We start from the raw sequence: 43,247 nt of genomic DNA on the forward strand, positions 1-43,247 counted from the left end.
GTCTTTACCACACGACTTTGCTTGGCGGAGAGTTTGCCAACTGTCACGGGCAGGGATCGACACCGGAAGGGGCCATAATTAGTTTGAAGTTAACGGTTGCTGCACTAAGGCAACAACTTCGATAACGTCTAAAATCACCCGGTCGCGACGAGAGATTCTCCATTGTCAAAACGCCCGACTTCGCGACTCGGGTGCATTTTTTGGTTATCCGCTTTTCAAAGTCAAGCACCAAAGAATGCAGAGTCATCATGTCATAGCATCGTTCAGGAATGTCGGAAGGTCCTGACCTCTGATGACACCCTGCGCCGACGAGCAACAAATCCCACGATCGCTAATCCAACCAACGTGAACGATCCCGGTTCGGGGACTGCACTAACATTTTCGATGCTTGAGATACGGCGACCATCGCGATCGCGAACGATGAATGCGTCCCCCGTAAATGTAAGACCATTATATTGAGGATTGAAACCAGTAGCCGCACCAAACGTGTAGTTCCCCGCTAAGAGTGTCAAACTTTCACCAGTGACGAGCCCAGAATCGAGTTTGCTTAGAAGGAATCCATCACCCACAGTGATATCGTTGATGGTGGAGGTCTGATTGTCGTAGAATCTAGAATCAGTCGAAGTTACGGGGTTGCCGTTCCGACTGAATGCAAAATTGGTGTCAGAAAATGCGATGTCGCGGGCGCTGTCGGGAGTAACAATTTGATCGAACACGATTTCAAAGAAACCGTTTGAATCGCTATCACCGGTAAGCGTGAACGTGATGGAATTAGTGATTACCAAATTGCCGGTACCGTTTTGGAAGTCACCGCTGAAGATCAAATCCCCCTTTGCAGTCGCTGCCATCAAAATCAAGACGGCTGCAATCGAAATGAAAGATCTGAGTTGATAGCTAAGGTGGGATAGGTTCGAACACAGAGTTTTCGGCATCATCGGGGATTCCAGGTTAAAGAGGTTAAGCGAGTTGCGATTCTAAATTGTCGTGGGAAGACGTCAAAAGGATAACGTCAGCCGTCACTGGGCGGCGACGAGAGATTAGCCATTTTCAAAACACCTGATACGCCGCTCCAGTGCACGGCATTGTTATCCTCAGCAATATTTCAAGACGGAAAGTAAGCAGAGACAGATGCAATCGAGTATCGATCAATTACCTGGGTCCCGCTTAGGATTTGATTCGATCAAAGAGCTCGGATTTGGAGCAGGTTTTGTTCTCGCGTGAATTTGTTGTGTTCGCTCGAGTCCGTCCGCGAGCATACCAGCATCAACCGATGGAGCAATTTTATCTGGTTTGTCTTCTAGCGAGGAGGCCTCGACACCATTCGATTGCCTATCGAGAGCCGATTTGCTGATTGATTCAGCAGGCTGGCAGCCAAGTAAGGCAGCCAAAAGAAACGCCGAGAACAGAAATAGGTATTGGTTCATTCGGTTCATCCTTGGGTGTGCTCAGTGGGATAACGGTGGCCATCACCCGGCACGCGCGAGTGAAGCCACCATGTGAAAAACGCCCGATCGCGTGCTCGGGTGCATGGCTTGGTTATTTTGCTTCTCAGAGTCCTAGTGGGTGAAGGGAGAGCCAGTCGGAAAAGCAGGATTTTAGTTCGTCGCGTTCGGATGGATTGGGAAGTATAAAATCAGCACCACCATCGTACGGATGAAATATCCATTTCCGATCAGTACACACAATCATTGTATCAACGATTTTCCAGTCGGCTACGAGCCGAAGAATTGAATCGAAGATTCCGGGTTTCCATTTCCAGTCACTCAGAAAGAGGTGACGGTAGTAATTCTCGTCATCACCAGGATCGGCCTTGAATGTCCAAATGCAGCGGGCTGATGAATCGAGTTCGACAAGCGGCGAGTCGGCCCGGATTGGATTCGTTGTCTCTCCGAACTCGGTTGAGATGAAAAGCAGCGGAGTGTCTTGTTTCGCTAGATGGTCTAGGACCGTGTTGTGCCGGTGAAGAATGATTCTGTATTCAGCCTCGTTCTCAGCGTAACGCTTTGAGTCGGGTAGTGAATGAAAACGCACCCAGCGTTCCGGGTAGGCATCCCGGAGCAGATAAGGAATCGCGGGACATGCAGGATACTCGGCCTGCCAATATGCCTCGAAGTTCAAGTGCCAGCTGTCCTTTGCAAAATAACGTTACCAATCACCGGGTGGCGGCGAAAATGTCAACCATTGCGAGAAACCGTGCCACCGCCACTCCGGTGCATTGGCTGGTTATCCGCCGTTTTGAATTGGAGCCGATTTGAGTCCGCACTTTAGCCAGACCCAGTTCGTAAAAATACGCATATCGTGTGCCGTAGGCGGTGATCTAAACGTTTGCTCCAGTCCGTTGCGAATTGTACCGTCGGGCTCCCGGATCGAATATCGCGGGATCTCCCATTTCGATGTTGAGTAGTCTTCGGAGGCAATCGTACGCACGGCGGCCGCAAGCCGAAAATCGTCCGTAGAAGCGATAGAAACGATCGCGTATTCAGTTTTGTTGAAAACACCGTCGGAAACATAGCGGCCAATAACGTCCAGGCGTTCCCGTCGAGCAAGCCCGAGATCTTTATGCAGTTCGCGGTCCGCATTACCTCCCATTGTGACGAACGCGAACGCGAGTGCCGAAGCAAACAGTACAACAAGTAGTACGCGAATAGAGAATCGAAGTCGGAACATTCGCGTTCAGTCGGATAACGGCCCGCATCACCGAGTCGGGAAAGTTGATTGTCCATTCGTGAAACCTTGCAAGCCCGACTTCGGTGGATGCGATGGTTATCCGACTGATTCTACTAGTCATGTGAGCATTTGGACGAGATCGTGGCGACCACACTTTTGAGCCCAATCGAGTACCGTCAAGTCTTCCGTCACGATGTGAGTAGGTTTGCCCCCAGCTTTGAGATACTGGGCACATGCATCAGATGTGCCTGACATTCGCACCATATAGAAGCCTGCCATTGCACCTCCATCTTCACAATATCGTAGCTTGGCGCCCGAGCGAACCAAGAGCTTTGTCAGAGCAAGCCAGTTCGATTCAAACGCGTAGTCCAAGGCGGTACGACCAACCACATCGCGCGCATTGACTGGGCATCCGAATTTTAACAGAAACCGAGCGATTCGGACACCTTCTTCACGCAGAGTTGCATCATCCCATTCCAGACCTAGCTTGGCAATTGCGATCAACCCGGTGGCTTGGTCATATCCCTTCTTCCTGACGTCCGCACCTTGTTTCAAAAGCCAGCGTATCACTTTGGCGTCAAGCAGTTCGCACGCGGTTGTAAGGGGAGTGTAGGTGTTCCAAACTGCGTTCGGCGAAATGCCCAGCGACATTATCTTCGCAAGAAGTTTAGTGTCGCCAGACACGACGGATCGAACGAAAAGCTCAGCGCGCTGAGACTGCGGCAATGGTTTGGCGATACTCCCGAGTGCGCTCGCGAGACCGATCCAGTCGCGGTCGTTGGCGAGTTTGATTAGAGCTGGCATTACATACCGGTAAAAGTCGCGAGACGGAATTCCAAATTCGGATAACGGTACACATCACCGAGGACGCGCGAAAACCTGTCCACTGCCAAACCGCTCGGCTCGCGTCCTTCGGTGCATGTGATGGTTCTGTCTTCTATTTCCAAATATAGCCGCTGACGATGTCGCGAAGTTCTTCGTCGTCGAATTCGTCAAGTTCATGTGGCGTAAGCCAGCATACCCGAAGCAACATGTCTTGCGTTGACGCGATCTTTTGCGCCTTGACCTTAATCATGTCGCCAGTCGCGGGGTTCTCGACGTTTCGCGCAGGAATGGAAAGCGAATACTTGTGGTTCTGTGCCGCAATGGCAACGAGAGCGTCCTGCAATCCAGGGTTCGGCGGATCCGGTTCAACCAATTCCGTGATATCGATCCCGATGTTATCGGAACGCAATTTGCGAAGGCGATCCAATAGTGAACGGGCGGAATCCTCGAACGGGAGGTTCGGGAAGACGGCGGTCAGAAACGGGAGGTTGCGCTCAGCGCGTTCTATCGCTGTCACGCGATCAATCTCAAATGCGCCGCAATCATCGTTGTCGATGTCCTCCAGTGACAGCATCCCAAGCCACAGAAGCGGTATGTACCGCTTCGACTCGCTGATCAGTTTTGGGCGTTTGCTAGGATTGCTGACAAGACTACCACGCGCAGACATTCGGAGCCCCAAGGTCTAGTTTTGAAAATTGACAGAACGGTGACGATCAGCCGGCGGCGACGGAAGATCAACCACTTCAAAACGCCCGACTTCGCCGCTCGGTTGCATCGTTTGGTTCCCCGCTTTTCCGGCGGGCGTTGACGGCAACCAAGTGATCGACGACGGCACAATTATAACGTACGAAACAACAGCCAGTACATCCGCGTGAAGTCATCGTTCAGGCGTCTCGTTGGTTTTTCGACGCAAGATCGCAGAAGCAATGGCAACAATCGAGACGCAAAGTCCCGAATACACCAATCCGGGGAGCCACCCGACCACAATTGATATGCCCGACGCAAAGCTGTTGTATTCCGGATCAGTCGCGAGGTTGTATTGAGCGCCCGCAACCATGAGAGCCCAAACAGCGACCGTTCCGTATAGAATCGCGCGACCCCTGCCGCGAATGACGATTGCAAGTATCGGCGGAAATAGTAGCGTCAGAGTTGCGAACACCGCGTCCAGTGGTGAGCCTCATTTGTGTCGGGGAACGGCAGCGATCAGCGGGCCGGAAAGGTTGATTTTCCATTCGTGAAACCGTGCAAGCCCGGCTCCGTTGCATCGCATGGTTCGCTGCGAATCATGGCTGAGCGGTCGGCTTAGCGCCCAGTTTTTGCTTGGCGTAGTCGTGAAGTGCTTTCCATTTCTTCTCCGGCATGGCCCACCCTTTCGCAATTTCGTACCACTCGTCATCCATCAAATCACCATCACGCAGTTCTAGCATCAGCAGTTTACCCCAATGTAGCCGAATGAAAAACGTCTCGCCTTCGGGACCGAAGAAACTAGTCGAGTCTTCATTCCACCAGTAGCTGGAGACGGTTTGCTTAATGTGTTCAATGTCGTCCTTCAGGCCTAGCGAATCCGTGCTGTGAACGCGGACCAGTTCGCCGCGTTTGCCATAAACCACGACCGGAAGTTCACCAACACTGTGCCATTCATCCATCGTGACCACGTAGTTGCCGGTGTTCGCGACAAAAACGCTGACGGGGGCGTGATTGTTAACCAGGAATCGCGACCAGATCTCGTTGCGCTTCTCTCCATTGAGTCGATACAGAATGCCGCGACAATGCCCAGGTTTGTCCGGCCAATTGTTGTGTGGTTCTATTCGCAATAGGTAACGGTCATTTTCAGAGCGAAACTCGAACTTCGTGATCGGTCCCCAAGAGTCTGCACGGCAAGTGCTACCATGCGAAAGCAATGAAAACACTGAGATGGTAAGTAATGCGATGTATTTCATCATGTCAGCGAACGCCACGCGTCACCGGGAACGCGCGGAAATGTTTCTAACTGCCAGATCGCTCGACTCGCGTTCTCCGGTGCACGCGATTGTTACCCGATTAGTCGAGGTCGTCGGGAATGAATGCCGAGGGATCTTCGATACGAACTACGCCTGCCGTTGCGGGCCTCTCTGATTCAACCATCTTCTTGAGGAGTCGTGATCCGAGCCATGCATTCAAATTGCCGAACGCATCATCATCCTGACACCACGCAGCGTGAATGTCAATTTTCTCGTCGCCGTAGACATTTATGACGAGGTATGCAAGTTCCGGGTGTTCCTCCGTATCCACTCGAGCATTTGGCGGGGCCTTTGACTTGACATGCTGAACGAACCTGGAGACCCACAATGGGTAAGATGTCTCATCGAAAGTTGACGTGAATAGAAATGCCTCCTTCACGCCGTCCCAGGAAAAATCCAGCGGTTCATAGGACGCGACACCATTCGGCAACAGTGCGAGCAATTCGTCAGATTTTCGCATACGGTGAGAGGCTATTTCGCGATTTCGTTCGGGTAACGGTGCGGATCACCCGGTCGGCGCGAGAGATTCTCCATTGTCAAAACGCCCGACTCGCCGACTCGGGTGCATCCGATGGTTCCCCGCATTCTTCGTTGCCGGCAGTCCAAGAGAGGCAGCGTCTGGCAACCGAAGGCGAGAAGAGCATCGAATTGTGAGTATGCATTGTAACCCACGCGGTGGTTACATCGGTGTGGCGTGTGCAAGATAGTGGCACGAGCAGATCATTGCGTCCGGCAATAGTTTGAATCGTGCAGCCAGGGAGAGTCGGCAGTCGAAATTCGGGATCAGTGAATAGATCGCGGTGATCCAACAGTGGTGCGAACGGCATCCGTGCAAGGGAGGGAATCAGGCGTGTCAATGGCAGCGTCTTCAGTGGAGGAGCCAACAAAACGATTGGTCCCCGCCAGTCAGCATCACGAACCGCGATCCACGACGCAATACATCCAAGACTATGTGCAATGATCGAATCGGGTGGCGTATCTCGGAGATGCCTGGATAGTCGTGCGACAATCGCCGCGAGTTCAAGTCCCACGCTTGGATAGCGAAACAGCTCAGCGGATGTGGAAACATCGTTAAGGCGACGAAGCAACGGTCGAAAAACACACGATGCGACGCCAAAGCCGTGCACGAGTAAGAGCGAGTGTTTGTTCAATGGCTTCAGTCGGGGAACGGTGGCCATCACCGGGTGGCGGCGGTTGACGTGACTTCAAAAAAACGTGACCACCGCCACTCCGGTGCATGGCATGGTTATCGGCATTTATGGACGGGCGTTGATCGAGTGCCGGGCAGTCACGACCACGCCGCCACAGTTTAGCGGGCGCTGGTTCACGCGGCAAGCAATTCAGCGTTGACCGGGTCGGCAAGTAAACGGGCATTGCCTTCCGGCGGTGCTTGATGGCGGTGAACGAAGGATCGAAAACGTTGTTGTTGGACCAGCAAACGACAACAGCGAACACAATCAAGAATTGCGAGCGGCTTGGACGGAGCAAATCGCCAACAGAGGATTAAGGCGTTTGGATCGGCGAGTCGCTAACGCAACAGCCGAAAGACGCGCCTAAAACCAAGCGTTGCAGCAATCGTTTGTGCAAGCAAACACGCGGAACATCTGAGGGGTCAGTCCGATAACGGTTGCGATCACCGGGCGGCGGCGAACGACTTGCAAGTTCAAAACTCGGCCGACCACCGCCGCTCCGGTGCATCGCGTGGTTATCCGCCGTCGTGGGTCGGGTGTTGATCGGGCGTTGCCCCGCGCGAGCGGAAAATAACGACGGGACGTCGCCACCCTGGATCGAGCATAGTCTGCGCGAGCAGAAAACAACGGCGGGACGCCGCCAACCTGGATCGAGCATGATCTGCGCGAGCAGAAAACAACGGCGGGACGCCGCCAACCTGGACTCCGTCCACCTGGGTGACAGCATCGTGGCAAGGTCGCAGCGGAGTTGCAAGCAGGGAATTAGCAAACAACGTGGAAAGTCGTAAATCCGAGATAAGTGTAAATCGAGTCGATCGCGAAGCAGAACCGTGTTCGGCGTGGAGTCAGATGCCCGCACCAAAGACGCAAACGACGAAGCGGAGCCGAGCATGTGCGACCCAACCCGCCCAGCATCCCGGCATTCGTTGCCGCGTGTTCGACGTCGCGAAACATGACACGGCCAGAAATGTCTTTGGGACGGCCATTCGGCGTCAGCGTCTGGATACCGATCGTTCGTCGTCGCAGCGGAGCGACAGCGCACCAGTTCGGATAACGTCCGCGATAACCGAGTCGCGGGGGTGGATTTTCCATTGCAAAGTCGCCCGGCTACCGCGACTTCGGTTCATCGCATGGTTCGCCCATTCTTAAAGCACCAGGTTGGCATCAACATCATACCCCGCCGCTTTCAGTTCACGAACCATCTCGAATTGCCATTTCCCCGCAGTATCAAATGGAGTGTAAACAACACCGGCGAAATCAGAGGGAACCTCGAGGTCACCCTCCCTCTTCAATGCAAGCACGCGATCACGCCCCAATCGCCCAACGAAATAGCCGAGTTCTAGTATGACATTCTGTCGCGCCCGAGGCCGAGCATTTTTTGCAGTGCCTGTCGCGACAAACGCATTGTCGTCTGGCGAGAGAAGTGCAATGGCAAACTGAGCGTCTGCGTTCTTCTCGAATTTCTCAATGATTGTGCGTCCGCCGTTAGGCTTTTCGTGCAAGATTATTGGGTCGAGACCCAACTTCGATACAACACGAGCAACTGCTTCTTTCATTGCGTCGTCATGACCATGGACAATGAAAATCTTATTGGTTTGTTCCGATTTGACCTTCGTTGTGTTGTCACCAATTTCCTTGCGGCGTTCCGTCCAAGGATGGGCCTCGCCACACTCGTGGCAATGCGCCGGTGGGTCAGGGCCACTGAATCCGATTACACCGGGAATATGGTGGTATCCGATGATTTTCGCTTTGCACTTGAGGCAGTGATCAGTTGTGGGCTCGCCACATTCGTCACAGCGTTTTCGGGTACTTTCTGGTTGAGACTCGACGAAGTTAGTGATTTGGTGACCGTTGTAGCACACCTGCATCGTGTCATACCAAGAACGGTCATCACGTCGCATTAAAGTCTCCAATTGGGCGAACGTCAGCCGTAACCGAGCGGCGACGATAGATTTTCCATTTCAAAAACGCCCGACTTCGCCGCTTCGGTTCACGGCATTGTTATTCCGCGATTCGGGTTTCGCGTTCCATTTGGTCAAGCGTCGCGATAAATTCGTCACGGAGTTCCGGCAGTCGATCTGGGCCGAAGATTCCGTCGCGGATTAACGACACATCGTCCTCCAGTGTAACAAAAATAATGAATGCGTCATCATACAAAAGATTTTCGTTCCGCAGATGTTCGTAGCATTTCATGATCGCCGATTTAGTTTCGATTTCGTTTGAGCGAATCTTATCAGCGAGTAGTGACAATCCGCGGCGCGTTGACCATAGATCGTTAGTTTCGATCGCTAGTTCGTTCAGCAATGCGATCACGTTCCCGAGAGGAAGCTTGCGACCCAGCGAAAGATCAATCAGCGCGTTCGGCGGTTGGGGCGACGCGTCAATTTCTTCATCGGCCCAAGTGATGAGGTCGTCAATGCAGGCGGCACCGAGTATGAATGCAACGCGGTGCATATTGGCGCGTTGTTCGAATATCGGTGCCGTCATGTCATTTTCAGCGGAATAACGACCGCCATCACCGAGGACGGCCAATGTGGTTTCCATTTGTAAACGCGCCATGCCGTCCTTCGGTGGATGGCATGGTTATCAGACTTACAACGCTGCGCTTCGGGGTGGCAGTGGAGGAACATTCGCCCGCTGCCGCAAGCTTCCCATCTTAACGCAATTTGCCCCGCTCACGGGTGGGAAGTGGGTGGTGTTCCTGGAGATCCCCGCATCATGAACGGAAACTATTTGACGTACTGAATCCAGACCGTTGTGTGGTCACCGCCACTTTCAGTGCCGCGAAAATTCACGACGACATTACCGTCGACAAGGACCGGCGAGTCGCCTAGTTTCATCGGGTCTGCGTCAAACTCGTCAGCAATCGTGATTTCTCCGAACCCGTTGATCAAGACAGTTGCGAACACTGCTCCTGGCTTTTTGCCGCCGCGGGATCTGATATCAGTTGTGTATTCGCTCCCGGACACGAAAGTTGGCGTTTCGATTAGCAGTGATGACACGTCACCCGGGCCAGATGGTGATTCAGCGACAGCGAAACTTGCAGGAATACTGTCGTACGCGTACTTGATTTTGAACGGCGTTGTTTGACGAACGACGACAATGGTGCCGCGCATGTGATATATGTGATTCGCCTTGATCTTGAGAGTTGCCCGCGCACCAAGATTTTCGGGGTCATAAATCACCGCATCACGTTCTGAAGAAAATCTGATTCCAAATTTGGTCGATGCATGAAGTAGATTATTGTCTCGAGTGCCAGCCGATACTTGCTTAATTGTGGCAACATTGCCGAGGGAGTTCATTGTGGCGGATATAGATTTAGGTGTTGAGCCAGACGGCACTGCCTGAGCCATCAACTCGGAATTGAAAGTCGCAAACGCGAGCAGAATAGCGGTAATAGTCAAGGTCTTCATTTTTGTGCTCCAGTTGTAGTGAAATTGTGCGGTCGAAATTTCTTGTGGGATAACGTTGGCCGTAACCGGGGACGGCGAGTTGACTTTCCATTTAAAAACACGTGATGCCGTCCTCCGGTTCACGGCATTGTTCCCCGCGCTTTCGGACAACGACAAGCAGTTTTCACTCGGTCACCCAGGCATTGATTCCAAGGTAGACCGGACCATCGTACCCAAGTCCCGTGCGATCAAGAAATGCGCCAAAAGGTCCGGAGTCTCCGGTCAACGTGTATTCGATAGCGTAAACGAGATGGTTTCCCGAATTGATCAAAAACGCCAAACCGATTATAGCTGCGACAATGCCCCGCCGCTTGCAGAAACGTAGACCAATGATTGCGAGCAAGCAGAAGAATAATGCGTTCGCAGCTAGCGTGAGCCAAACAAAGGAAAAATTGCTGACCGTAAACTTGGGTTCGCCGTGCTGTAACGCAAAATACAAACCGCAAAGAGTGGTTAGTGCGAGTAACTGGCGGATCGAAAACCTTGGCTTGTCGACAACCATTGGCAGCTCGGTCGGGGAACGCCTGCCGTAACCGGGCGGCGACGAACGATTGTCCATTTCAAATCCGGCCGACTTCGCCGCTCCGGTTCACGGCTTGGTTATCCGCCATTCTTTTTGCGCAGCGGAATGGGTTTGGCAATCTCTTTCCACTTCTTGCGTTGTTCGTCAGTAAGCAATTCGAATGCCTCTACGTAAGCGTCTTCATGAAATTGCTCGGTGTCTCGTTCAAGTTGCATTGCCTCTTCAGCGTTCTTCGGCGAGCCAAGCTGATTAATCTTATCTTGAAATGGTTGCAACTGAGTCTTCAGTTTCGTCTGGATCTCCACGATCGAGTTCACTTGTTTTTGAGTCAATTCAAGTGTTTCTCGCACCTCGGAAACGGTAAACGCCCGCACCATGAGACCGGGTAATGCGTTTCTCTTAAACTCCTTGAGTTGTTCATCCGTCAGTATCGTTTTCAGCGGCGCTACAGCGTCCGCAAACGATATGGCGCCCGGAATTCGAGTGATCTCGCAAATCTTTGCGACTTGTTCGGCAGTCAGTCGTAGATCTTTTTGAATAGATGGGACTTGCAAAATGCCGATCAGCTGGCCTTGGCCAACTTTGGTTTCTATAGTCTCATCGTTTTGAGCGAACGAGTTGCCACTAACAAGTAAAGTCGCGCACAAGAAGATGGCACGACGATGTAAGACGTTCAGCATAGCTCTAGCTCCAGTTTGTTGAGGATGGCGTGACGGCCTAAGCGGATAACGGTGGCCATCACCGGGTGGCGGCGGTTGACGCGATCTCAAAAAAACGTGACCACCGCCACTCCGGTGCATGGCATGGTTATCGGCATTTATGGACGGGCGTTGATCGAACATCGGGAAGTGGCAACAACGCTGCCACAGCTTAACGGGCATTGGTTCGGGCGGCAAGCAATTTGGCGTTGACCGGGTCGGCAAGTAAACGGGCATTGTCGTCCGACGGCGTTTGCAGACGTTGAACGAAGACTGGAAAACGGGGTCGATGGAAAAGCAAACGACAACATCGAGCACCATCGAGGACTGCGAGCGGCGTGGGTTGTGGCAATCGCCAACGGAGGATCAAGACGTCCGAATCGGCGAGTCGCTAACGCAAATGCCGAACGACGCACCGATGACCAAGCGTTGCAGCAATCGTTTGTGCAAGCGAATACGCGGAACATCTGAGGGGTCAGTCCGATAACGACCGCGTTAACCAAGCGGCGGCAATCATCATACCATTTTCAAAACCGGCTACCACCGCCGCTTTGGTTCAACGCTTTGTTATCCGGCATATTTTGCATGGATTGTTTGTCTTGGAGATTTAGACCGCCCCTCGTTCAGCGCGCACTTCGTTCTCCTGGGTGACATTCTCCATGATGCAGAAACACAAATCAAGCAGTATTTGTCCAATGTTCCGTGAGATGTTTTGCATCCATTGGATTTGAATTCCGATATGCATAAACAAGTATGATTTTCCGAGTCACCGGCGCGATGACCATACGATGACGACACACAGCCGATGCGATGACAACACAATGAATTTTCACTTCCGGCAACAGTCACAATTTCTCGCGAAGCGTTTCCGAGTACCAATCTCACGCTGGATAACGACCGCGTTAACCAAGCGGCGGTCTATAACATACCATTTTCAAAACCAGCTGCCAACGCCGCTTTGGTTCAACGCTTTGTTATCCGCAACATGAGCCCGTCCCGGAAAGAACCAGCCAATGCCTGCGATACGATGAACCGTTCGAAGATGGAAGCCATTAACATTCAACCGAAACTATGTTGACCCCAAGGACACACACAACCGATTGAACGACAAGGATATTAGACACTGGGCCAAGTTGAAAATCAGGCCGAGCCTGAACGAGCATGGGTATCCTTTCAAGTAAAACCGATTTACGAGATTGAACTGACGACGATGGCCCGATTGACGTTGAGGCCACGGTTCCTTTCAAGCGGAAGTCATTTATGAGAATGAACTGATGCCAATGGCCCATCAGAAGTTGAGGCCACGGTTCCTTCCAAGCATGGATCGTCTAGAAGATTGAACTGACGCCGATGGCCGATCGAACAACTGGGCACGGTTCCACGGATTGAATTGGATGGCCGAACCAATCGCATTCGAGCACAAGGCACAGAAGTCACATTCGACACACTGAGCTTGAGCGGATAACGCTACGCGTAACCGGGAACGCGCGGGAAAGTTTCTAACGGCCAAATCGCTTAGCTCGCGTTCTCCGGTTCACGCGATGGTTACCCCGTTTTGTCAGCCCCGGTCGGAAGTAAGTCAGCCAATCCTCCGAACATAGCGTATGCGCCGACGACGCCAAGACCAATGTAGCACGTGGTAAGCAACGGCATTCGGAACCAAGTCACGATTTGCGAGGCGAGCATCATTACGATTGCCAACGGTATGCCCCGCATTGCAGCGCCGACGAACACTAAAGTCCAGTGCGACGAATCCACAACGCCGCAGCTATCGGTTTCTGGAGGTTTGGGTTCTGCAATCGATGCCAACGTCTGACGAGACGAATTCGGTCTAGCCTCACATGAAGCGCACAAAACTGCGGAGTTGTCGACTGGTTCTCCGCATTGGTTGCACGGTCGCATCGCGATTCAGCGTTGTCGATTTTGAATGGGGTAACGTTACGGTTCACCGGGCGGCGGCGAAACGCTTGCAAGTTTAGAACACGCTGACCACCGCCGCTCCGGTGCAACCGATGGTTATCAGACTTACAACGCTGCGCTTCGGGGTGGCAGTGGAGGAACATTCGCCCGCTGCCGCAAGCTTCCCATCTTAACGCAATTTGCCCCGCTCACGGGTGGGAAGTGGGTGGTGTTCCTGGAGATCCGTGCGTATGGATCGGGTACGAGCCAAGCGTCGGGCAGCAGGAACCACTGCGTGGCATTGTATCGAGCATTGGCTTGGCAGGCAATCTTTGGGTGCTGCGGCCCGACAGCAGCATAGAAAATCGTTTCAGTGCCAACACGTCGCCAATTCCAAGTCTGCGTACATCAGACGGTTGTGCGCGCGCCGGCCAATGCAATCCAGTCGTTGGTGTACCGCAGAATTTCAACCTCCAGTGTCGAATCATCGTCAACAAAATAAAGAAATGGACGGTAGAACAGGTAGATGGGTTCCGCAATCCAGTTGGGTGTTGTTTTGACATCTGGGTAAGCCAACGCAACAAGGCCAGCGACAGGTCCGCAGGATGAAAGGTAGATCGGAACTGTGGCGACCGAGACAAGCAGGACTTTGCGACACCCCTGAGTCTTGCGTAGGCAGAAAGTAGCAAATGCGAGCGGTAAGAAAGAAATTGAGAATATGCCTACGCACCACGTGAGCATAAAAAACGTGCACGCAAGTGCACAGGTCGAGGTCAGCAACAGCAGGTCTCGAATGGTCAAGCTACGTCAAGTATTTAAGTCGGATAACGGCGGCGATAACCGGGTGGCCGCGGTTGATTGTCCATTTGTAAACACGCTGTCGGCCACTCCGCGTTCATCGCTTGGTTACGCCTCTTCGAGCGGCGGGTCAAACCACAGCCCTTCGCTAATTTCGCGACGCAGTTCAGTGATCGCAGTATGATTTTGATCGGTGCAAAAATCAAGTTCAGCGGTGGCGGCGGCGGCATCGCCAAGTTGGGCGAGGACACGCGCAAGTCCAATACGGGCAGTGTCGCCCGCGCCGAATGCGATCGCAAGGCGAAAGTGCTCAGCGGCCTTTGCGAAGTCGTCGAAGTATGTGTCGTACGCATACCCGAGCGAGACGTGAGCGGGGGCGTATTGAGGGTCGCATTCAATCGCCTGCTGGTAACAAGCGACAGATTCGTCGATCCCATATTCGTGGTCGACGCAGATCTGCTGAATGTCACCGAGAACGTCCCATAGTTCGGGGCAGTCAGGATGACGTTCAGACATCTCACGCAGAATGTCCACGTCCAACCGCATATGGCGATCCTTGTCACGCAGTTCGTCGATCAAGTCAAAAGGTTCCATTGAGCCAGATGCGTGAATGGATTTAGTGGCGTAACGGTAGCGATGTGCGGGCGGCGGGAGTGCAGTTGCAAGCAGACGAAAACGGCGACCACCGCCGCTCCGTCACCATCGCATGGTTATCGGTAATCATAGCGGGCATTGAACGAGTGTTGGTCCACGAGAGAGGAAAAAACGACGGAACGTCGCCGTTGTGTGTCGAGCATGATCTGCGCGAGCAGAAGACAACTCCGGGACGGCGATACGCGAGAAAGCGTCATGGTGCGATCCAAGGTCGGTGAATCAGTACGCCAACTAGTAGCCCGGCAATGCCCCCAACAATCGCGTATCGAATTTCATAGTGATGCTGGGGTGCAGAGGCGATCGCCGGCGCGAGCGATAGCCCGAGCAGCCCGAAGACGACGATCCACGTGAGAGTTTTGGAGATCTGAGTCACAACGACTTGCGAGGTGCGAAGCTGCTCGCCATGTCCGAGTAGGGTGCAGAGAGCGGTAGAGCGGTCAGTCAGTCCGATAACGTCCGGGTTCACCGGGCCGGGAGGGAAAAGTCAACCATCAGAAAACACTCGCAAGCCCGGCTCCGGTGCAACCCATGGTTATCAGACTTACAACGCTGCGCTTCGGGGTGGCAGTGGAGGAACATTCGCCCGCTGCCGCAAGCTTCCCATCTTAACGCAATTTGCCCCGCTCACGGGTGGGAAGTGGGTGGTGTTCCTGGAGATCCGTACGCCTGCTCGAACAAGTCGCAGCCACCTATCCCACGTAAAACAAGTACATCGAGAAAACGCTCAATCCAGCGGGTGGAAGACAGAACAGCACAGCCATGGCGAAAGCGATTCGATCAAGCGAAATCCGAAATAATGCAATGACGAAAGCCGTTCCGCATGTAGCGAAGCATGCCAGAACTGCAGAAAAATACGTCCAGTCGGTGTGGTTCATCGCAATTATCGGTTCGCGATCAGCCACCCAGAAAAACAAGTAGACTGCTACGAACGATAGACAGCAACCGAGTCCAGCGTTCACAGATGCAGCAAAAAAAGACGGCGGAGCAGGTTTCTCGTCCTGAGTGCTACCCGGTTGAATGCTAGGTTTGTAGGGATTCAAGCGTCTAACAGCAATCTAATCGGATAACGCCTGCCGTAACCGGGCACGAACGGAAGGCTTTGATTTTAGTTGCCGCGTGAATGAGTGCTCCGGTTCACGGCTTTGTTCTGCCTGTTCGTTGACGTGCTCGGTGACTCATTCAGCGGGTCTACTTCTCGAACAAGAACTCTTCGCTGCCAAAATTGGCCCAGGCAAATTCGTGGATGAGGTCCCAAAGTCGACCGTTTGCAGTGGAACTTGACTCTACAAACACCATGCCTTTGAGCTGCTCAATGTGCTTCCGTGTGATTGGTCCTTCTGGGATTTCTGGTATCCAAATATTGCCGTTTTTCCAAACCTGGAAAATCGGTTCATCACAGACCAATTCGTAAACGGCGTAGTCAAATATGCGAGAAACGTCTGCGGCTATTTGCTTAAAGTCAGGCGAAATCTCCGGAGTATAGATCGCATGGACGTTGTGATGGATTACAGCCAGGCGGCACACCCATGTGTTCGTTGTCAGTTCACAGAACAGGTCGAATGCTCGATCCGTCGATGTTTCGAACGCAACCGTCTGACCATCCTCAGGACACCTTCCCACTGTATTCGACCTTGTACTAGTATTGAGAGGCAGAACGACAGCCGTAACCGGGCGGCCGCCAAAAGACTTTGATTTCAAAACTCGCGTGATCGGCCGCTCCGGTTCACGGCCTTGTTCTGTGCTTTTCGGATGCAGCAAATAGCTGTTCAGTTCGCTGATTGCAGAATCCCCTCTCGATTTCTCCGGAATCTTCGAGTGCCTGAATTACATCGTTCAATCTCTGAATGTCGTCCTTGCGGCATGCGAAGTACGTTGTATCCTCGGCGATACCATTGACCCAAATGGCAACGTCAATGCCACGTTCTTGAAGGCGGGCAAGGAAGTCGCATGCGTCGTTGTCTGGCGGTAGTCCACGTTCGTCTGCCATGCTGGTCGGGTAAGCGAAAAACGTCCACGGACAGAATCCAGATCGATGATACTCGTTAGCATCGAAGAGCAAATCGAATCTGATCGTGTTCGGATTCATGGTTTGCACAGAACGTTACCGATCACCCGGTCGGCGCGGTTGATCTTCCATTGTCGAAACGTCCGGACTCGCCGACTCGGGTGCATCGGATGGTTCCCCCAGATCTCCGATACGGTCTCGGATCTGGTGCGGATCGTTTCCCGTGTGCACGTAGTCGTGAATTAGCATGTCGGGGTCTCCATTGTAGCTCACCTGCCGACCGCTCGTCAGTTGCACGTTGTCCAGCGGCACATCAGATTCGCGGATTGCGTCGATCGATGAGTCCCAGTTGACGTCAATGAGTGTCTGAAGTTCGTCGAAAGTCCAAGCGTAATGCTGCGGGACTGCAAGTCGATCGTATTCGTCGCGCAGGTCGTGCCAGCCAGTTGGCCATGTGCCGGATGTTCGTAAGTGATCAATGATGAAGACGGCTGTCCAATCAGATGCGTATGCCTCGCGTGGAATGCCGATGACCTGTTTCGCGAACCGTATGACCCAAACACCTGCTGCGGCGACGAGGAGGATCAAGGCAATCAGAAGTACGCGACGCATTCAGCGTCCATTCGTTGGGGGAACGGTACGCGTCACCGGGCGGCGGGAGCACGGCAACCATTTGTTAAAACTGTCCACCGCCGCTCCGTGTGCACGCGATGGTTACCCGCCATTCTGCTTCGCACTAAGGTATGCCGCAAGTATGCTCACGACCATCGTTCCACTGCAGCAATGCCTCGCGGCACGCAGAGCAGTATTCGACATCCTGGTTGCTGTGTCGCCGTCGTTGCCCAGAATCGCCACAGAACATCAGATTCGCATACGGGAATTCGTCGTTCTTCGTTTCCAGGTATCCATCGGGGAAATGCCAGCGTCCGTAAACGGCCGGGACATGGTCATCATGCAGCGGAAGTTCGTGAACATGGCAGATACGAAAAGCGTTTGCGATATCCGCAAACTCAAGCGCAGCGTATTCGGCATGGGTTGCGACGAAGGATTCCCACTTGTCTTGTTGCCAGAACATCAAGCGTTGCTTGATCCTGCATTCTCGGTTTGTCGCAGCGACGAATTTGCGGAACACCTCGACGCCGCAGTAGCCACGGAACGCGTCGATTAGCGTGTTTGCGTCAGCGTTCATTTCAGTCGGGTAACGTCCGGCGTCACCGGGCGGGGAGAGTTAAGTTGTCCATTTCAAATCCGGCCGCAAGCCCCGCTCCGTGTGCACGCCATGGTTATCGGCGATTTGGTGCGGTGTGGATGCAGACACAGCGTATGATAGCATGCGCCGAACCGTAGAAGCACCATCAAGAGTTTTGCCTTGTGACCGACAATCCATATTCTCCACCGAGAAGCGCCCAAGAACGCGCCATCGAGAATGCGCCGGCGTACTCGGCGGCGAAAGTTGTTCTCGCGCTGATTGAAGTCTGCGTCTTGTTGCTACTCTTGGCGTTTGCATCAATGAGCGTCTACTTCGCGATTAACCCGGGTGCGTTGCAGTCGGGTAATCAGCCTGATCCGGAAACGTTCGGCAGTGACGATGTTCCGGGATTGGTTGTGTGGTGTGCGATTTGGCTGGGTCTAGCGGCGGCAATCGTCATGCTAACACGGCACACATGGCGTTTAATGACGCGATAGGGAAACGTGATTCGTCGTCCGATAACGTCTACGATCAGCCGGCGGCGACGGAAGATCAACCATTTGAAAACGCCCGACTTCGCCGCTCGGTTGCATCGTTTGGTTCCCCGCTCCGGTGAGATCATTCATCGACCATCGGTCGAGGCGGTCCACGCTTTGCAGGTAGTGGTGCCGCCTCTATGATCGAACGGCGAATTTGGTGTACGACATGATTGAGCTCAAGGTCGTCGCACCAGTATTCATCGAGTTTACCCGCGTGACAAAATCTTGACGTGTTGAACCCGTCTTCGATGTCATTGTACCAAATAGCGGTCGAGCCAATCAACGCGACAACCCAGAAGCCACCACCAAGTTCGCCCCACGGGTGTTGCATCCATTTCACAGGATCGATGCGTATCGAATCCCAGAAGCGGATCTGGTCGTCATCGAGCCGAGAAACGGCTTCGTCGATAAGAACGCACAATTCGTCGAGTGTGATGGGAGTCCACTTGCCGTCGTTTCGATCAGCCATCGTCGAGTTCGGTTGTTCGCGCAATACAAGGAGACTTCGGTCGGGGAACGGCCGCCGTCACCGGGTACGGCGGGTTGGTTTTCCATTTGTGAACGCGCCATGCCGTACTCCGGTGCACGGCATGGTTCTGTCAGTACGGTTCATCGCTATTGCTGACTGCGAAGACTGGTGAGAATATCTCGGTAGAATTGTATCGCTTGACCAGCATCAGGGGAGCCTGTCAACTCAAAGTCCGTTTCCGCCAACTGAAGCGAGCGACTCGCAGCTTCGATCTTAAGATCAACCAATCGCAATCCCTGTCGTTTGCCGAGCCAGTCATTTACATTTGACTCCGAAAGCACGTAGTACGACTTGCAAGTCAGCGGAATTCGCGTTTCTTCGATCATATCCTGAATCGCCCAAAGCGATTGCTGAGCAATAGTAAACGTCCCGCCATTAAGCGACCGTGTGCAGAGGGTTCCGTCGATTGTTCGTAGGTCATCCAAATGCTCTTGCCACGCATCAACAGCGGTGCGACCACCGTCAAACACAACGCGGTAGGCAGCAAACACCTCATCACGATCGTTCGACGTCGCTATCACCTCGATTGCGGCCTCGCAGTCCGAAGCTGTACTCGCCTTCGGCACGGAGTCACGTTGTGAAGCAGTGCAACCAAACAGCAGTAATGCAGCTAATAATGCTAACGAGTAAAGACGCATTGAAGATTGACAGAACGGCCGCCGTCACCGGGCGGCGAGAGTGAAACTAACCATCAGGAAACGCGTTGACGCCGCTCCGGTGCACGGCATGGTTCCCCGCCTCGTTCATGTCTGGGTAATCATAGTGTAGGCATGTGCGAGAATGGCAACAACAAGGCCTAGCGCCGCGCAGTACTTTGCGACTTCGTGAAATGGAAACAGTCGCTTGTGGTTGCCCCAAAACCATTGGAAATGCACGAACAGGCCAATGCACACGATGACCAGGCCAAACGTGACCGCATGTATGCCAGAGATTTCAAGCCAGAGCCCGCGTCCGATTGGCTGAAATCCTCGCATTGTGATGTTTAGAGTCGTTGCACGTTGCGTCAGGCAGCATGAAATGCCGTAAAGCGAAATCAGCGTGGAAAGCCCAGCACCGACAACCCACATTTGGATCGGACCACCGTTCGGTGGATCAGTGAGCCAATCGGCGAGGTCAAACAAATACTCGTTGCGTCGCATACGGGCTGCGTCCAATGGTGCAAGGAAAGAGGTTGCAACCAAAGGCACGGCAACGATCGAAATAGGGCGCGCATCCGTCGGGGAACGACCGCGATGACCGAGTCGCGGCAATGTGGTTTCCATTCTTATACGCGTCGCCCGCGACTTCGGTCCATCGCATGGTTCCGCTCTTCACTACCCAGTTTGCCCAAATTCAAGATGCTTGAAATAGGTCCAGTTAATGAAAGGTTCCACTCGGCGAAATACGTCGTCGGACATTATCGTCGCAGAACCGGTCGAGTACATTGGGTGGGCAGCAAAAACATCTGCTGAGATCGGCAACGGTGTTGGCCCGTACTTGATTGTCACATCGACCAGCGGAGCATCAGGGAATAGCTCGCGAACACGGAAAACAGGAGGCATTCTCACGTGAAAGTACGAACCAACGCGATTGTGGAGGTCTGGCACGTCTGCCTGCCTGTCAATGAAGCTCATTTGAGAATCGTAGTCATCGAATCCACAAGACGCATCGTCGATGCTGTACGGGTAGTCGTAAAGCACGGCGAAAGACACTGCGTCTAGTGAGAGCGATGGGTGCTCTCTGAAATGTTCGGCAACTCGTTCGGAGATGACCAACTGATGCTCGGGCAGGAAGAAATCAGCAATGTTGTGGATGTTTTTGTGCAACCGAAGTGGAGTTTCGACGTCGAACGCGAGCAGAGCGTTTTCTGCAGTTGGGAAGGTCCCTCCTCGGCTCGCTTTGCCGTGGAAGAACGAGGAATGAATCGCGCGTATCTGGGTATCGATAAACGTTGATATTACAGATACGGCATGGAAACGCATTTGAACGAAGGCACCTTTGTAGCGGAACGTTACGCGTAACCGGGAACGCGCGGGAAAGTTTCTAACTGCCATCAAACTCAACTCGCGTTCTCCGGTTCACGCGATGGTTCCCCGCCGTTTTGGACTAAGGCTAACTGATTGCGGAAGTAACGGATTCCGCCTTGCGAAACCTGAGGAACAACCGCTCTATAGCCGTACAAATAATCACGGGAACGATAACAACAATCGCGATCTCGGCGACCTTAAATGGAACAAACGGTTTTAGATACCAAAGATAATTTACGATGATGTGGTTCAACGGAATCGGCATCAAGCCCAAAATCATGCCAGCAATCAGGCGAACAGAAACGGGTGAACGTACAAAGTACCCTCGCATTGGCGAAAGCAAATTGACTGCACCAACCGCTCCCGAGAATGCGAAGTAAGGCACATAGGAAGCAACAAACTGCGTTGGTGTAGCGATAAACGGGCGAGAATCGGCGCGGAGACTATGGCTAATCCACGATACAACTCCGAACGCGATAGTCGCAGTCGAGGCGAACGCAAACCAATGAAGCCGTTGCGCCGATGTTGGCTGCGATTGAATGTCAGGCGGATGGTAAGGGTTCATGCTTGTCAGCCGGGGAACGCTGGCGATGACCGCGGTCGCCGTGAGCGATCATCCATTGTCAAAACGGCCGGATCGGCGACTCCGGTCCATCGCTTGGTTCGCCGCTTCCCTTGGCGAGGCGTTACGACCCAGCCATCCCTTCGTATTCCCATTGCATGAAAACACGCAGTTGACCCACAAGCTCTTCCCAGCTGTGGCCGCAGACCGATTCTACACGATCACGAATCGCTTTCTCGACCGTTGCGGCATCATATTGGTCTACCAGTATACCAGGCACAAATTTATCGTGTTTGATTCGTCCAACAGCACGTGGAGTAGCGACGCAAACCTGAAAATCATTGCCGCCGAGAACGTCGGTGGCACCAACCGTCAAATGGAACCATCCGAAGTCATCGTATGGGTCAGGTGACTGGTATTGTAGGAAGGCATTCCAGTCGACATGGTCGTTAGATTCTAAGTGGTGAATTTCAGCCCGCATCACATCAGGTCTTGCGCAAGTGATTCCGTCGGCGAACGTCACGCATCAGCGGGCGGCGGGAGTTGATTTTCGATTTGCAAAAAGTCTCCACCGCCGCTCCGTTGCATGCGATGGTTCGCCGCCGCTGTGAATCCACGCGTATCGGCTGCACCTAGAACACACGTTCTGTATGCGAGTTTCCAATGGACGGCTAGCGATTTGGAACGAGCCGACTGGTCGAAAGCGAAAGGATCACGATTGAGATCCCAAATACGATGGTGGACCATCCTCGGTACAGAATTGATGAATCGCCCGCAGTGTCTAAGGCTTGAATCAGACCGAGCACAACGAGCACCACACCGATCAACGCGACCATCAACATTGCCCACCGCCCTTGCCCAGCGTCTCGATTCCGAGCGGTCGGTGAGTCCGGGTGGCGGGACATGTTGGACTTAAGTTTCATTTGATTTCTCGTTGGGAAAGTAATGTTGGGCTCGTCAGTCGGCGAACGCTGGCGATCAGCGAGCCGCCGAATAAGAGCTTGCTACAAAATTAACGCGATGTCGGCGGCTTCGTTGCATCGCTTTGTTATCGGAGATTGTCATGCCTGGAGAGATTGCAAGAGTTGAGTGCTTTGGCGGTGACGTTATAGCTGACGGTACGCAGTGGATTGATGTTACAGTCAATGGCGTTAGCTTGGGTTGCCCGATTCACGTGCAGCCGCAGTTGATAGACAAGGCAAAATGTCAGGTCGAGTCGATTGCCCTGGAAGCGTATCGTCGCGGCTACCGCGCTGGTGCGAATGGTGTGCAGATGGTGGTGAAAGACGCACTGGGAATCCGATAACGTTACCGATCACCGAGGACCGGGAGCAAGGCATCCATTCGTGAAAACTGACCACCGGTCCTTCGGTGCATCGGATGGTTCGCCCACTAATTGTGTTCGATCCACTCATCTCGCCCACGTAGGACCTCTTCGATCTGCTCTACGATTTCTTGTCGTGATCGTGTCTCCATATCATAGACAACATTTGCATGGCTGAAGTCGAGCGCCACGTTTTTACGCCGTCGACCGTTTTCCGTCCGCTTCCAAGGCGCGTAGTAGACGGTCAAACAGTACCGTCCATCCGGATCATCTTCAGGTCGCCATTCGACATCCACCGCGAGACGCATGTGTACGCTCGACGCGCCAAACAGCGAGGAACCTCCGAAGAATCCACGGCGCACATTCTCAGCTGTTGGATCGAGCTCGAACAAGGTATTCCAGCCGACTCTCCAGTCCGGCGGAATGCGTAGTGGTTGCAGTGGCGTCTCGCTCATTTATGACTTGTTGGGCGAACGCTTGCCATCACCGGGTGGCGGGGGACGACGTGACTTCGAGAAAACAAACGACCGCCACTCCGGTGCATGGCTTGGTTATCTGACTGCTGGGAACCGGGAGGCCGAAGAGCTTCGGATCAACCGACATTCTAGAGATGCAGCGTTGAGAGTGCAAATCGGAGACCCCGACGCCGGACCAGAAGTTCAAAACGGCTCTTCCCGAATAGCTAATGTCGTCGAGGCGGACTTTCCCCGCATCAGGCCGAACCCCACACTGGGCAAATCCGCGGCCAACCGAGATAGAGCCGAAGTCACCTTACTGCGAACGGGCGCGATCTCGAATATAGAACGACGACGCCATTGGAAGCAAGCCAATGTTCGGCCAGTGGAAGCGTATAAAACGATCTGAGCGGCGACGACGGTTGACGACCGTTATGACAACGCTCGCGTTCGGGAGAAAACGCCTGGAGCGACACGTTCAGATAACGGTTACGATCACCGAGCCGGGACGATAGATCTGCAAGCAGAAAAAAACACGCGCAAGCCCGGCTTCGTGTGCATCGTTTTGTTATCCCGTTCGGTCTGCAACGATGCGTCACGAACCGATCAATGCGTTCTCCCATTTTCCGATGGATGGAAATTGTCGCTTGATGCTGTCAATTCTCCAGCCGTCGGCCTTCTTCATCAACACAAATCTATACGCGCAGGATTCAAATTGCACTGTATCAACATGTGTTCGAGTACGGGTGGCTTGTTCCACCCCGGCGATGGTGTCGGCGTTCACGTCGACATAAACGGGGGGCTTCTGGTAGCCAGCTACGCCATCAACATATGCACGTTTCTTGTGTGTGCAAAAGTCGAGTAGAAGCTGTCGCCGACGCTGTTGAATATCTTCATTAGTGAATCTGTCTGGAGTCGCATGCATATCCGTCTCCCATCGCGTATACGCAGAAGTAAACGCGAGCACGGTTTTCAGCGGATCATTGAGGGTTGGATCTGGATTCACCTGTCGATTCCGGATGATTCATTTGACGGGATAACGTCTGGCATAACCGGGCCGCCGCGGTTGATGCTCCATTTGAAAACGCGCTGTCGGCGGCTCCGCGTTCATGCCATTGTTAGTTGGACTTACTACATCCCCTTAGTCATTTCAGCAGCGTACTTTGCAATCAGGTCGGTAATTAGGTCGCTCACTGCCAAATTGCTCACTCTTGAGCGAAAACCCTTTACTGTCTTCACCCACAGCGAACAGTTCTTGATATTGTCTTGAAACGCACGTTCCAGTGCAGGTGTCGCCATCTCGATTACGGGTTCGAATGTAGTGCGGTATTCAGCTGCGTACGCCATTGTTACGGAGTAATTCCCAGACTGAGCTACCGGCGAAACAGCATAGTCGTTGCCGATTAGTCGTTTGTTTGCGCGCCAGAATCGTTGGGCGGACTCAATAAATTTTGCGGTCGCAAACGACTGCTGTAGAGTCTTTCCCTCGTTAAGCGCTGCCGCAGATAGGGATTCACCGAACGGCAACTGATGTGTTGCCATCCAGATCGTGAATTCAAATGGGCTGATGACTGCATCTTGATTCTTTCTATAGTGCTGGAGCGCATTCTCAAGTGTGTCGGCGTCAAATGAGTAGTATCCAGCGTCCTTCTCAAAAACCACGAACCAAAAATCGTTTGCCAGAGCATCGAACCCGGACTTGGAAAGATGTGCCGCAAAGATTTGATTCATGAATCTCAACGAGGTGCTGTGAAATTCTTCCGCATGGCCAAGGAAGCAGGCCTGCAACGCCGTGTAAGCCGCATCCAAATGCCCGGCAAGGCCCTCCGCGATTTCGTTCGCGACGAGCATCATCTGCTTTGGAGCAACCACCCGAATCGAACGGATCAGTCCGATATGATTCACGTCGCGCGTGGTCACGATCGTGTCTTCAGAGGTGTCAATTTCGCGTATCGCGATCACCAAAGAGCGTTCTTGCGTTACGTAGTCCTTCGCTACCTGAAATAGCCGACCGTCCTGCCCATGTCTGAACAACTCGCCGACAGGATGGAAGTCGACGTTCTTGAGGATTGATACCGCGTCATCCAATAGGGATTCGAACAACCGTCCTTCAATCGCACCGTAGCTTTCGATTAGCTTGGCCAACGGATACGTGCCAAACTCGCCAAGAAAGTGATTTAGATCAAATCTGCGTGCGATAGCAGTCTGCGTATTTGGAACATGCACGGATTCCGTTGAAGCAAGTTGCGAGTTGACTGGCTCAATCAAAAACGTCTTGCCACACTGTTTGCATTTCGCGTTCTTCCCCGCACTTAACACCGGGGCTGTCATGCGTTTTGAGCAATGCGGACAGCAACACAAGAGTTTGTCTTTCGGTAGCATGTTTGTGTTTGTCCAACTAACGTCTCACATCACCGGGTGGCGGCGATTGACGTGATTCCAAAGAAACGTGACCACCGCCACTCCGGTGCATGTGTTTGTTATCGGCATTTATGAACGGGCATTGGTCGAGCATCGGGCAGCGGTTGCCACGCCGCCACAGTTTAGCGGGACTTGGTTCACGCGGCAAGCAATTGGGCGTTGNCCGGGTCGGCAGTAAAACGGCAATTGTCATCCGACAGTGCTTGTTGACGGTAAACGAAGGATCAAAAGCGTTGTCGCTTGATCAGCAAACGAAAACAGCGAACACGTTCAAGAATTGCGAGCGGCTTGGAGGGAGGAAATCGCAAACGGAGGATCAATGCGTTTGACTCGCAAATTCGCTAACGCGAATGCCGAACGACAAATTTCCAATCAGGCGTTGCAGCAATCGCTAGTGCGAGCGAACGCGTGAAACACCTGAGACGTCAGTCCGATAACGTCTGCCGTAACCGGGCGGCGACGAGAGATTAGCCATGTGAACGCGGCTGACTTCGCCGCTCCGTGTTCACGGCTTTGTTATGCGGCGATTGGAGTTGATACCGTGGAAGTCAAACTGAAGCTACAACCGATGAATATCCCGAATTTTGTCATTGCCCAAATGCCACCGCGCGAACGGCAAGAAGGCATGGTCGAATCGCCGAAGTTTCATTTACGCGAACTGGAGCCAGAGGTGCTGGCCGAATTGTGCAATGAGTTCAGAAAGAACGTATTCGCAAAAGCAGAGAAGGCTGACCCAGCCGCATAACGCTCGACATCACCGGGTGGCGGCGAAAGTCGTGATTTCGAAAAAACGTGACCACCGCCACTCCGGTGCATGTCATGGTTATCAGACTTACAACGCTGCGCTTCGGGGTGGCAGTGGAGGAACAAAAAGGGATCAATCCGTTGCACCGGAGACACGAAGGCTCAAATCAAGCTGCCAAACACCGCTCAAAAACCTGAATCATTCACCCGTCAGACGCGGGGCCGGTAGCTGGTGTTCCTGGAGATCCGCCGTGGCCCCCGGCCAAGGGGACACGGGTGGGAGCGTTAGTACGAGTATAGCCGAGAACTGAGCGACCGAGCAATATCGGACACCCCAACGTGGCCGAAGGAACGAGGAAACGAACGGTACGTCGCCATCATCATGCCGCAAAGAAGCGGACAAAGATGATGATGGCGACGTTCCGTTCGTTTCCGGAGGGTGGCAGCAGTGAAAAGGTAGCCAAAAGGGAAACAGCCGCAAGCGACCGCGCACTGAGCAGCGTCTTGGAGGTCGCGACGTTCCGAATGGTCGGCGATCAATCAACCAGCGCGGCCAAAAAAGGATCGCCGGCCATTCGGTACGTCGCGACCGGGCGTGCAAGCAGACGGAAAAGCGCTGAAGCAGAGTTCGAGCATGAATGACCTGGAAGCAATGCGACCCGAGCAAATCGTCGCAGCCCGTTCGACGTAGCGAAACACGACACGGCCAAGACGGCCTACGGACCGGCGATTAGTCGTCAGTGCTAGCAGACCGAGAATCTCTTTGGTCGCGACACGGTCCCGCGTTGAGTCGGATAACGGTACGGTTCAGCGGGCGGCGGGAGTGCACTCGCAAGCAGACAAAAACGCTAACCACCGCCGCTCCGTTGCAACCGATGGTTATCCCCCATACTATGGTGTGGCCGTGTCGATCTTACCGCTGGCCTGTCTTGTGAACCTAGTCATGTGGTAGAAGATTGTAAATCCGCCAGCGTATAAGGCGGTTCGAGCAATGCTGGCGTGTAATTCGTTAAGCGCCGAAAAATACGGTACAGATAGCAGCATTACCATGAGCAACATTGCTACGGTGAGACGGTTTCTCCACGCGAGAAAGCAGAATCCAAAGCAAGCAATGTAAAAGATGTACGGATTCCATGGTGCCGCGAGGAACAGCAGTTTGTCCATCAGCAGTTCGCTACCATTTTGCAGTCGTTCGTATCTGTCGATTAGAACGGGGTCACCGAGAAACCGGAAGTTTCGTATGTGAACGAGAATCCCGAGTATCGAAAATAGTCCAGCTAAGTAGTTCACGATCAATTTCAGTGGGATAACGTCCGCCGTCACCGGGCACGGAGTGACGACTTTCCATTCGTGAAAACATGCAAGCCGTGCTCCGCGTGCACGGCATTGTTATCCGTCGTCCTCGTCAGAAATAGTGAAGGAGCGAATTGGTGTACCGTCCGGATACTTGCGCACCTGCCCCGCAATTTGTCCGAGAAGACCGAAGTGCAGAGGCAATGAAGTATGTTCAAAATTGTCCAAGTCAAAAGAACCGCCCACGCAAGGCGGTAGTTTGAAACCAAAGCAGTGACGGCTAGGAAGTGGTCCAAGTGATTCGATTAGGTCGCCCACGAGTTGCGGCGTAAGCCATTCGATTGCGTTGTCTCGAATTGTGATAACCGACTCAAAATCGTCCCAGCAGAGACATACATCGCGAACGGTCGAACACGCAGCATCGAGTACACGAATGTGATTGTCAGCGTTGCCATCGATGAAGAACATATTTCCGTTCGCAGCTGCAAGCATTGGCGTCGCTGCGTCGCCGACCATCCAAGCCCACTCGTCAAGCAGCGAAGAATCGCCGTCAGTATCGAGCGAAACAAGCAGATCATCAAGCGTCAGATTCATAGCTTAACTACATTCGGATAACGTTAGCCGTCACCGGGGACGGCGAGTTGATTTTCCATTTGTAAACGCCCGATGCCGTCCTCCGCGTGCACGGCATTGTTATCCCATGTTCGCGCTTTGGTTCTAAACTGTGAACCCGACGGCAATGATAGCGATCAACGCGGTTAGCATCAACAAATCTGAAAAGGCGAATTGAAACCTGGGCTTGGGCTTGATCAGGTATGCAGCCGTCGCTGCCAGCATAGCCCAGCACAAATGAGGCAAGTAGAGAGAAACTGCATCATCGTTCCAGGAAGCGCCAAAGAGACTCGCATTCCACTCTTGTGTGTACTGCGAGTAGTTTGAGTGCATACGATCGTCGTTAATTGACCAAAAGGTCCACTGGTTCAGTTCGTAAGTTTTCCCGCAATTTGTGCTGTGGGTCATCCGTAGCTTGCCATTCCAACTCTCGACACAGTAGAGCTCGAATTCGGAAACGTTGTTGAATAGCTCAAAGTTGCGATTGTTCGTAACGACCCACAGAACCAAGATCCCAAAGCATAGAAGGGCGAACGCTCCCGCAACGGCTGACAGAAAGCTTTTCAGTATCGCGACCATTGTAGATCAAGCGGGATAACGGCGGCGTTGACCGGGCGACGCCAATGTGGTCACCATTTGTAACGGCCGTATGCGTCGCTCCGTGTCCAACGCATGGTTCGTTGCATGGTTCGTTGGCATTTGGAGTGGGTTAGGGCGACCATCGCCCTCGTCGTTCCTGAAAGTTTAGCGAAGTCTTCGGCCCGCAGCAAATCCGGTCGGTTTCACCAGTCCGCCAGCACCCGCTGGGCAACAGGAAACGTTACCACTGGGCGTGTTGTGGTCAAGCTCACGCCTGCACCCGGCAACCGTAGGCGACAGCGAGACAATCGATCCATCAAAACAAGCGGAGGAAAACCTGACGTGTTGATCGATCTCTTAACACCAACGAAGCTCCGCGTTCAAAACATCACAAGTTTGATCGCGCAGTTCAACGAACGGTAGCCGTCACCGGGGACGGCGAGTTGATTTTCCATTCGTAAACGCGCGACGCCGTCCTCCGTGTGCACGGCATGGTTATCGCCGATGGTATGAATCCAGCATACCCTACAGCGTTGTTGACCGAACAGTAAATCGTCAAAGCATCGGCCGCGCGCCTAAACTGGTAAAAGGTGAAATTCGTCAACACCAGTACCTGGAGCATACCATCAGGAAATGCGTCAGGCACGCCATCCACGATTCTTGAGTCGGATCATTGCGGATAGCAGCATCCACAATCCGAGAATGGCAACCGCAATATTTACACGCAGGTTTTCAACTGGGATCTCAGTCCAGTCATGAATGACTGAGTACGCGACCAGAAGGAGTATTGCGATGGCAGTTACGGCATCGGTCCATTCAGACGCGACTATATGAACAATCTTCCAAGCCATGCGACGCTCTGGTTGTTGCGATAACGGTTGACATCACCGGGTGGCGGCGAACGACGTGCAAGCAAACGTAAAATGTAACCACCGCCACTCCGGTGCATGTCTTGGTTATCCGGTTTCGATTGGATCATCGCTTTAGGGGAGGTCCAGTGGAAGGCGGAATCTTGAGATGCTCCAGTTCGATCCGCTTCGAGCCCAGGTTAACGGTCACCAAGAACTTGGCAAGTTTCACGGAATAGACGATCCGCCAGTCGCAGCTGTGCTCCATTTCTTCAAAAGCAACAGAGAGGGTCGCGGTGGGGCAAGTCGATAGGCTTAGCAGTTGCATATTCAGCGCCGCTGTGTTGCCGGCAAAGCGTACAGTAGCCGAGCTCATATTCGTGGTTCCGTCGATGAATCCGCAGTTCTCGGTCTGGAAAGCGGCACGAACCTGCTCGCGGGCGTACTTGGGATAGTCGTTTGTAAAAGGAACCTGTGAAGCCGACTGAAGCTGAACCACTATTGCGGAAGCGGGAGCGGATGTAACGAGCAGCATGGCGGAAGTAACAGTCGCGATCAGTACCAGTCTAGTGCGTGCCATTAAATTGCTCTTAGATTTCATGTTTGCAGTGTAGACTTACGAGGCGGAAGCAAACCCATCGTCACGTTCAGTCGGATAACGTTACGGATCACGTGGTCGCCGCGAACGACGTTCCACTTCAATAAACTCAGCTCGGCGACTCACGTGCATCCGATGGTTCCCCGCTATCCTGGCGACTCGGCGCGTTGCAGATGCGAGATTTCAGATTGACGGTAAAGGCGTCGAATGCTTCTTTATCACGCCGAGTCTTGATATATGCAATACGATGGCCATCGATTGCGGTCGGAAACATGATCCACTCTGCGGACCAATTTCGCACCACGCGAATTAGCAACACGAAAGTCGTCACAGAAAATACGGCATAGAAGGCGAAAGCCGATGTGGGCGACCATGCGTTTGATCTCAGTTCGCCAAACGCTACGAATCCAAGAACTACTGCCAGAAAGCCCAAACCGACACCACAGTAGATCGTGATCGGAGGTGTTTGCCAAAGTGAAATTGGGTGAGGTTCGATAGCGGAGTATGGCGTGGTCGTTTTCCACCGTCCCAAATAAGACGTGGTGTCACATGTCACATCGCGTTCCGAGAGCTCGACATGTCCGTGAGCACCAAGTGTCTTGTAGCGATATTCGGTAACATCATCGCTCATGAGGATCTCAGTCGGGGAACGTTACCGATCACCGGGTCGGGAGAGTTGATGTTCCATTTGAAAACGGCCGCAAGCCCGACTCCGGTGCATCGGCTGGTTATCCGCCATGATCGGGTCGTGTGGAATCGCGATTGTTGCCGGACGAGCACCGATAGACGATACGATCTCCGTTCTCGTTCCATCTTGCCTCGCGAAGATCAGAGTCGTATTCAAACCCACGACGCCGAGCAAGATGCCAAGAGAATGCAAACATCGCATCGCCGAGCAGGGTGATAGCGAACGGGGCAGCGAGAACCAGCCAAAGTCCGTAGTGGAACGTGCCAGCAACGCCACGAAATGCGAGGTAGAGCAAAATGCAGGGCAGTGATAGCAAGCAAAGGAAGCCGATCAATTCAGCGATCGAGTGGAGCCACGCACCAAGCGGAGTGCATTTGCGTTTGCCAAGACGTTGGCATTCGTTGTCCCACATCGGATATATGAACATCGGGAGTGATTGTTGGACGCTTGGCGTGAGGGCGATGCATTAAGTCGGATAACGCCCCGCATCACCGGGCGGGGAGTGTAAAGTGTTCCATTTGAAAACGGCCGCAAGCCCCGCTCCGGTGCATGCGTTGGTTATCCGCGATTATGTTTACGAGGCGGACCGCCAACGGGCAACAACCGCGCTAGCGGAAAACAACGACGGGACGTCGCCAGCATGACCTCCGCGAGGGGAAAACAACGGCGGGACGCCGCCAGCCTGGACTTCGTCCACGACGGTGACAGTCGTCGAAGCGTGATCGTATCAAAGTGGAGTCGGTCAAGCAAGTTTGGGCGTGTGGATGTCCGGCGTGATTTGAGCGCACCAAAAATTGGGCATCGGAGCAGCGCACCAATGACGGGCATAGAATCGGGCGCACCAAGCATCGAGCACTGAGTCCGCGCATCTCTACGCGCCCAGTCGGATAACGGTACCCGTCACCGGGCCGGGAAAGTTGATCGTCCATTTGTGAAACCGCGCAAGCCCGGCTCCGGTGCACGGGATGGTTACCCGCCGTTTTCAGTCTCGAACTACACCATCAGCGGCAACTTGTTCTTCGAGTGCGGCGACAACGCCAAGATACAGTTCCGTTAGGTTCAGTATAGCGCCCGATTCTACGCGTTTTACAATCATATCGCGGGGAAAGGCTAGAACCATCTTGGAAGGATGTTTGATGGCGAAATCTGAGCCGTGTTCGTCAGTGGCGACCACCCAATCAAACCCGAGTGTTGCAGCAACAACGTCGCCCAGTGCCGAACCCAGAACTTCGAGCGATGCTTCATCACCTGTCGAAAACGGCTTAGCATCCAGAAGCGATTGAAGCGTAGGTATATCGTTCGGCGTGCGTCGGAGTGTGTGCTCAGGACCGAAGTGGCTAAGGAAGTCGTCAAGCCATTTGCGTTCGGAATCAAATCCCGCGATCTCGGTTTCGTTTAGCGGGCGTGATTCCATTGTCTTGATTTCAGTCGGGTAACGTCCGACATCACCGGGTCGGGACGGTTGATGTTCCATTTGAAAACGGCTGCAAGCCCGACTCCGGTGCATGGCATGGTTATCAGACTTACAACGCTGCGCTTCGGGGTGGCAGTGGAGGAACATTCGCCCGCTGCCGCAAGCTTCCCATCTTAACGCAATTTGCCCCGCTCACGGGTGGGAAGTGGGTGGTGTTCCTGGAGATCCGCGTTCTGGATGGGTATGAAGCGTCGACCGTTGCCGTCGGTAGGACAGGACCGAACAGATGAATACGGCCGATCCGAAGGGAACCAGCACGATCAGAACATAGCTTGAAAGCTCGACTTCCAGTCCCGGCCAATAGTCTACGGGTCGGGAGGGTGGATCGACCAAACCCGGATAGCGAACGTAAAGGTAGGGAATGCGTCCACCGAGAAACGCAGAGAGGAATAGGACAACAGAGCCGATGGCTAGTCCGATCCATGTCGTAGCCCGAATGGTAGCTCGCGGACGTAGCACGGCGTTTTCGGCGACAGGAGGCCGATACGGATTACGTTCGGTGGCGGTGTTCATGATTACGGCAGGTGGACCGACCACCTAGTTCGGGTAACGTTACGGATCACCGGGCGGGGACGTTTGCATGTTCCATTTGAAAAACGGCCGCAAGCCCCGCTCCGGTGGATCCGATGGTTATCCGCGAGTATGGGATGCGAGGCGGGCGGTTGACGAGCATGGGCCGCGCGAGCGGAAAACAACGACGGAACGTCGCCACCAACAATTGCGCACACACTATAGCGATGCGCCGAGTATGAACGACGCCAGGAAATATGTGAAGGGCAGGACCGCCGCAACACCCCCGACCAGCATTCGACCGCAGTTGCGCAAGTTCTCGCCGCGATGAAAGTCAGTGCCGGGCGTCACCCAAATCGAGAATCCCATGAAAACCGAGAAGACCAGTAGTGCAATACCGATCAGAGCAAGCGGAAGCGAAATGATCGCGACAACCAAAACGGCGTCAGGAAATCGACGGACAGCCAACTGGGCGACCGCGAATACAATTGCCGCGAAGGCAGTCAACCAGAGTAGTGATGAAAGAAGGAATTGCATTGTGTCACGCAACGGAATGGAGCCGCCGGGTCGGATAACGGCAGACATCACGGGGGACGGAGAGTGAACTATCCATTGCGAAAAACGCCGCAAGCCGTCCTCCCGTGCATGTCATTGTTCTGCTTTCTCAGCGTTTGTGTTCACGGGCTCAAACGCGGGTGTCACAGTCCAGCCGCGTGCCGGTTGAACGGCAATCCACACATCGAGAGCCATTAAATCAGCGTTGAATGGGACGAGAAAGTCGCCCTTCGTGCGCGAAGGGATTTCTCGCTCGTCGTCACCGATGACCATTCTTGCGTGAGCCAATTCGTCAGCGCAAGACAGTACAACGCCTTTCGGCACTGGGAAATTGCTCTTTACTTCATGATCCTTTGAGATTGCGTCGGTAACCGCATCGACCCGCTTCAGCACCGTATGCAAGGGGAACAGCGATGAGTAACGGACGCGCCAGGACCCATTGTGAAATCCCGACGAAACACGCATTTGAAGATTGACGGATGCCTTCATTATGAGCGATCCCTGGGGTTGGTTCGCCGTGATCCAAGGATTCTCTTTTCGGAGTGCATCGATTACGGGAAGCGTAAATTTCCCATCAGCATCGAGTGGTATCGGTATGTCGCCTGCCTTGGTTTGCAGGATGATTTTGATGTCAGTCGGCGAGACATCGGCGAGCCGACTGCGTGTTGAGAGACAGATCGATTGCGACTTGACGCCTCCAATGTCCGTTAGAACAAGATCGGCCGCCTGGATCGCCACCTCGTAGCGCATGCGGGCGGGCGCCTCGGCGCATGCGTTGACAGAAAGCGTTAAGGCAATCGTTGAAAGGAGGATATACGCTTTCATTTCATAGCAGAACGACCGCGATAACCGAGTCGCGGCGATTGATTTTCCATTGTCAAAAACGACGGCTCCGCGACTTCGGTTCATCGCTTGGTTCGCCGCCCTGTAATTCCTCAGGATCAGGTTTGGCTAGATGACGCCAATACATCTCTGGATTGTTTAGTAAATCTCGTGTGATTTGAAAGTGCGTTGTGTCTTCGATCGCAATTCGTTCGAGCTTTCCAACGTCGAAAGAGATTATTGTAGCACCCGGGAATGTTAGCAGGATTGGCGAATGAGTTGCGATGAAGAATTGAGAGCGTCCGGAGCGAACGAGTTTATGCATCAAAGCGAGCAGTGCAAGTTGTCGTTGCGGTGAAAGGGCAGACTCAGGCTCGTCCATGAGGAATAGGCCATGTTCAAATCGATTTTGCATGATCGAGAGGAACGCTTCGCCATGTGACATCTCATGCAGGGATCGCCCGCCATAACGCATGTAAGGGTCGCCACCAAAATCCGGGTCATTTCTGCGTTGCTCAAGTAGTGACGCAAAATGCGCCTGGGTTTCCGCCCGAAAGAAATACCGGTCCTTCGGCTGTTTGATAAACGCAAGTCGTAGCGATTCAGCAAGCACGCTTCGTTCCGCAAAGGCATGATTGGAACCCGACTCGTTTAGTCCGCCACCAGAAATTGGCAGTCGCGCAAGAACTGCCATCGCTTCGAGCAAGGTCGATTTGCCGGAGCCGTTTTCACCGACGAAGAACGTCACTGGTGAGTCAAAGTCCAAGTGAAGATTGCGTGTAAATGCAAGGCTTCCCGGGAATGAATCCGGATTGAGCGGTTTGTCATCACTCAGGGTTACATAGGCCACGAATGGAACGCTCATGTTTGATCATCAGTGGCCAAGGAGTGCTTTGGTGGGCGAACGTTACCGATCAGCCGGCGGCGACGGTTGATCATCCACTTCAAAACGCCCGACTTCGCCGCTCGGTTGCATCGGATGGTTCGTCGAAACTTTGTGGTGCCAAGTCTGTAACCATCTTCAGACCGTATTGCACAAGTATACAACGAGCACCTCAACGAGTTAAGCAACGGAGTACGAACGGTGCCCACGTCGAACGATCGTGTAAAAGTCATCACAGGGTTCGCTAAGGACACGCGACGCGAACACATTTAGGTCATGGATCAAGGCATCGACGCGATCACCGCCATCGCGGGCGACAATTGCATCAGGAATATCGTCAGTCGTGATCAAACGGCATTCGTCGGAATGCCCAAGAGCATCCATCAAAGTTGCGTGTGCGATCGTGAATCGTTCTGATTCGGTGCTGCATGCATTGCGCGTGACAAATGTATGTTCGTAATAGAGATTGTCGATGGCGTCCCGGCAGGAAATGCCAATTCGCGTAGTGTCGCGATCGTAGTGGCCGGATGCGAACGGGCCACAATGAGAAGATTGAATTTCGTCAGCAACGAATGAAAAGCCCCATGGACTCAGAACGGTGTCTAGTCGCGAAACCGCTGCGGCGAGCTTTGTTGCAACAGTTTCACGGCGTGGATTCATTCGAGATCCTTGTTCCGACGAACGTTACCGATCACCCGGTCGCCGCGAGAGATCTTCCATTGTCAAAACGCCCGATTCGGCGACTCGGGTGCATCGGATGGTTATCAGACTTACAACGCTGCGCTTCGGGGTGGCAGTGGAGGAACATTCGCCCGCTGCCGCAAGCTTCCCATCTTAACGCAATTTGCCCCGCTCACGGGTGGGAAGTGGGTGGTGTTCCTGGAGATCCGTTCTGTACAAGTTTCAGGGCGTGCCCGGGGACACAAGAAAGAAGCGAACCGTCTTCACATCAAGCACCGGTACGGGGTTCAACCACTGTGGTTTGCCATTCACAATCGGTGCTGCGTACCGGAGGTTACCAACGACATCGAAACGAGGCAGCCTCGCATCGCCGTGAGTCATCACAGCGTTTCTCGAAAAGGTCTTGTAGAGTTTCGAGTCTGGCGGAAAAGCAAGCAGAATCGACCGATCTCCGAGATCAGCAAACGCAGTCACGCTTTCGGGGCGGTGTAGATCACCAGCTGTCGAGATGGACGGTGTAGCGTTTTTGATCGCAATCGTGCCATCTTCTTTGTCGTGAGATATCGAAAACGCCGAAGTCAGATTAGGTACTGGCGGTTGTGGTTGGAGCCAGTTACCGGGATACGTGGCCGGGACGTCGATCGTTCGCGTGTGCTCGGCGTCTTCGCCTGCTTCAGCCGGGAGCCCGGAACCGAGGACGACAAGCGACAGAAACAGGGATAGTGTGTTGAGGTATGTCATGGATCGTTGAGTTCCCAGTCGGATAACGGCGGTCGTAACCGGGCGACCGCGATTGACTTTCCATTTGTAAACGCGCCGTCGGTCGCTCCGGTTCACGACATGGTTACCCCTACGATGACCATGACGTTAGAGTGACCGAACCATCCGAATCGTCGGGTCGTTGGACCTCGTGGTAGCAGGTCGTCGTGGGTTTTGCAGTATAGTTGATTCCCGCCTTCTTCAATGCGGACATGCCGCGAAACGCAATGTCTGCCCAGCGTTTCCGGTCATCGTCAGCCAGATCATTAGGCATTTTTCGCCATTGATCGACAATGAAGGCAACGTCTGCGGGATCAAGCCAAAATGCAAGTCGGCCGCGAGATGACTCCGTTTGCGCATCGGTCCCGCCATCATCGCGGAGGGCATCCCGTGCGGCCACGAGAAGTTCGCGGTAGTTCGGCGCGAACGACGCAACGATCTGCCGTTCAAGCAAGCAATGCAGGTTCCAAAGCGCCCGTTGTTCGGCTTGGTCTTCCGTCCCAAGCAAGTCAGTGTCAGTAAATCGCGCAAGAAACTCGAACAGCACCAGTGCTTCGTCGTCCGTCAAAGTAATGGTGACGTCAGGCATTGAGTATCGACACAAAATTCAGTGGGGTAACGGTTGCCATCACCGGGCACGGAGAGTTTGGCATCCATTTGTAAAACCTCGCAAGCCGTGCTCCGTGTGCATGGCGTGGTTATCGCCAAATTTGCAGCGGCGAAAACGTGACCTCCAACGTGCGGTCACCGATGAGCGCATCTTACCGCGCTGCTGACCGCGCATCAAGCGAATCGCCGAACCGATGTCGTACCGTCTTGGCTCGCGTAATCACACGATCGCGGCGCAAATGTATGTGTTGTGTTGGCGACGGATTGGGTTGCAGTGACGGTTGTTTTTGTGCGGCCAGATCATTTGTTCGTGCAGCCTTCGGACACGTCGGTGACAGATTGCCCCGAGGACGAAATGTTGTTTTCGCGACGATCAACGTGACCAAAGTGAATCAATTGTGTCGGAGGAATTGCATTCCAGTCAATCAAGCGGCGAGCAGTTAAGTTACGGTTCGCAGCAAAAAACAAATCCGCGTGACCGAAGCAAACGTTCGTTCAAAACAATCGTGTGTTCCAGTTCAGTGCGATAACGGTACGGTTCAGCGGGCGGCGGCGAACGAATTGGCCATTGCAAGAACGGCGACCACCGCCGCTCCGTTGCAACCGATGGTTCGCCAACCTACTTTTTGCCAGATTGTGCGCCAATCAGCGCGTGCGCAAGTCGGGCATCGTCGGCAAGAGCAAACTGAATTACCTGCTCAAAGTCGGTGATCGACATGTTTGATTCCAAAGTCAGGAGAATTCGTGGTCCAGCATGTGGTATACCCGCAGTCTGATGGGGGCGATTCTCACGATCGACTGCAGCGACGAGTTCTCGTGCTAGTTCTTTGTCGCGTTCCAATAGTAACTCGACTCCAGCTACGAATGTCGGCAAAGACATATCGGACACCGCAACTGAAACGTGAGCTGCCGTAACAAACGGAGTGTTGCGCGAAAGTGGTGTTACGTCGAACGCTGGTGTCTCGACTTTGCTTTGCTCTGGTTCGTCCGCGACCAAGATCGACGGAACACCAATAAGCATCGTCAATAGGGTGAATATGGCTGTCCGGTTCATTGAAGTCTCCATTTCAAATCTAGGTTTGTGAATATATTCTGGCGAACGGTTGACATCACCGGGTGGCGGCGAAAGACGTGCAAGCAGACGAAAGATGCAACCACCGCCACTCCGGTGCATGTCTTGGTTATCCGCCGTTTTGCAAAAGCTTGACATCGTAAACAAGTTTCGATCCGAACAAGGTGAATCCAACCGAATCAAAGAGACCGCGAGCGGCAGTGTTGAACGCCCAAACATCGAGAATCACGCGATGTAGTCCCAGTTTACCAGAAATTGAGATCACGTCGTTAAGCAAGATTTTCGCAGTACCACGCCTGCGAAACCGTGGATCAACCTCGATTTGGTGGAGATGCCCAAAGCGTTGAGAATGCTTGAACATAGTTTCCGGGGTAGATTCAGTTGCGAGTATGTAGTGTCCGATAACTTCAGTGTCGTCGCAAGCAACGCGGATTGTTATGTCTGGATTTGAGAGCGATGTCTGGAGGTGCGTAACAGCATCAGCGTGGTTGAAGCGGCGATAGATGGAAGGGTACGCGTCGGCGTGAATGTTCTGCAAACGAACGAGCGATTCGGCGATGCGGTGGACGTCACCTTCGGAAGCAGGGCGAATCATGGCGTCGATTTCAGTCGGATAACGGTTAACATCACCGGGTGGCGGCGAAACGCTTGCAAGCAGACAAAAACGGCAACCACCGCCACTCCGGTGCATGTCTTGGTTATCCGCCGTCTTGTGAATCCAGGTCGATCCAGCGGCCATTGCCGAACCAAGCCCATCGAGAAACCGGAAGTCGATCAGTCTCGGATCGCACCCAGTATAGCGTCGGCCCACGCAGGGTGTAGCGAGCGCCGCATTGACACACCCAGAAATCACCATCCTTGCGTCCAGTGAAGGACAGGCCGTTCTCGCCGCATTCCCGGCACACGATTTGGTCGAGTTCAGCAATGTTTTCGATGGAATAGCGATAGAGATAGTGAACGCAGATGAAGAAGACAATGTTGAAAGCAGCGAACCAAAGGAAGCCCATCGCCCCGTATCGGCCAACGACGACCATGAAGATCGTGACCCAAGCGAGAAATGCAAGAAGCTCGTTTAGCGTGAATGCGGAACGTGGTTTCGGGGATCGCATTTCTTCAGTCGGATAACGTCCGCGATCACCGGGCCGGGAGTGTTGTCTTGCAAGCAGACAAACCCGCTCGCAAGCCCGGCTCCGGTGCATCGCATGGTTATCCCCGATTATGTGTTACGACGTGGACCGCCATCGAGCATGGGCCGCGCGAGCGGAAAGCAACGACGGAACGTCGCCAGCATGAACCCCGCGAGGGGAAAACAACGGCGGGACGCCGCCAGCGCGTACTTCGTCCACTTGGGTGACGATCGGTCATGTATGATCGTATCAAAGTGAGGCCAGTCAAGCAAGTTTCGGGGACCCAAGTTCCGGGTGAGTCGAGCGCAACAATCAACGAGCATTGAGGGAGCGCACCAATCATCGAGCATTGGGTCGAGCGCACCAATCATCGAACGCAGGGGCAGCGCACCAGTTTCGGACATGAGATCACGCGCACCCTTGACCGAGCATGAAGACCGCGCAACTTCACGCGCCCAGTGGGATAACGACCGGGATCACCGGGTGGGAAGGGAAAAGGTAACCATCAGGAAACGGCCGCAAGTCCCACTCCGGTGCATCCCATGGTTATCCTTAATTTGGTGAATCAAGTGTCAAGTAGAATTAGATTTTCGTATCGGTCAATCATGTATTCCGAGAATCCGCCATCAGTCCAGAGCATTGCTGGGTGCGAGTGGAGCCACGACCCCAGTCGCCAATCACTTTCCGGGTCAAGCAATACAGTGGGTTGGTCATCGTGGTCAAACGTGATCGCGATCGTCCGCATCACCTGAGTACCCTGCTCAAGCCGGTACGCCACTAAATCGGGATCATCATCCTGCCGGCCTGGCCATTGGGCAGTAGCCGCATCAGAAACGAGTTTGTGTAAACCGGGATTTTGTTTCTCGAGCCAGTCCAAGTCGGCGAGGCAGTTGATAGCCGGATTGTACCAGCTATCCGCAGGCCATCCGTTGCAAGTCAGATAGAACGAAAAGAGGTCAGGCGGGAAGTGAACACCAAGACGGTCTTGGGTTGCATCGACAGCAGCCTCTGAAGCTGGGCGAATCGCCAACCAAGTGCTGTCGAACACTTCAATCTCTTCGCGTTCTAGCAACTCAGAAGAACGCTTACGGTAACGACCGAAAAACTCGGTCCATTCACTGACGGTAGTTAGCATTGATCGAAGAAGTCGCGGTTCTCAGTTCGGATAACGGTCGGGATCACCGGGTGGGGACGGAAAAGGTAACCATCAGGAAAAAGCCGCTAGCCCCACTCCGGTGCATCCCATGGTTATCCGCTAATTGAGACGGGAATTGGGTTCCGGCACTTAAGGATCGCGAAAACCGTCGATCCAAGAAATAGCGGTGGCCCAACGATAGCAAACGTGGTGTACGGAAGGAGCATCCACCCAGCAGATTGCGGAAGCAGGGAAAAGAACCAGCGAGCGATAAATTCGAGTGAGCAGGCAAATCCAAGGAGGGATAGCGATAAGATGACGGAGAACCATGGGCGTGGTTCGCATAGCCAAGTCGCGAATGGCCCGGCAACAAAACCGGCAATCAGCGCAGTGGGAAACGCCAACAACATCGCAATCACAAAGTAGGCTTGGATCGCAGCGTTGTTCACGTCATCGGTTTGTGATGAGATGATGGCGATCAAGGCAAAGAACCAAATTGGAATTGCGATTAGCGTAAAACCAGAAGCGATCAGCCTCATTGCGAAGCACTTCGGTGCAGGGTTGTCATTCGAGTCATTTCAGCCGGATAACGGCAGCCGTCACCGGGCGGCGAGAGTAAAACTAACCATCAGAAAACGCGCTGACGCCGCTCCGGTGCACGGCATGGTTATCCGCCGAGTTCGATCGTGGAATTGACTAGCTATCGGTGGACGTCGCAGTAGCTTTTGCTTTGTGAGCGTTCCAAGCAAATACGGCAAGTCCGTACAGAAAGAACACCAGGCCGCCGCCCCCGGTGTAGAGCAGTTCTGCACCATTCGAGCCAATGTATTGCAGAGAAAAAAGCATGAAGAATCCACCCACGACCATGATCGCGATGGACATTTGACGTTCGTATTTCTTTGCTAGTGGGACAGGCTTATCCTTGACGGGCTTCGTGTTTTTCGACGTTGCGGTCTCAGATGTTGATTCATACGGGTTTTGATTGTCAGTCGACATTTGACGGCTTTCAAAGAGGGAAGTTGGTTCGGATTTCAGTCGGATAACGTCCGCGATCAGCGGGCCGGGAGAGCTGACTTTCCATTTGCAAAACCGTGCAAGCCCGGCTCCGTTGCATCGCATGGTTCGCCGCAACCTACTTTTTGCGTGGCTTTCGTCCAATCGGGCGATACATCAATTCGGGAATTTGTCGCGCGAATTCATCACGCCCGTCACGCATGGAGACAAACGGCGTAGGGTCGAAATAAATGTTGGCGGTCGCGTAGTCAGCACTGACGATCTTTCTTTCGATTTGTCGCAGCAGACGAAATATTTCGCGGTCGTGTTCCCAGTCAATTTCCTTCACCGTGTTGTATTGGAAATAGTAGTCTTCAGCACAGCCATACCAGAAAATGTGAAGCATGGTTCCGGCGTCGCAATGCGAATTAGCAATCAATTTCTGCAGGGGTTTGCCACCACCACCATCCCAATGCCAATTCTGTGCAAAAAGGTGAAGTTCTTTGGGGTTAGTTTGTGAGGCAAGCCAAGAGTTTCTCTTTCGGTCGGCGGCACGTATCAACGGTGTCAATGCAGCATCATCGTTCCACAACTCTTCGGGTGTCCCAGGCGGCACACCAGGAGTGGCAAGGTCGATGATTTCTTGTTGACGCTTCTTTGAGATTGCCATTGATTCTAGTGTGGAAGTTTGTTCGGCGAACGGTACGCATCACCGGGCCGGGACGGTTGATGTTTCATTTGAAAACGGTCGCAAGCCCGGCTCCGGTGCATGCGATGGTTATCCGCGATTATGCGATGCGAGGCGTACCGCCAGTTTCATCATCGACCATCATAGAGAAGGCTAATGGAGGGATGATCTGGGGGGTGCGAATCAAACATCCTCGCAATATTGACATGTTCATTGCGTTGAATCAACACACCGTAACCATCAAGACGCTTGCCGGCGGCGAAACTTTCCATCGCTTCGTCGGAGAGAAGAGCCGTGTGGCCGTTAATTTTGACGCGAGTGTAGCGCTGAATTAGGCCGGAAAGCGTGATACCATCAGGTTCTCGTCTTGCATTCGCTATTGGAATATAGATTTTGTTGCCTTCAATCAGGACACCACCAATAACTGCATCTTGTCCGACCCGATTCTTTGCTGGTGGGAATTTTGAGACAAACTTTAGTTTGAAGATTGACGAATCTGCGACCCGATCATCGACACGCAAAATTGCGGAGTACAGGTCGGATGCCTCCGTTACAGAGACGTACGCTCCGTACCATTTGCCGGCTGGATGTGAGTCCGATCGTTTTGTCGCCGAAACCTCATCTCCAGTCACTGGGCTCATGCAAAACATGATGGACGCAAGTATCAGTAGTGGGTTTTTCATTTCGAGAAAAAATCTGGAGGAGGGAAGCTGTCAGTCGGATAACGTTCGACATCACCGGGTGGCGGCGAACATCGTGATTTCGAGCAAACGTAACCACCGCCACTCCGGTGCATGTCATGGTTATCGGCTTTTACGAACGGGTGCTGGGCAGCGGAAAC

Annotated in this window: 52 protein-coding genes; 4 read left to right on the forward strand and 48 right to left on the reverse strand. The window is 53.4% G+C overall.

Features of this window, described 5'->3' with window-relative positions; all coding sequences use genetic code 11:
- Positions 1–263: 263 nt before the first annotated feature.
- From Poly51_RS28325 to Poly51_RS28420, 20 genes are all read right to left on the reverse strand, one after another.
- Positions 264–935: a PEP-CTERM sorting domain-containing protein gene (locus Poly51_RS28325; protein WP_146462332.1), complete on the reverse strand. Its 672-nt coding sequence runs from the start codon at positions 933–935 to the stop codon at positions 264–266.
- Positions 936–1,145: 210 nt separating this feature from the next.
- Positions 1,146–1,424, reverse strand: coding sequence for a hypothetical protein (locus tag Poly51_RS28330; protein WP_146462333.1), 279 nt, complete (start codon positions 1,422–1,424; stop codon positions 1,146–1,148).
- 124 nt (positions 1,425–1,548) lie between these two features.
- Entirely contained in the window at positions 1,549–2,118 is a 570-nt protein-coding gene (locus Poly51_RS28335; RefSeq protein WP_146462334.1) for a DUF3885 domain-containing protein, read from the reverse strand.
- 105 nt (positions 2,119–2,223) lie between these two features.
- A complete protein-coding gene (locus Poly51_RS28340) occupies positions 2,224–2,667 on the reverse strand; it encodes a hypothetical protein (RefSeq protein WP_146462335.1) in 444 nt (147 codons plus the stop codon).
- A gap of 117 nt (positions 2,668–2,784) precedes the next feature.
- Positions 2,785–3,318 (reverse strand): ankyrin repeat domain-containing protein, encoded by a 534-nt coding sequence (locus Poly51_RS28345; RefSeq protein WP_146462336.1) that lies wholly within the window; start codon positions 3,316–3,318, stop codon positions 2,785–2,787.
- A gap of 286 nt (positions 3,319–3,604) precedes the next feature.
- Positions 3,605–4,159 carry a hypothetical protein gene (locus Poly51_RS28350; RefSeq protein ID WP_146462337.1) on the reverse strand — a complete coding sequence of 185 codons (555 nt, stop codon included), beginning with the start codon at positions 4,157–4,159 and terminating at the stop codon, positions 3,605–3,607.
- 616 nt (positions 4,160–4,775) lie between these two features.
- A complete protein-coding gene (locus tag Poly51_RS28355) occupies positions 4,776–5,306 on the reverse strand; it encodes a hypothetical protein (RefSeq protein WP_146462338.1) in 531 nt (176 codons plus the stop codon).
- 226 nt (positions 5,307–5,532) lie between these two features.
- Positions 5,533–5,952, reverse strand: a complete 420-nt coding sequence (locus tag Poly51_RS28360; RefSeq protein ID WP_222435945.1) for a hypothetical protein — start codon at positions 5,950–5,952, stop codon at positions 5,533–5,535.
- Positions 5,953–6,028: 76 nt separating this feature from the next.
- On the reverse strand, positions 6,029–6,670 hold the full coding sequence (locus tag Poly51_RS31935; protein ID WP_146462340.1) for an alpha/beta fold hydrolase: 642 nt from the start codon (positions 6,668–6,670) through the stop codon (positions 6,029–6,031).
- Between the two features lie 774 nt (positions 6,671–7,444).
- Positions 7,445–7,774: a hypothetical protein gene (locus tag Poly51_RS28370; protein WP_146462341.1), complete on the reverse strand. Its 330-nt coding sequence runs from the start codon at positions 7,772–7,774 to the stop codon at positions 7,445–7,447.
- A gap of 53 nt (positions 7,775–7,827) precedes the next feature.
- Positions 7,828–8,583, reverse strand: a complete 756-nt coding sequence (locus Poly51_RS31650) for a DUF2321 domain-containing protein (RefSeq protein WP_146462342.1) — start codon at positions 8,581–8,583, stop codon at positions 7,828–7,830.
- 100 nt (positions 8,584–8,683) lie between these two features.
- Complete coding sequence (locus Poly51_RS28380) at positions 8,684–9,241, reverse strand: hypothetical protein (protein ID WP_146462343.1); 558 nt, start codon at positions 9,239–9,241, stop codon at positions 8,684–8,686.
- A gap of 170 nt (positions 9,242–9,411) precedes the next feature.
- Positions 9,412–10,095 (reverse strand): hypothetical protein, encoded by a 684-nt coding sequence (locus Poly51_RS28385; RefSeq protein WP_146462344.1) that lies wholly within the window; start codon positions 10,093–10,095, stop codon positions 9,412–9,414.
- Between the two features lie 163 nt (positions 10,096–10,258).
- Entirely contained in the window at positions 10,259–10,693 is a 435-nt protein-coding gene (locus Poly51_RS28390; protein ID WP_146462345.1) for a hypothetical protein, read from the reverse strand.
- A 41-nt stretch (positions 10,694–10,734) separates the two neighbouring features.
- Complete coding sequence (locus tag Poly51_RS28395) at positions 10,735–11,337, reverse strand: hypothetical protein (RefSeq protein WP_146462346.1); 603 nt, start codon at positions 11,335–11,337, stop codon at positions 10,735–10,737.
- 2,325 nt (positions 11,338–13,662) lie between these two features.
- Positions 13,663–14,055 carry a hypothetical protein gene (locus Poly51_RS28400; protein WP_146462347.1) on the reverse strand — a complete coding sequence of 131 codons (393 nt, stop codon included), beginning with the start codon at positions 14,053–14,055 and terminating at the stop codon, positions 13,663–13,665.
- Between the two features lie 105 nt (positions 14,056–14,160).
- The gene (locus Poly51_RS28405; RefSeq protein WP_146462348.1) at positions 14,161–14,646 is read right to left on the reverse strand and encodes a tetratricopeptide repeat protein; all 486 of its coding nucleotides are present in this window, start codon (positions 14,644–14,646) and stop codon (positions 14,161–14,163) included.
- Between the two features lie 1,248 nt (positions 14,647–15,894).
- Positions 15,895–16,464, reverse strand: a complete 570-nt coding sequence (locus Poly51_RS28410) for a hypothetical protein (RefSeq protein WP_146462349.1) — start codon at positions 16,462–16,464, stop codon at positions 15,895–15,897.
- Positions 16,465–16,807: 343 nt separating this feature from the next.
- Entirely contained in the window at positions 16,808–17,323 is a 516-nt protein-coding gene (locus Poly51_RS28415; protein WP_146462350.1) for a hypothetical protein, read from the reverse strand.
- 124 nt (positions 17,324–17,447) lie between these two features.
- Positions 17,448–17,900 (reverse strand): hypothetical protein, encoded by a 453-nt coding sequence (locus Poly51_RS28420; RefSeq protein WP_146462351.1) that lies wholly within the window; start codon positions 17,898–17,900, stop codon positions 17,448–17,450.
- A gap of 182 nt (positions 17,901–18,082) precedes the next feature.
- Between Poly51_RS28420 and Poly51_RS28425 the strand changes: the two genes are divergently transcribed.
- Positions 18,083–18,397, forward strand: coding sequence for a hypothetical protein (locus tag Poly51_RS28425; protein WP_146462352.1), 315 nt, complete (start codon positions 18,083–18,085; stop codon positions 18,395–18,397).
- Positions 18,398–18,518: 121 nt separating this feature from the next.
- On the opposite strand, the gene Poly51_RS28430 is transcribed toward Poly51_RS28425, so the two are convergent.
- The 5 genes from Poly51_RS28430 to Poly51_RS28450 form a co-directional block, all read right to left on the reverse strand.
- Positions 18,519–18,908 carry a hypothetical protein gene (locus Poly51_RS28430; protein WP_146460608.1) on the reverse strand — a complete coding sequence of 130 codons (390 nt, stop codon included), beginning with the start codon at positions 18,906–18,908 and terminating at the stop codon, positions 18,519–18,521.
- Positions 18,909–19,054: 146 nt separating this feature from the next.
- Positions 19,055–19,459: a hypothetical protein gene (locus Poly51_RS28435; RefSeq protein WP_146462353.1), complete on the reverse strand. Its 405-nt coding sequence runs from the start codon at positions 19,457–19,459 to the stop codon at positions 19,055–19,057.
- Positions 19,460–20,281: 822 nt separating this feature from the next.
- The gene (locus tag Poly51_RS28440; protein ID WP_146462354.1) at positions 20,282–21,001 is read right to left on the reverse strand and encodes a hypothetical protein; all 720 of its coding nucleotides are present in this window, start codon (positions 20,999–21,001) and stop codon (positions 20,282–20,284) included.
- A gap of 659 nt (positions 21,002–21,660) precedes the next feature.
- On the reverse strand, positions 21,661–22,017 hold the full coding sequence (locus tag Poly51_RS28445) for an Imm8 family immunity protein (RefSeq protein WP_246114824.1): 357 nt from the start codon (positions 22,015–22,017) through the stop codon (positions 21,661–21,663).
- A 190-nt stretch (positions 22,018–22,207) separates the two neighbouring features.
- A complete protein-coding gene (locus Poly51_RS28450; RefSeq protein WP_146462355.1) occupies positions 22,208–22,459 on the reverse strand; it encodes a hypothetical protein in 252 nt (83 codons plus the stop codon).
- A gap of 140 nt (positions 22,460–22,599) precedes the next feature.
- Between Poly51_RS28450 and Poly51_RS28455 the strand changes: the two genes are divergently transcribed.
- Positions 22,600–22,842, forward strand: coding sequence for a hypothetical protein (locus Poly51_RS28455; RefSeq protein ID WP_146462356.1), 243 nt, complete (start codon positions 22,600–22,602; stop codon positions 22,840–22,842).
- 86 nt (positions 22,843–22,928) lie between these two features.
- Here Poly51_RS28455 and Poly51_RS28460 read toward each other — a convergent pair whose 3' ends face one another.
- From Poly51_RS28460 to Poly51_RS28470, 3 genes are all read right to left on the reverse strand, one after another.
- The gene (locus tag Poly51_RS28460; RefSeq protein ID WP_146462357.1) at positions 22,929–23,315 is read right to left on the reverse strand and encodes a hypothetical protein; all 387 of its coding nucleotides are present in this window, start codon (positions 23,313–23,315) and stop codon (positions 22,929–22,931) included.
- Positions 23,316–23,910: 595 nt separating this feature from the next.
- Positions 23,911–24,321, reverse strand: a complete 411-nt coding sequence (locus Poly51_RS28465; protein WP_186775882.1) for an NTF2 fold immunity protein — start codon at positions 24,319–24,321, stop codon at positions 23,911–23,913.
- A gap of 125 nt (positions 24,322–24,446) precedes the next feature.
- A complete protein-coding gene (locus Poly51_RS28470) occupies positions 24,447–25,697 on the reverse strand; it encodes a hypothetical protein (RefSeq protein ID WP_146462359.1) in 1,251 nt (416 codons plus the stop codon).
- Between the two features lie 580 nt (positions 25,698–26,277).
- Between Poly51_RS28470 and Poly51_RS28475 the strand changes: the two genes are divergently transcribed.
- Positions 26,278–26,481 carry a hypothetical protein gene (locus Poly51_RS28475; protein ID WP_146462360.1) on the forward strand — a complete coding sequence of 68 codons (204 nt, stop codon included), beginning with the start codon at positions 26,278–26,280 and terminating at the stop codon, positions 26,479–26,481.
- 1,388 nt (positions 26,482–27,869) lie between these two features.
- On the opposite strand, the gene Poly51_RS28480 is transcribed toward Poly51_RS28475, so the two are convergent.
- From Poly51_RS28480 to Poly51_RS28555, 17 genes are all read right to left on the reverse strand, one after another.
- Entirely contained in the window at positions 27,870–28,367 is a 498-nt protein-coding gene (locus tag Poly51_RS28480) for a T6SS immunity protein Tdi1 domain-containing protein (RefSeq protein WP_146462361.1), read from the reverse strand.
- A 123-nt stretch (positions 28,368–28,490) separates the two neighbouring features.
- Positions 28,491–28,964 (reverse strand): hypothetical protein, encoded by a 474-nt coding sequence (locus Poly51_RS28485; protein WP_146462362.1) that lies wholly within the window; start codon positions 28,962–28,964, stop codon positions 28,491–28,493.
- Positions 28,965–29,939: 975 nt separating this feature from the next.
- Positions 29,940–30,413 carry a hypothetical protein gene (locus tag Poly51_RS28490; RefSeq protein ID WP_146462363.1) on the reverse strand — a complete coding sequence of 158 codons (474 nt, stop codon included), beginning with the start codon at positions 30,411–30,413 and terminating at the stop codon, positions 29,940–29,942.
- A 106-nt stretch (positions 30,414–30,519) separates the two neighbouring features.
- Positions 30,520–31,041, reverse strand: coding sequence for a hypothetical protein (locus tag Poly51_RS28495; RefSeq protein WP_146462364.1), 522 nt, complete (start codon positions 31,039–31,041; stop codon positions 30,520–30,522).
- Positions 31,042–31,138: 97 nt separating this feature from the next.
- A complete protein-coding gene (locus Poly51_RS28500) occupies positions 31,139–31,525 on the reverse strand; it encodes a hypothetical protein (RefSeq protein WP_146462365.1) in 387 nt (128 codons plus the stop codon).
- Between the two features lie 555 nt (positions 31,526–32,080).
- Positions 32,081–32,512: a DUF3806 domain-containing protein gene (locus Poly51_RS28505; protein WP_222435946.1), complete on the reverse strand. Its 432-nt coding sequence runs from the start codon at positions 32,510–32,512 to the stop codon at positions 32,081–32,083.
- 192 nt (positions 32,513–32,704) lie between these two features.
- On the reverse strand, positions 32,705–33,085 hold the full coding sequence (locus tag Poly51_RS28510) for a hypothetical protein (RefSeq protein ID WP_146462367.1): 381 nt from the start codon (positions 33,083–33,085) through the stop codon (positions 32,705–32,707).
- 216 nt (positions 33,086–33,301) lie between these two features.
- On the reverse strand, positions 33,302–33,619 hold the full coding sequence (locus Poly51_RS28515) for a hypothetical protein (RefSeq protein WP_146462368.1): 318 nt from the start codon (positions 33,617–33,619) through the stop codon (positions 33,302–33,304).
- 111 nt (positions 33,620–33,730) lie between these two features.
- Positions 33,731–34,546 (reverse strand): hypothetical protein, encoded by an 816-nt coding sequence (locus Poly51_RS28520; RefSeq protein ID WP_146462369.1) that lies wholly within the window; start codon positions 34,544–34,546, stop codon positions 33,731–33,733.
- A complete protein-coding gene (locus tag Poly51_RS28525; protein WP_146462370.1) occupies positions 34,515–35,324 on the reverse strand; it encodes an AAA family ATPase in 810 nt (269 codons plus the stop codon). Before Poly51_RS28525 ends, Poly51_RS28520 begins: the two co-directional genes overlap by 32 nt.
- Before the next feature lie 198 nt (positions 35,325–35,522).
- Positions 35,523–36,002: a hypothetical protein gene (locus Poly51_RS30815; protein WP_186775885.1), complete on the reverse strand. Its 480-nt coding sequence runs from the start codon at positions 36,000–36,002 to the stop codon at positions 35,523–35,525.
- A 243-nt stretch (positions 36,003–36,245) separates the two neighbouring features.
- Positions 36,246–36,764, reverse strand: coding sequence for a hypothetical protein (locus Poly51_RS30820; protein ID WP_186775886.1), 519 nt, complete (start codon positions 36,762–36,764; stop codon positions 36,246–36,248).
- A gap of 109 nt (positions 36,765–36,873) precedes the next feature.
- Positions 36,874–37,371 (reverse strand): hypothetical protein, encoded by a 498-nt coding sequence (locus Poly51_RS30825; protein WP_186775887.1) that lies wholly within the window; start codon positions 37,369–37,371, stop codon positions 36,874–36,876.
- A 639-nt stretch (positions 37,372–38,010) separates the two neighbouring features.
- Entirely contained in the window at positions 38,011–38,601 is a 591-nt protein-coding gene (locus Poly51_RS28540) for a hypothetical protein (protein WP_146462372.1), read from the reverse strand.
- On the reverse strand, positions 38,573–39,202 hold the full coding sequence (locus tag Poly51_RS28545; protein WP_315853692.1) for a GNAT family N-acetyltransferase: 630 nt from the start codon (positions 39,200–39,202) through the stop codon (positions 38,573–38,575). Before Poly51_RS28545 ends, Poly51_RS28540 begins: the two co-directional genes overlap by 29 nt.
- Positions 39,162–39,572, reverse strand: a complete 411-nt coding sequence (locus Poly51_RS28550) for a hypothetical protein (protein WP_146462374.1) — start codon at positions 39,570–39,572, stop codon at positions 39,162–39,164. The genes Poly51_RS28545 and Poly51_RS28550 overlap by 41 nt, the downstream gene beginning before the upstream one ends.
- A 583-nt stretch (positions 39,573–40,155) precedes the next feature.
- Positions 40,156–40,725: an SMI1/KNR4 family protein gene (locus Poly51_RS28555; RefSeq protein WP_146462375.1), complete on the reverse strand. Its 570-nt coding sequence runs from the start codon at positions 40,723–40,725 to the stop codon at positions 40,156–40,158.
- A 441-nt stretch (positions 40,726–41,166) separates the two neighbouring features.
- Between Poly51_RS28555 and Poly51_RS28560 the strand changes: the two genes are divergently transcribed.
- On the forward strand, positions 41,167–41,421 hold the full coding sequence (locus Poly51_RS28560; protein WP_146462376.1) for a hypothetical protein: 255 nt from the start codon (positions 41,167–41,169) through the stop codon (positions 41,419–41,421).
- On the opposite strand, the gene Poly51_RS28565 is transcribed toward Poly51_RS28560, so the two are convergent.
- The 3 genes from Poly51_RS28565 to Poly51_RS28575 all read right to left on the reverse strand — a co-directional run bounded on the left by Poly51_RS28565 (position 41,422) and on the right by Poly51_RS28575 (position 43,089).
- Positions 41,422–41,721, reverse strand: a complete 300-nt coding sequence (locus Poly51_RS28565) for a hypothetical protein (RefSeq protein WP_146462377.1) — start codon at positions 41,719–41,721, stop codon at positions 41,422–41,424. It abuts the gene before it with no gap.
- 136 nt (positions 41,722–41,857) lie between these two features.
- Entirely contained in the window at positions 41,858–42,388 is a 531-nt protein-coding gene (locus Poly51_RS28570) for a DUF4274 domain-containing protein (protein WP_146462378.1), read from the reverse strand.
- A gap of 149 nt (positions 42,389–42,537) precedes the next feature.
- A complete protein-coding gene (locus Poly51_RS28575; RefSeq protein WP_146462379.1) occupies positions 42,538–43,089 on the reverse strand; it encodes a hypothetical protein in 552 nt (183 codons plus the stop codon).
- Positions 43,090–43,247 lie beyond the last annotated feature (158 nt).

The sequence above is a fragment of the Rubripirellula tenax genome (genome assembly GCF_007860125.1).
Classification (GTDB): domain Bacteria; phylum Planctomycetota; class Planctomycetia; order Pirellulales; family Pirellulaceae; genus Rubripirellula; species Rubripirellula tenax.

What these genes read in the sequence shown, in the direction of transcription:
- Poly51_RS28440 (WP_146462354.1), bottom strand. Translation starts at nt 21,001, where the DNA reads ATGGCAGTTAGAAACTTTCCCGCGCGTTCCCGGTTACGCGTAACGTTC.
- Poly51_RS30820 (WP_186775886.1), bottom strand. Translation starts at nt 36,764, where the DNA reads ATGACATACCTCAACACACTATCCCTGTTTCTGTCGCTTGTCGTCCTC.
- Poly51_RS28445 (WP_246114824.1), bottom strand. Translation starts at nt 22,017, where the DNA reads ATGCGGGCTGAAATTCACCACTTAGAATCTAACGACCATGTCGACTGG.
- Poly51_RS28575 (WP_146462379.1), bottom strand. Translation starts at nt 43,089, where the DNA reads ATGAAAAACCCACTACTGATACTTGCGTCCATCATGTTTTGCATGAGC.
- Poly51_RS28455 (WP_146462356.1), top strand. Translation starts at nt 22,600, where the DNA reads ATGCCTGGAGAGATTGCAAGAGTTGAGTGCTTTGGCGGTGACGTTATA.
- Poly51_RS28570 (WP_146462378.1), bottom strand. Translation starts at nt 42,388, where the DNA reads ATGGCAATCTCAAAGAAGCGTCAACAAGAAATCATCGACCTTGCCACT.
- Poly51_RS28380 (WP_146462343.1), bottom strand. Translation starts at nt 9,241, where the DNA reads ATGGCGCGTTTACAAATGGAAACCACATTGGCCGTCCTCGGTGATGGC.
- Poly51_RS30815 (WP_186775885.1), bottom strand. Translation starts at nt 36,002, where the DNA reads ATGAATCCACGCCGTGAAACTGTTGCAACAAAGCTCGCCGCAGCGGTT.
- Poly51_RS28340 (WP_146462335.1), bottom strand. Translation starts at nt 2,667, where the DNA reads ATGTTCCGACTTCGATTCTCTATTCGCGTACTACTTGTTGTACTGTTT.
- Poly51_RS28470 (WP_146462359.1), bottom strand. Translation starts at nt 25,697, where the DNA reads ATGCTACCGAAAGACAAACTCTTGTGTTGCTGTCCGCATTGCTCAAAA.
- Poly51_RS28485 (WP_146462362.1), bottom strand. Translation starts at nt 28,964, where the DNA reads ATGGTCGCGATACTGAAAAGCTTTCTGTCAGCCGTTGCGGGAGCGTTC.
- Poly51_RS28480 (WP_146462361.1), bottom strand. Translation starts at nt 28,367, where the DNA reads ATGAATCTGACGCTTGATGATCTGCTTGTTTCGCTCGATACTGACGGC.
- Poly51_RS28430 (WP_146460608.1), bottom strand. Translation starts at nt 18,908, where the DNA reads ATGGCTGATCGAAACGACGGCAAGTGGACTCCCATCACACTCGACGAA.
- Poly51_RS28460 (WP_146462357.1), bottom strand. Translation starts at nt 23,315, where the DNA reads ATGAGCGAGACGCCACTGCAACCACTACGCATTCCGCCGGACTGGAGA.
- Poly51_RS28550 (WP_146462374.1), bottom strand. Translation starts at nt 39,572, where the DNA reads ATGCGATCCCCGAAACCACGTTCCGCATTCACGCTAAACGAGCTTCTT.
- Poly51_RS28555 (WP_146462375.1), bottom strand. Translation starts at nt 40,725, where the DNA reads ATGCTAACTACCGTCAGTGAATGGACCGAGTTTTTCGGTCGTTACCGT.
- Poly51_RS28500 (WP_146462365.1), bottom strand. Translation starts at nt 31,525, where the DNA reads ATGTTCATATATCCGATGTGGGACAACGAATGCCAACGTCTTGGCAAA.
- Poly51_RS28520 (WP_146462369.1), bottom strand. Translation starts at nt 34,546, where the DNA reads ATGAACCGAAGTCGCGGAGCCGTCGTTTTTGACAATGGAAAATCAATC.
- Poly51_RS28345 (WP_146462336.1), bottom strand. Translation starts at nt 3,318, where the DNA reads ATGTCGCTGGGCATTTCGCCGAACGCAGTTTGGAACACCTACACTCCC.
- Poly51_RS28545 (WP_315853692.1), bottom strand. Translation starts at nt 39,202, where the DNA reads ATGGCCGCTGGATCGACCTGGATTCACAAGACGGCGGATAACCAAGAC.
- Poly51_RS28515 (WP_146462368.1), bottom strand. Translation starts at nt 33,619, where the DNA reads ATGCAATTCCTTCTTTCATCACTACTCTGGTTGACTGCCTTCGCGGCA.
- Poly51_RS28325 (WP_146462332.1), bottom strand. Translation starts at nt 935, where the DNA reads ATGATGCCGAAAACTCTGTGTTCGAACCTATCCCACCTTAGCTATCAA.
- Poly51_RS31935 (WP_146462340.1), bottom strand. Translation starts at nt 6,670, where the DNA reads ATGGCCACCGTTCCCCGACTGAAGCCATTGAACAAACACTCGCTCTTA.
- Poly51_RS28495 (WP_146462364.1), bottom strand. Translation starts at nt 31,041, where the DNA reads ATGAGCGATGATGTTACCGAATATCGCTACAAGACACTTGGTGCTCAC.
- Poly51_RS28505 (WP_222435946.1), bottom strand. Translation starts at nt 32,512, where the DNA reads ATGGAATCACGCCCGCTAAACGAAACCGAGATCGCGGGATTTGATTCC.
- Poly51_RS28350 (WP_146462337.1), bottom strand. Translation starts at nt 4,159, where the DNA reads ATGTCTGCGCGTGGTAGTCTTGTCAGCAATCCTAGCAAACGCCCAAAA.
- Poly51_RS28415 (WP_146462350.1), bottom strand. Translation starts at nt 17,323, where the DNA reads ATGCGTCGCGTACTTCTGATTGCCTTGATCCTCCTCGTCGCCGCAGCA.
- Poly51_RS28385 (WP_146462344.1), bottom strand. Translation starts at nt 10,095, where the DNA reads ATGAAGACCTTGACTATTACCGCTATTCTGCTCGCGTTTGCGACTTTC.
- Poly51_RS28510 (WP_146462367.1), bottom strand. Translation starts at nt 33,085, where the DNA reads ATGAACACCGCCACCGAACGTAATCCGTATCGGCCTCCTGTCGCCGAA.
- Poly51_RS28390 (WP_146462345.1), bottom strand. Translation starts at nt 10,693, where the DNA reads ATGGACAATCGTTCGTCGCCGCCCGGTTACGGCAGGCGTTCCCCGACC.
- Poly51_RS28565 (WP_146462377.1), bottom strand. Translation starts at nt 41,721, where the DNA reads ATGTCGACTGACAATCAAAACCCGTATGAATCAACATCTGAGACCGCA.
- Poly51_RS30825 (WP_186775887.1), bottom strand. Translation starts at nt 37,371, where the DNA reads ATGCCTGACGTCACCATTACTTTGACGGACGACGAAGCACTGGTGCTG.
- Poly51_RS28490 (WP_146462363.1), bottom strand. Translation starts at nt 30,413, where the DNA reads ATGAAATCTAAGAGCAATTTAATGGCACGCACTAGACTGGTACTGATC.
- Poly51_RS28525 (WP_146462370.1), bottom strand. Translation starts at nt 35,324, where the DNA reads ATGAGCGTTCCATTCGTGGCCTATGTAACCCTGAGTGATGACAAACCG.
- Poly51_RS28405 (WP_146462348.1), bottom strand. Translation starts at nt 14,646, where the DNA reads ATGGAACCTTTTGACTTGATCGACGAACTGCGTGACAAGGATCGCCAT.
- Poly51_RS28360 (WP_222435945.1), bottom strand. Translation starts at nt 5,952, where the DNA reads ATGCGAAAATCTGACGAATTGCTCGCACTGTTGCCGAATGGTGTCGCG.
- Poly51_RS28370 (WP_146462341.1), bottom strand. Translation starts at nt 7,774, where the DNA reads ATGGAAAATCCACCCCCGCGACTCGGTTATCGCGGACGTTATCCGAAC.
- Poly51_RS28330 (WP_146462333.1), bottom strand. Translation starts at nt 1,424, where the DNA reads ATGAACCAATACCTATTTCTGTTCTCGGCGTTTCTTTTGGCTGCCTTA.
- Poly51_RS28450 (WP_146462355.1), bottom strand. Translation starts at nt 22,459, where the DNA reads ATGAAACTTAAGTCCAACATGTCCCGCCACCCGGACTCACCGACCGCT.
- Poly51_RS28395 (WP_146462346.1), bottom strand. Translation starts at nt 11,337, where the DNA reads ATGCTGAACGTCTTACATCGTCGTGCCATCTTCTTGTGCGCGACTTTA.
- Poly51_RS31650 (WP_146462342.1), bottom strand. Translation starts at nt 8,583, where the DNA reads ATGCGACGTGATGACCGTTCTTGGTATGACACGATGCAGGTGTGCTAC.
- Poly51_RS28540 (WP_146462372.1), bottom strand. Translation starts at nt 38,601, where the DNA reads ATGTCAAGCTTTTGCAAAACGGCGGATAACCAAGACATGCACCGGAGT.
- Poly51_RS28420 (WP_146462351.1), bottom strand. Translation starts at nt 17,900, where the DNA reads ATGAACGCTGACGCAAACACGCTAATCGACGCGTTCCGTGGCTACTGC.